43 protein-coding genes and 1 pseudogene (1 of these 44 running past the window's edge) are annotated in these 57,671 nt (G+C 68.9%); 13 read left to right on the forward strand and 31 right to left on the reverse strand.

The window, feature by feature from the left end:
* Window positions 1–237 precede the first annotated feature (237 nt).
* The 6 genes and pseudogenes from FHR66_RS21210 to FHR66_RS20165 all read right to left on the reverse strand — a co-directional run bounded on the left by FHR66_RS21210 (window position 238) and on the right by FHR66_RS20165 (window position 11,221).
* Window positions 238–1,254 carry a glycoside hydrolase family 43 protein gene (locus tag FHR66_RS21210; RefSeq protein WP_343160681.1) on the reverse strand — a complete coding sequence of 339 codons (1,017 nt, stop codon included), beginning with the start codon at window positions 1,252–1,254 and terminating at the stop codon, window positions 238–240.
* Window positions 1,228–2,808 (reverse strand): annotated as a pseudogene (locus FHR66_RS21215) (MFS transporter); the annotation flags it as partial. The pseudogene FHR66_RS21215 and the gene FHR66_RS21210, both read right to left, overlap by 27 nt.
* The gene (locus FHR66_RS20150) at window positions 2,711–5,404 is read right to left on the reverse strand and encodes a glycoside hydrolase family 3 C-terminal domain-containing protein (protein WP_456361784.1); all 2,694 of its coding nucleotides are present in this window, start codon (window positions 5,402–5,404) and stop codon (window positions 2,711–2,713) included. The pseudogene FHR66_RS21215 and the gene FHR66_RS20150, both read right to left, overlap by 98 nt.
* Before the next feature lie 2 nt (window positions 5,405–5,406).
* Window positions 5,407–7,098 (reverse strand): glycoside hydrolase family 43 protein, encoded by a 1,692-nt coding sequence (locus FHR66_RS20155; RefSeq protein ID WP_167088063.1) that lies wholly within the window; start codon window positions 7,096–7,098, stop codon window positions 5,407–5,409.
* A complete protein-coding gene (locus FHR66_RS20160; RefSeq protein WP_160968752.1) occupies window positions 7,098–9,077 on the reverse strand; it encodes a sialate O-acetylesterase in 1,980 nt (659 codons plus the stop codon). Before FHR66_RS20160 ends, FHR66_RS20155 begins: the two co-directional genes overlap by 1 nt.
* A complete protein-coding gene (locus FHR66_RS20165; RefSeq protein ID WP_456361785.1) occupies window positions 9,074–11,221 on the reverse strand; it encodes an alpha-glucuronidase family glycosyl hydrolase in 2,148 nt (715 codons plus the stop codon). Before FHR66_RS20165 ends, FHR66_RS20160 begins: the two co-directional genes overlap by 4 nt.
* A gap of 96 nt (window positions 11,222–11,317) precedes the next feature.
* Here FHR66_RS20165 and FHR66_RS20170 point away from each other — a divergent pair, with 96 nt between their 5' ends.
* Entirely contained in the window at window positions 11,318–12,376 is a 1,059-nt protein-coding gene (locus FHR66_RS20170) for a LacI family DNA-binding transcriptional regulator (protein ID WP_160968756.1), read from the forward strand.
* Window positions 12,377–12,390: 14 nt separating this feature from the next.
* Here the strand turns inward: FHR66_RS20170 and FHR66_RS20175 are convergent, their stop codons facing one another.
* From FHR66_RS20175 to FHR66_RS20205, 7 genes are all read right to left on the reverse strand, one after another.
* Window positions 12,391–14,943, reverse strand: a complete 2,553-nt coding sequence (locus FHR66_RS20175; protein WP_160968758.1) for a glycoside hydrolase family 3 N-terminal domain-containing protein — start codon at window positions 14,941–14,943, stop codon at window positions 12,391–12,393.
* 22 nt (window positions 14,944–14,965) lie between these two features.
* Window positions 14,966–16,300: a xylose isomerase gene (xylA, locus tag FHR66_RS20180; protein ID WP_160968760.1), complete on the reverse strand. Its 1,335-nt coding sequence runs from the start codon at window positions 16,298–16,300 to the stop codon at window positions 14,966–14,968.
* Between the two features lie 43 nt (window positions 16,301–16,343).
* Window positions 16,344–17,846 (reverse strand): xylulokinase, encoded by a 1,503-nt coding sequence (xylB, locus tag FHR66_RS20185; protein ID WP_160968762.1) that lies wholly within the window; start codon window positions 17,844–17,846, stop codon window positions 16,344–16,346.
* A 54-nt stretch (window positions 17,847–17,900) separates the two neighbouring features.
* On the reverse strand, window positions 17,901–19,430 hold the full coding sequence (locus tag FHR66_RS20190) for a tryptophan halogenase family protein (RefSeq protein WP_160968764.1): 1,530 nt from the start codon (window positions 19,428–19,430) through the stop codon (window positions 17,901–17,903).
* A 13-nt stretch (window positions 19,431–19,443) separates the two neighbouring features.
* On the reverse strand, window positions 19,444–20,445 hold the full coding sequence (locus FHR66_RS20195) for a cupin-like domain-containing protein (protein WP_160968766.1): 1,002 nt from the start codon (window positions 20,443–20,445) through the stop codon (window positions 19,444–19,446).
* A 20-nt stretch (window positions 20,446–20,465) separates the two neighbouring features.
* Window positions 20,466–21,224: a SapC family protein gene (locus tag FHR66_RS20200; protein WP_202394877.1), complete on the reverse strand. Its 759-nt coding sequence runs from the start codon at window positions 21,222–21,224 to the stop codon at window positions 20,466–20,468.
* A 94-nt stretch (window positions 21,225–21,318) separates the two neighbouring features.
* The gene (locus tag FHR66_RS20205; protein WP_160968770.1) at window positions 21,319–24,450 is read right to left on the reverse strand and encodes a TonB-dependent receptor; all 3,132 of its coding nucleotides are present in this window, start codon (window positions 24,448–24,450) and stop codon (window positions 21,319–21,321) included.
* 402 nt (window positions 24,451–24,852) lie between these two features.
* Here FHR66_RS20205 and FHR66_RS20210 point away from each other — a divergent pair, with 402 nt between their 5' ends.
* The 4 genes from FHR66_RS20210 (at window position 24,853) to FHR66_RS20225 (ending at window position 29,572) form a co-directional block, all read left to right on the forward strand.
* Entirely contained in the window at window positions 24,853–25,848 is a 996-nt protein-coding gene (locus FHR66_RS20210) for a LacI family DNA-binding transcriptional regulator (protein ID WP_237475390.1), read from the forward strand.
* Window positions 25,849–26,876: 1,028 nt separating this feature from the next.
* Entirely contained in the window at window positions 26,877–27,695 is an 819-nt protein-coding gene (locus tag FHR66_RS20215) for a L,D-transpeptidase family protein (RefSeq protein ID WP_160968772.1), read from the forward strand.
* On the forward strand, window positions 27,692–28,987 hold the full coding sequence (locus tag FHR66_RS20220; RefSeq protein WP_160968774.1) for an amino acid permease: 1,296 nt from the start codon (window positions 27,692–27,694) through the stop codon (window positions 28,985–28,987). The genes FHR66_RS20215 and FHR66_RS20220 overlap by 4 nt, the downstream gene beginning before the upstream one ends.
* 87 nt (window positions 28,988–29,074) lie before the next feature.
* Complete coding sequence (locus FHR66_RS20225) at window positions 29,075–29,572, forward strand: hypothetical protein (RefSeq protein WP_160968776.1); 498 nt, start codon at window positions 29,075–29,077, stop codon at window positions 29,570–29,572.
* A 130-nt stretch (window positions 29,573–29,702) separates the two neighbouring features.
* Here FHR66_RS20225 and FHR66_RS20230 read toward each other — a convergent pair whose 3' ends face one another.
* A complete protein-coding gene (locus tag FHR66_RS20230) occupies window positions 29,703–30,206 on the reverse strand; it encodes a hypothetical protein (protein WP_160968778.1) in 504 nt (167 codons plus the stop codon).
* A 166-nt stretch (window positions 30,207–30,372) separates the two neighbouring features.
* Between FHR66_RS20230 and FHR66_RS20235 the strand changes: the two genes are divergently transcribed.
* A complete protein-coding gene (locus tag FHR66_RS20235; RefSeq protein WP_160968780.1) occupies window positions 30,373–30,681 on the forward strand; it encodes a hypothetical protein in 309 nt (102 codons plus the stop codon).
* A 582-nt stretch (window positions 30,682–31,263) separates the two neighbouring features.
* Here the strand turns inward: FHR66_RS20235 and FHR66_RS20240 are convergent.
* The 7 genes from FHR66_RS20240 to tsaD all read right to left on the reverse strand — a co-directional run bounded on the left by FHR66_RS20240 (window position 31,264) and on the right by tsaD (window position 40,336).
* Entirely contained in the window at window positions 31,264–32,409 is a 1,146-nt protein-coding gene (locus tag FHR66_RS20240) for a PQQ-dependent sugar dehydrogenase (protein WP_160968782.1), read from the reverse strand.
* Window positions 32,410–32,594: 185 nt separating this feature from the next.
* Window positions 32,595–34,769 carry a glycoside hydrolase family 3 N-terminal domain-containing protein gene (locus tag FHR66_RS20245; protein WP_160968784.1) on the reverse strand — a complete coding sequence of 725 codons (2,175 nt, stop codon included), beginning with the start codon at window positions 34,767–34,769 and terminating at the stop codon, window positions 32,595–32,597.
* Window positions 34,770–35,025: 256 nt separating this feature from the next.
* Window positions 35,026–35,967, reverse strand: coding sequence for an alpha-E domain-containing protein (locus FHR66_RS20250; RefSeq protein ID WP_160968786.1), 942 nt, complete (start codon window positions 35,965–35,967; stop codon window positions 35,026–35,028).
* Window positions 35,967–37,415 carry a circularly permuted type 2 ATP-grasp protein gene (locus FHR66_RS20255; protein ID WP_160968788.1) on the reverse strand — a complete coding sequence of 483 codons (1,449 nt, stop codon included), beginning with the start codon at window positions 37,413–37,415 and terminating at the stop codon, window positions 35,967–35,969. Before FHR66_RS20255 ends, FHR66_RS20250 begins: the two co-directional genes overlap by 1 nt.
* A gap of 79 nt (window positions 37,416–37,494) precedes the next feature.
* Window positions 37,495–38,814 carry a mechanosensitive ion channel domain-containing protein gene (locus tag FHR66_RS20260; RefSeq protein WP_160968790.1) on the reverse strand — a complete coding sequence of 440 codons (1,320 nt, stop codon included), beginning with the start codon at window positions 38,812–38,814 and terminating at the stop codon, window positions 37,495–37,497.
* Window positions 38,811–39,164 (reverse strand): dihydroneopterin aldolase, encoded by a 354-nt coding sequence (gene folB, locus FHR66_RS20265; RefSeq protein WP_160968792.1) that lies wholly within the window; start codon window positions 39,162–39,164, stop codon window positions 38,811–38,813. Before folB ends, FHR66_RS20260 begins: the two co-directional genes overlap by 4 nt.
* A gap of 89 nt (window positions 39,165–39,253) precedes the next feature.
* Window positions 39,254–40,336, reverse strand: a complete 1,083-nt coding sequence (gene tsaD, locus FHR66_RS20270) for a tRNA (adenosine(37)-N6)-threonylcarbamoyltransferase complex transferase subunit TsaD (RefSeq protein WP_160968794.1) — start codon at window positions 40,334–40,336, stop codon at window positions 39,254–39,256.
* A gap of 122 nt (window positions 40,337–40,458) precedes the next feature.
* Between tsaD and rpsU the strand changes: the two genes are divergently transcribed.
* From rpsU to dnaG, 4 genes are all read left to right on the forward strand, one after another.
* Window positions 40,459–40,674, forward strand: coding sequence for a 30S ribosomal protein S21 (gene rpsU / locus FHR66_RS20275; protein ID WP_003465342.1), 216 nt, complete (start codon window positions 40,459–40,461; stop codon window positions 40,672–40,674).
* A gap of 248 nt (window positions 40,675–40,922) precedes the next feature.
* Window positions 40,923–41,369 (forward strand): GatB/YqeY domain-containing protein, encoded by a 447-nt coding sequence (locus FHR66_RS20280; protein ID WP_160968795.1) that lies wholly within the window; start codon window positions 40,923–40,925, stop codon window positions 41,367–41,369.
* A gap of 141 nt (window positions 41,370–41,510) precedes the next feature.
* Window positions 41,511–42,425: a YihY/virulence factor BrkB family protein gene (locus tag FHR66_RS20285; RefSeq protein WP_160968796.1), complete on the forward strand. Its 915-nt coding sequence runs from the start codon at window positions 41,511–41,513 to the stop codon at window positions 42,423–42,425.
* A 69-nt stretch (window positions 42,426–42,494) separates the two neighbouring features.
* Window positions 42,495–44,237, forward strand: a complete 1,743-nt coding sequence (gene dnaG, locus FHR66_RS20290) for a DNA primase (protein WP_160968798.1) — start codon at window positions 42,495–42,497, stop codon at window positions 44,235–44,237.
* Between the two features lie 143 nt (window positions 44,238–44,380).
* Here the strand turns inward: dnaG and FHR66_RS20295 are convergent, their stop codons facing one another.
* The gene (locus FHR66_RS20295; protein ID WP_160968800.1) at window positions 44,381–45,529 is read right to left on the reverse strand and encodes a lipase family protein; all 1,149 of its coding nucleotides are present in this window, start codon (window positions 45,527–45,529) and stop codon (window positions 44,381–44,383) included.
* A 238-nt stretch (window positions 45,530–45,767) separates the two neighbouring features.
* Between FHR66_RS20295 and FHR66_RS20300 the strand changes: the two genes are divergently transcribed.
* Window positions 45,768–46,763 carry a bile acid:sodium symporter family protein gene (locus FHR66_RS20300; RefSeq protein ID WP_160968802.1) on the forward strand — a complete coding sequence of 332 codons (996 nt, stop codon included), beginning with the start codon at window positions 45,768–45,770 and terminating at the stop codon, window positions 46,761–46,763.
* Window positions 46,764–46,953: 190 nt separating this feature from the next.
* Window positions 46,954–48,540: a thioredoxin family protein gene (locus tag FHR66_RS20305; RefSeq protein WP_160968804.1), complete on the forward strand. Its 1,587-nt coding sequence runs from the start codon at window positions 46,954–46,956 to the stop codon at window positions 48,538–48,540.
* A 190-nt stretch (window positions 48,541–48,730) separates the two neighbouring features.
* Here the strand turns inward: FHR66_RS20305 and FHR66_RS20310 are convergent, their stop codons facing one another.
* The 5 genes from FHR66_RS20310 to FHR66_RS20330 all read right to left on the reverse strand — a co-directional run bounded on the left by FHR66_RS20310 (window position 48,731) and on the right by FHR66_RS20330 (window position 53,981).
* A complete protein-coding gene (locus FHR66_RS20310) occupies window positions 48,731–50,467 on the reverse strand; it encodes a methyl-accepting chemotaxis protein (protein WP_160968806.1) in 1,737 nt (578 codons plus the stop codon).
* 88 nt (window positions 50,468–50,555) lie between these two features.
* Window positions 50,556–51,449, reverse strand: a complete 894-nt coding sequence (gene cyoE / locus FHR66_RS20315) for a heme o synthase (protein WP_160968808.1) — start codon at window positions 51,447–51,449, stop codon at window positions 50,556–50,558.
* Entirely contained in the window at window positions 51,446–52,609 is a 1,164-nt protein-coding gene (locus FHR66_RS20320; RefSeq protein WP_160968810.1) for a COX15/CtaA family protein, read from the reverse strand. The genes cyoE and FHR66_RS20320 overlap by 4 nt, the downstream gene beginning before the upstream one ends.
* 10 nt (window positions 52,610–52,619) lie before the next feature.
* A complete protein-coding gene (locus tag FHR66_RS20325; RefSeq protein WP_160968812.1) occupies window positions 52,620–53,195 on the reverse strand; it encodes a hypothetical protein in 576 nt (191 codons plus the stop codon).
* A 27-nt stretch (window positions 53,196–53,222) separates the two neighbouring features.
* Window positions 53,223–53,981, reverse strand: coding sequence for an SURF1 family protein (locus FHR66_RS20330; protein WP_160968814.1), 759 nt, complete (start codon window positions 53,979–53,981; stop codon window positions 53,223–53,225).
* A 30-nt stretch (window positions 53,982–54,011) separates the two neighbouring features.
* On the opposite strand from FHR66_RS20330, the gene FHR66_RS20335 reads away from it, so the two are divergent.
* Window positions 54,012–54,230: a twin transmembrane helix small protein gene (locus FHR66_RS20335; protein ID WP_160968816.1), complete on the forward strand. Its 219-nt coding sequence runs from the start codon at window positions 54,012–54,014 to the stop codon at window positions 54,228–54,230.
* Between the two features lie 243 nt (window positions 54,231–54,473).
* Here the strand turns inward: FHR66_RS20335 and FHR66_RS20340 are convergent, their stop codons facing one another.
* The 4 genes in view from FHR66_RS20340 to ctaD are tightly spaced (at most 19 nt apart) and all read right to left on the reverse strand, a layout consistent with a single transcriptional unit that may run on beyond the window.
* Complete coding sequence (locus tag FHR66_RS20340; RefSeq protein ID WP_160968818.1) at window positions 54,474–55,355, reverse strand: cytochrome c oxidase subunit 3; 882 nt, start codon at window positions 55,353–55,355, stop codon at window positions 54,474–54,476.
* A 19-nt stretch (window positions 55,356–55,374) separates the two neighbouring features.
* Complete coding sequence (locus FHR66_RS20345; RefSeq protein ID WP_160968820.1) at window positions 55,375–55,965, reverse strand: cytochrome c oxidase assembly protein; 591 nt, start codon at window positions 55,963–55,965, stop codon at window positions 55,375–55,377.
* Entirely contained in the window at window positions 55,962–56,093 is a 132-nt protein-coding gene (locus tag FHR66_RS21220; RefSeq protein ID WP_255347926.1) for a hypothetical protein, read from the reverse strand. The genes FHR66_RS20345 and FHR66_RS21220 overlap by 4 nt, the downstream gene beginning before the upstream one ends.
* On the reverse strand, window positions 56,093–57,671 hold the 3' portion of the coding sequence (gene ctaD / locus FHR66_RS20350; protein ID WP_160968822.1) for a cytochrome c oxidase subunit I. 32 nt of this gene lie beyond the right edge of the window; only the last 1,579 of its 1,611 coding nucleotides appear in the window; the start codon falls outside the window, past its right edge — the gene reads right to left on this strand; its stop codon occupies window positions 56,093–56,095. Before ctaD ends, FHR66_RS21220 begins: the two co-directional genes overlap by 1 nt.

A 57,671-nucleotide genomic window follows, 5' to 3' on the forward strand; every position in this document is an offset into this window, starting at 1 on the left:
CGATCTACGATGCAAGCTCTAAGCTTCAGGAGCGACTGGACTTCCCACACCTCCTCCGATGATCAGTCGGAAGACATGACGCCTGTTTAAGGGCGACAGGTCCAGATACAAGGAGCGGCTTCAGTCGCGACAGGCGTTCCCGGGCAGGCCTGTCGCGGCTGAAGCCGCTCCTACAGCGGACAGGGCGACTGCCTTGGCACGGCCCGTGCCCGTGCAGCGTCGCTGGACATCGGCATCTCAGCCCCCATAGGGATCGACAGTCCGAATGCTCCCATCCGGCTCGACGTGCAGCGGCGTGCACTTGACCGAGCGCAGGTGGGTCACGCCGCCGGACAACAGGGCGTCGTGGTAGAACAGGTACCAGCGCCCCTGGAAGGCGCAGATGGAGTGGTGCGTGGTCCAGCCCACCACCGGCTTCAGCAGCACGCCGCGATAGGTAAACGGGCCGTACGGGCTGTCGCCGATGGCGTAGCACAGCAGGTGCGTGTTGCCGGTGGAGTACGACAGGTAGTACCGGCCGTGGTCCTTGTGCAACCACGGTCCCTCGAAGAAGCGGCGCGCGTGGTCGTCGGCGCGCAGCGGTTGCCCGTGCTCGCCGAGGATCACGATTTCCCGCGTGCGCTCCGCCAGCCGGGTCATGCCCGGGTCCAGCCGGGCGATGCGCGGGCCCAGTGCCGGCGCATCGCCCTCGGGCTCGGCATGCGCCGCCTCAAAGCGGTCGTCGCGGTACTTCTGCAACTGGCCGCCCCAGATGCCGCCGAAGCAGAGGTAGTGCGCGCCGTCGTCGTCCTCGAAGACGGCCGGGTCGATCGAGTAGGTACCCGCGATCGGCTCGGGCTCGGCGGCGAACGGGCCTTCCGGGCGGTCGGCCACCGCCACGCCGATGCGGAACACGCCCTGCGCGTCCTTGGCCGGGAAATAGAGGTAATAGCGGCCATCGCGCGTGGCCGCGTCCGGCGCCCACATCTGCCGGCTGGCCCACGGCACGTCGCGCACATGCAGGGCCACGCCGCAGTCGGTGGCCGTGCCTTCGGGCGAGTCCATGCGCAGCACGTGGTAGTCCTCCATGCCGAAGTGACCGCCCTCGTCGTCGAACGGTGCGCCGCTGTCGATGTCGTGCGACGGATAGATGTACAGGCGTCCCTCGAACACGTGGGCCGACGGGTCCGCGGTGTAGATGTGGGTCACCAGCGGTTGCGCGATGGCGTGCGCCGCGAGGTGGTCGAGGTCGCTTCCCTGCCGCCGCAGCTGCAGGTCGTGTTCGATGCGAAGTTCCATGCGCTTGTCGATCCGGTAGAAGAACAGCAGCGCCACCGCGACCAGGAACGGGATGGCGCAGTAAATGCTCACGGTCAGGCGAATGCCGTCCACCACGGCCTGCGGCTGTTGTTCGGCGCCCGCCTGGTAGCCGTGGTGCGCGAGGATGCCGGCGACCAGCGCGCCGCCGATGCTGAGGCCGATCTTCAGCCCGCACAGCATCGCCGAGAAGATGATCGCGGTGGCGCGGCGATGGTTCTTCCATTCCGAGTAGTCGGCGACGTCGGCGATCATCGCCCACAGCAGCGGGATGGTGATGCCGTAGCAGAAGCCGTGCAGCATGAAGGCGCCGAAGGCCACGCCGACCGCGGTGGGCGGAAACACGTAGAACGCCAGCAGGAACACGGTGGAAACCAGCAGCGCGCCGCCGAAGGCATCGCGCTTGCCGAAGCGGTCGGCCAGGGGCCGGGAAAAGCCGATGCCCAGGATCATGCACAGGATGCCGCAGGCGTTGAACAGGCTGAACGCCGAGGTGGCCGGGTCCTGCGGCCAGGTGAAGCCGGACAGGCCCCATCCGCTGAGCACCGCGTTCACGCCGCCGATGAAGCCATTGAAGCCGGAGGCGTCGAGAAAGCCCGCCAGGGCGGCCTCGCTCAGGTAGTACTGGAAGTAGTAGATGTAGGTGCCGCCCTTCAGCGCCAGGTTGACGAAGACCAGCACCGTCAGTGCCAGCATCACCTTCCATGGCCGGTTGTGCAGCAGGTCGGACAGGTCCTGCAGCACGCCGGCGCTCTGTTCCTTCGCCGGCACGATGCGCTCGCGGGTGGTGGCGAAGGTGATCAGGAAGAACAGCGTGCCCACCACCGCGAACACCGTCATCAGGCGCTCGAAGCCGCGCACGTTGTCGCCGTCGCCCAGGATCAGCACCAGCGGCAACAGCAGCACCTGGATGATGAACTGCGCGATCATCACCGCCACGAAGCGATAGGCCGACAGGCTGTTGCGCTGGGCCATGTTGCCGGTCAGCACCCCGCTGAGCGCGGAGTACGGCAGGTTGTTGGCCGCGTACACCAGCATCAGCAGGCCGTAGGTGGTCAGGGCATACATCACCTTGCCGCGCGCGCCCAGGTCCGGGGTACTGAAGGCGAGCAGCGACAGCACGCCGAACGGGATCGCCGTCCACAGGATCCAGGGCCGGAACTTGCCCCAGCGGGTGGCCGTGCGGTCGGCGGCGATGCCGATCAGCGGGGTGAACACGAACGCGCCGAGCAGGCCGATCACGAAGATGATCGTCGCCGCCGTGGCGGCCGGCAATCGGTACACATCGGTATAGAAGAAGGCCAGATAAGTGATCAGCGTCTGGAAGATCAGGTTCGCCGCCAGGTCGCCCAGGCTGTAGCCCAGCTTCTCCCGCACCGACAGCACGTGCACGGCGGTCTCCACACTGCGCGGCTCAGTCACGGCGCGCCTCCACGGTGAAGCGCCCACGCACGCGGGCATCGGCGCTGGAGCCGCCGATCCGCACTTCGTAGCTTCCAGGCGGCACCACATAGCGGCCGCGGGCGTCGTCGTACTGGCGCAGCGCCTGTTGCGCATCCAGTTCGAACGTTAGGGTCCGCCGCTCGCCCGGGGCCAGACGAACGCGCTGGAAGCCACGCAGCGTCTGCTGCGCATCGCCGGGCGCGGCCGCCAGCCGCCGCACGTACAGTTGCGCGACTTCGTCGCCCGCGCGCTTGCCGGTGTTGGCCACCTCCACCTGCACATTGAGGCGTCCGTCGTCGGCGATGCGCGGCGCATCCAGGCGCAGCTTGCCGTAGTCGAACCGCGTGTACGACAGCCCGTGGCCGAACGGATACAGCGGGGTGCCGCGGAAGTAGCGGTAGGTGCGGCCTTCCATCGCGTAATCGTCGAATGCGGGCAGCGCCTGGTCCGCCCTGTAGAACGTCACCGGCAAGCGACCCGCGGGATTGACCTCGCCGAACAGCGCCTGGCCCACAGCGGTGCCGCCGCGCTGCCCGGGATACCAGCTCATCAGGATCGCCGACAGATGCGCCTGCGCCCATTCCACCGCCAGCGCCGAGCCGCCGGTCAGCACCATCACCACCGGCTTGCCCGTGGCGTGCAGCGCTTCCAGCAGGGCGCGCTGCGGCGCAGGCAGGCGCAGGTCGGTGCGGTCGCCGCCGGCGAAGCCCGGATAGTCGACCTTCATCTCTTCGCCCTCGACGTCGCCGGTCAACCCGCCGACGAACACCACCACGTCCGCGTTGCGCGCGGCATCGAGCGCCTCGTCGAACGGCGGCTTCGCGCCGGGCATGCGCCAGCCCAGCCGCACGCCGGCGTCGCGCTCGGCGTCGTAGTACTCCAGCTTCACCGCATAGGCGCGGCCCGCCTGCAGGTCCAGGTCCACGCCGTCGGCGCGCATGCGGTCGCTGTCGGTCCAGTGGTCCAGCACCAGCTTGCCGTCCAGATAGAGACGGAAGCCGTCGTCGGCGGCCGCCTCGATCCGGTAGCGACCCGAGACCGGCGGCAGCAGCTGGCCGCTCCAGCGGATGCTGAAATGATCGTTGGGAATGCCCTGCCCCGGCCCCGCTTCGCCGCGGGCCAGCAGGTTGTCGGTCGGCGAGCCGCGGTCCCAACGGAAGCCGATCTGGGCGTCGGTACGGACCAGCGCCGGCGTCCCCGCCAGATCGGGCGTGCGGAAGTACTCGCCGCGCAGGCCGCGTTCCGGGGAATCGGCCGACGGCCGCAGGTATGCCGCCTCGATCAGCGGCGTGGCGCCCGGATCGTCGCGCCCTTCGACCAGATCCACGCCGCGCGCATAACGCACCTCGATGCCCTTGGCCGCGTCGCGGATGCCCTGCAGGATCGTGACCGGCGCCGCCGGCGTGCCGAAGTAGTTGCCGAGCAGGGCCATGGTGTCGTCGGCGGTCGGGCCGACCACGGCGATGCGCTTGAGCTTGCGCGACAGCGGCAGCACGCCATCGTTCTTGAGCAGCACCAGCGATTCCTGCGCGGCCTGCAAGGCCAGCGCATCGTGCGCGGGCGCCTGGTTCACGGAGGCGGGAATCCGTGCCCAGCGCACGCGCTCAGGCGGGTCGAACATGCCCAGGCGCATCCGCGCGGTGAACAGGCGCGTCACCGCATCGTCGATCTCCGCTTCGTCGATCAGCCCCTGGCGTACCGCCGCCGGCAGCGTGGCGTATTCCTGGCCGCACTCCAGTTCGGTGCCGTTCTTGACCGCCAGCGCCGCGGCCGCCTCGCGGCTGGGCGCGAGGTGGTGATGCTTCCAGATATCGACGATGGCCCAGCAGTCCGAGACCACGTAGCCCTTGAAGCCCCAGTCGCGGCGCAGCACGTCGCGCAACAGGAATTGGCTGGCGCTGGCGGACTCGCCGTACACCCGGTTGTAGGCGCCCATCACTGCATCCACCTGGCCTTCCTTCACCAGTGCCTCGAACGCCGGCAAGTAGGTGTCGTAGAGATCGCGCTTGCTGGGGCGGGCGTCGAAGTGATGACGGTCGGCCTCCGGGCCGCTGTGCACGGCGAAATGCTTGGCGGTGGCGTCGAGCTTGCGGTACACGGGATCGTCGCCCTGCAATCCCTGCACGAAGGCCACGCCCATGCGCGCGGTGAGGTAGGGATCCTCGCCGTAGGTCTCCTGGCCGCGTCCCCAGCGCGGGTCGCGGAAGATGTTGATGTTCGGCGACCAGAAGGTCAGCCCCTGGTAGCGGCCGTGCGCGCCTTCGCGGAGGAACTGGTGGTGCTTGGCGCGCGCCTCGTCGCTGATGGTGGTGGCCACCTGCCCCATCAACGGCACGTCGAAGGTGGCGGCCAGCCCGATGGCCTGCGGAAACACGGTGGCCTGGCCTGCCCGCGCCACGCCGTGCAGCGCTTCGTTCCACCAGTCGTAGGCCGGCACGCCCAGGCGTTCGATCGCCGGCGCGGCGTTCTGCATCTGCGCCGCTTTCTCCTCCAGGGTCATCTGTGCGACCAGCGCCGCCGCCCGGGTCTCGAAGCTGGCCGAGGTGTCTTGCCACGGCTGGGTGTCGGCGGCATGGCCAACGCTAGCCAGCGTAGCGGCGGCGCATAGGGCCAGCGCGCGGACGAGGCGGCCAGGGCGGGCGGAAGGAAGGGAAGACCTGCGCATCATCATTTTCTCCTTGAGGCGCGCTCGTCGCGCGCGAAGGGACCGAGCAGGGCGCCCACGAAGCCGCCTGCACGATCCGTACTCAACACGGTCCCGTCGACATCGTCGGCGAGCGTCTGCCAGCCCTGCCCCGCACCGGTGTCGAACGCGAATGCATACGTCCCTTCGTCACCCGCGATCTTCAGGCGCAACGACGTCGACGCATCCAGTTCGCGGCTGGCCAGGGTTCTGGTCGCGCCCTTGCCCTCGCGCGCCTCCAGGAAGACCTCCACGCGATCGCGTCCCACACGGCGCACGCCGAGGAAGTACCACCAATCCTCGTTCTGGAACGCCGCAAGCCCCGCTGCCACGCCTGCCGCCGGCTGCGTCAGTGCGGTGCTGGCCTCGAAGCGCAGGTGCTGCTGGCGGCGCCCCAGGAAGGCGGGGTTACGCAAGCTGTCCAGGTTCTCCGGCAACGGATGCACGGCCAGACTGCCCGGGCGCGTGCGCAGGTCCGCCCAGTCCCGCTTGGGCACGCGCACACGCAACCAGCCGCGGCCGAGCGTCGGCGTGTCGAACTCAGCGCGCTCGACAAAGTTGCCGGTGGAAGGCGCCTGCGACGCCTCGCCCTGCATCCACGACGGCGCCTGGACCGCATAGGGGATGGCCTGCCCGGCCGGCAAAATCAGCGGCCAGCCGTCGCGCCACTGCACCGGCAGCAGGTAGGTCTCGCGCCCGGTGTTGTAGTGGCGCACGTCGTAGGTGCGGCTGGCCAGGAACACCGCCCACCAGGACCCGTCCGGTCCTTCCACCAGGTCCGCATGCCCAGCATTGGCGATCGGCAGCGGCCGGTCGTCGGGCAGGTCGCGCTGGGTGAGGATGGGATTGCCCGCGTACGGCGCGTAAGGCCCCCAGACATCGCGGCTGCGCAGCACCACCTGCGAATGCTGCGGCCCGGTGCCGCCTTCGGCATCGGAGAGGTAGTACCAGCCATCGCGGCGATACAGATGCGGCCCCTCGATCCAGATCGGGTTCTTCGCCGGCTCCACGCCGCCATCGATCAGCACCTTGCGCGGCCCCACTGGGGTGAAGGTCGCCAGGTCGAGCTGCTGCATCCAGATCGCGCGATGGCCGTCGTAACGCGGCGGGCCGGGCGGCTCGTCGTTGTTGAGCAGGTAGACGCGACCGTCGGCATCGAAGAACAGCGACGGGTCGATGCCACCGATGCCCGGCAGCCAGTGCGGGTCCGACCAGGGACCGGCGGGATCGCGCGCGGTGGCGATGAAGTTGCCGCCGCTGTCCACGGCCGTGGTGACCACGTAGAACATGCCGTCGTGATAGGCGATGGCCGGCGCGAAGATGCCGCGCGACACGCTCAGGCCATCGAAGTCCAGTTGCGTCGGGCGGTCGATCACGTTGCCGATCTGCTTCCAATGCACCAGATCCACGCTCTCGAACACCGGAATGCCGGGGAAGTAGGTGAAGCTGGAATTGACCAGGTAGAACCGCCCGTTCGCGCGGACGATGCTCGGGTCGGCGTGGAAGCCGGCCAGGATCGGGTTGCGGTAATGGCCTGCTGGCAGCGGGGCGTCGAAGGCCGCGTCGCGCCCGGCGTATTCGAACCAGTCGAAGTAGACCGGCGGCGCAGGCGCGGCCCACAGCGGCTGCAGCGCAGCGGACAACAGCAGGAGGGCCGAGGCGAGCAGCGGACGCATCAGGGAATCTCCTCGGAAACTGCGAGTTCGAACGGTCCCGCCGGCGCGCCGGACCTGTCGCGCAGCGTGCAGACCGGACCGTCGGCCCAGCAGTAGCGCACGCGCGTGGCGGATGCGGCCTGCGGGCTGTGCAGGACGACGTCGCGCCCGTCCAGCGTGGCGTCGGCATACCGGCAGTGCTGCGCCTGCGCATCGCAGAGTTCGAAGCCGATGGGACCGTTCGCCCCGGTCGTGACCAGGCGACCGTCGACGTCGTCGAACGCGATGCGTACCGCGCCCTGCGTGCGTGCTGCCGTGCGTGGCGTCGGGCCGGACGGCGCCAATGCGCGTTCGCCGTAGACCACGTGACGCGCCACCCGCGCCAGGCGCCGCCCCAATTCCTGCTTGTTGGGCGGATGGATGTCGTAGGCGTCACCGATGTCGATGGCCACCGCGAGCCCGGAGTGCGGGTCTTCTGCAACGACGCGGCGCTGCGCCTCGCGCAGCTGCGCCCAGCCGCTCTCCGTCGGTGCCTGCGGCGGGCGGCCGTAGCCGGCCAGTTGCACCACCAGCAACGGCAGCGCCGCGCCGAACTGCCTGCGCCAGTCGTCGCGCAGGTGGCGCAGCCGTGTCGCATAGACGGCGCCCTCGCCGGTATTGGATTCGCCCTGGTACCAGACGATGCCGCGCAGGCCGTCGTTGCCCAGCGGCGCGATCATGCCGTTGTACAGCGTCGACATGCCGGAGGCCGCATGCCATGGCGCCAGCGGCGGGGACTGTGGATCGGGTGCCACGCGATACTGCCAATGCCCATCCAGGACGATCCGCGTGCCATCGTGCAGTTGCACGGCATGGGCGCTCGCGGGACCTGCCAGTCCGCCCTCGCCGTAGGTATCCAGCACGTTGACGACCACCGTGTTGATGCCCGCTTTCAGCAGGCCGGGCGGCAGCGGATATCGGCGTGGATCGCTCGGCGCGTTCTGGCTGCCCACGGCCATGCCGTTGACCCAGGTCATATCCGTCTCGTCGACCGGCCCCAGCACCAGCCGTGCGCCCTGCGCCGCCTGTGCGGCGGTCAGGGTGACCTGCGTGCGGTACCAGACCATGCCGTTGTAGGCGGCGAGCGCGGGCACGCCCCAACGTTCCCAGGCGCCGAGCGTGGCCGGCGCGTCCTGCCACCGCGTGCGGTCCGCGCCGGGCTGCCAGGGTGTATCGCCCGGCTTGGTACCGGCGCGCGTGGTCCACCACTGTTGCCAGTGCCGGCCCCAGCGTGCGCTCGCGGCGACGGGATCGGTGGCGTACAGCGCCAGCACGTCCAGCGCATCGTCCATGCCGCCTTGCGCGCGCAGGGCGTCGGCGCTGGTCCAGGCCTCGATGCGCGCGCCGCCCCAGGCCGTCTGGATCAGGCCCATCGGCACCTTAACTGTCTTCTGCAGCTCGCGCGCGAAGTAGAAGCAGGCAGCGGAGAAATTGCGCACCGTCTCCGGCGATGCGGGTCGCCACGCGACGTCGGTCGGAAACATGTCCTGCGGCGTGACCGCCGCGGCCTTGGGCACGGCGAACAGGCGGATGCTCGGCTGGACGGCGGCGGCCAGTTCGCTGCTCGCATCCAGCGCGCGCCACACCGGCAGCTCCATGTTCGACTGCCCGGAACACAGCCAGACATCGCCCATCAGCACATCGCGCACCACCTGGCGGTCCTGCCCCGCGCGCACGGTCATGTCGTAGGGACCGCCGGCGGCGGTAGGCTGCAGCGTCGCGTGCCAGCGACCTCCGGCATCGGCGCGTGCACTGACCGACTGCCGTGCGAATGTCACCGACACCGTGGCGCCCGGCGCGGCGTGGCCCCACACCGGAATCGCCCGGTCGCGTTGCAGCACGGCGTGATCCTGGAACAGCGGATGCAACAGCGACGGCGTCGCCTGCTGCGCCATGCATGGCATCGCGCAGGCTCCTGAAACCATCGCCAGCAGCCAGCCCGTCCACGTTGTCGGCTTCATCGTCCATCTCCGGGTGCGGAGGGAAACTGCAGGGCCTGGTACCAGGCCAGCGGGTGCGGCGGCGCGGTTTCGCCTGGGGGCAAGGGCCGACCGCTCACCGACTGGAAGTACGCCACGCTGGCATCGCGCCACCACTGCGCTTCGCGCAGCTGGATGCGCAGAAACGCCGCCACCTGCGCATGCCGCTCGGCATCCACCTTGCCGCGCAGGCCGTCCCAGGTGCCCTGCATGGCCTGCACCTGGCGCACGCCCTGCGAATAGCGGCCGACCAGCTCGTCCCACAACGGCCGCCCGGAGGCCATGCGGTGATCCCACGGCACGTGGTGGAACCACAACAGCAGCGGCTCGGGCACCCGCGCCAGGTCGCCATACACGGCCGCCACCTCGGGCGCGTACTGGCTCACCGCATTGCTGCCGCCGGCGGTGCGGTCGAAGCCGATGCCATCGCGATCGGCGCGGTGGTAGTACACCGAGGTCCAGTCCGCGCGCGGGCCGCCATCCACCCAGGGGCCGGGGCCGTAGTGGTGGCCGCGCGCCATCAGGTGGTGCAGGCCCAGCGGGGTCATGTAGTTCACCGCGGCCTCGCGCGAGGCCATCATCATCCCGACGATGGGCTGCACCACCTCGGGCCTCGGCGAGAACGTCATCGCCGCCCATTCCGCCGCGATGGCGCGGGCGGCGCGCTGCGGATTCCAGGCGAGACGGCCGAAGGCATACCAGTTGGCCTGGTCGAAGTGCGAGCCGCTCCAGGTGCGGTCGTTGCCGATGTTGGCGACGCCTGCGATGCCGCTCAGGGCATGGCCTTCCAGCGAACCGTCCACCACGTCCGCCACCGTGGCGCCCGCGCCGCGGGCGTGGGTGTCGGACTGCAGCACTTCCTCGTACAACGGCCCCAGGTACACCAGGTGCGTGGCAAAGCCGAGATACTCCTTGGTGATCTGGAATTCCAGCATCAGCGGCGTGCGCGGCATCGCGCCGAACAGCGGATGGAACGGCTCGCGCGGCTGGAAATCGATGGGCCCGTTCTTGACCTGCACGATCACGTTCGGGCGGAACGCGCCGTCGAGGCCGGCGAACTCGGTGTAGGCCTGCATGGCACGGTCCACCGGCACGTCGTGGGCGTAGACGAAGGCCCGCCACATCACCACGCCGCCGTGCGGCGCCAGCGCATCGGCCAGCAGGTTGGCGCCGTCGGCATGCGAACGGCCATAGTCCTGCGGGCCGGGCTGCCCTTCCGAATTGGCTTTGACCAGGAAGCCGCCGAAATCCGGAATCCGCGCGTAGATGTCATCGACCTTGTCGCGCCACCAGCGCTGCACGGCCGGGTCGAGCGGATCGGCGGTCTTCAGCCCACCCAGTTCGATGGGCGCGCTGAAGCGCGCGCTCAGGTAGACGCGGATGCCGTAGGGCCGGAACACGTCCGCCAGCGCCGCCGCCTTGTCGAGATAGGCCGGCGCCAGGCTCTGCGCGTTGGCGTTGACGTTGTTGAGCACCGTGCCGTTGATGCCCAGCGAGGCATTGGCCCGCGCATAGTCCGTGTAACGCGGGTCGCGCCACTCCGGCAGGCTTTGCCAGTCCCACAACGAGCGGCCCGCGTAGCCGCGCTCGACATGGCCGTCCAGATCGTCCCAATGGTCGAGCACGCGCAGTTGGATCCGTGGCGACTCATGCACCTCGAGCGCGTCCAGCGACGCACCGGTCTGCAGCAGCCGCAGCAGATGGAACACCCCGTACAGCACGCCGATGTCGCGACGTGCGGCCACCAGCAACACCGCGTGCCCGTCGATGCGGGCGCGCTTGAGCAGGTAGCCCTCCTCGCCCAGCGACGCGATCTCCTCGCGGAACGGCGCAAGCGCTGGCGACGACTGCGGCGTGCCCAGCACCACCGCATGATCGCCGGTCGCGACCGCACGCGTCGCCGGCGCGCGGCCCAGCAGGCCGGTGAGGCCGCGTATCAGTTCATCGCGCGCCGCACGCTGCGTCGGGGTCTGCTCCGGCGCCACTACCTCATCCAACTCCGCCGTGCGCGCAGCGCCTTGCGAAGGCAGATACCGCAGCCACAACGCAGCGCCATCCTCCGCATGCACGCTGCCTGCGCAGACCATCAGCGCCATGGCAGCGCACGCCATCCACTGACACCGCATGACATGCGCACGACGCCCAAGCGCCGCCAACAAACCTTGTAAGCTGACGGCGTGCCCGCGGCGCGCCAACGTCAAGAAGAACAAAGGGAACGCGTTTTGGACAAGCCGAAGAAATCGGTCCGCCGCAAGACCAGCGGGGTCACGATCGACGAGGTGGCGGCCTTGGCCGGGGTGTCGCCGATGACGGTGTCGCGCGCGATCAACCAGGGCAAGGTGCGCGACGCCACCCGCGAGCGCGTGATGCGCGCGGTGCGCGAACTGGGCTACACGCCCAACCTGGCGGCCAGTTCGCTGGCCGCCGCGCAGCACACGCGCATCGCGCTGATCTACACCAACCCCAGCGGCGCCTACCTGCGCGAACTGCTGGTCGGCTTGCTGCGCGTCGCGTCCAACGCCGCCATCCAGTTGGTCATCCATTACTGGGAAGACCTGGACCCCGACGCCGAGCGCAAGGCCGCGCGCGCCTTGGGCGGCCGCGTGGATGGCGTGATCCTGCCGCCGCCGCTGTGCGAGTCGCAGGCGGCGGTGACCGAACTGGTCAAGGCGGGCATTCCGGTGGTCGCGATCGCCGCCGGGCGCCTCAGCGACGCAATCTCCTGCGTGCGCATCGACGATTTCCACGCCGGCAAGGAGATGGCCGAGCATCTGATCCAGCACGGCCACCGGCGCATCGGCTTCATCCGCGGGCGCCAGGACCTCAGCGCCAGCGCGCGGCGCTACGAGGGCTTCGTCACCGCCCTGCAGGAGGCCGGGCTGAAGGTCGAACCCGGCCTGGTCCAGCAGGGCGACTACACCTACCGCTCCGGGCTCGCCGCCGCCGAGAAGCTGCTGTCGCACCGCCGCCCGCCGACCGCGATCTTCGCCAGCAACGACGACATGGGCGCGGCAGCGATCTCGGTCGCGCATCGGCGCGGCCTGGAAGTGCCGCGCGACCTGTCGGTGGTGGGTTTCGACGACACCTCGGCCGCCACCACCGTCTGGCCCGAGCTCACCACCATCCACCAACCGATCGCCTCGATGGCCGATGCCGCCATCGACATCCTGCTGCGCAGCATCCGCCGCAAGCGCGACGACGCGCGCATGTCCAGCGACCACGTGGTCCCGCACCGGCTGGTGCTGCGCGGTTCGGTCGCCAGCCCGCCCAAGGGCCGCTAGCGCAGGTCGCATGCTCACGTGCTCGGACATGCGACGGTGGCCTCCGCTTCGTTCAATGCACCGAGCGCGACCCGCGACACCGACAGCGTCATCGTGCCCGCCGTGGTCAACGCCCACGGACGCTCCAGCTTGCTCAGATCCGCACCGGCTGCCGCCAGGCACTTGAGCGGCACGCCCACGCGCTTCCATTGGCCCACCGGCAGGGCTGTCAGCGTCGGCCCGATCGCGACCCGCGCGGTGCAACCGCTGCCGCAACCGACCGCCAGCCACACCTCGCCCTGCGGTGCGGCGTCCACGCGCAGCGTGGTCACCAGCATCAGGTCGCCGTTGCTCTCGCGCTGCAGGTCCAACGGTGTATGCGACTGCAGCGCGACCACGGCCTCGCGACCGCCGGACCAGGCAAGGCGGCGGCCATCTTCCTGCGCCAGGTGATCCACGCCGGTGACCTTCAGCGCGCCGCCATCGAGCGATTCCGGCACCCGGGTGACGGTCACGCCCTGCCCGCTGCTGCCTTCCAGGCGCAGCGCCAGGCCCGGACCGGCCGCGCCGCGCACGAAGAACACCCCGGCCGCGCCTTCGTTGCCGGTGAGGCCGGAGACCTCCGGCAGCCTGGCCAGATCGCCGTTGTCGGCGTAGCGCAGGCCGAAGCCGAAGGCGAACAGCGGGTCGTAGTCCTTCTGCCCCACGTTATTGGCGTATTGCGTGGCCGTGCGCGGCCAACTGAAGCTGAGCTTGCCCTTGAAGTCGTGCTGCACGCCGCCCTGCGGAGTGCGCAGCAGCACGTCGGCGATGCCGGCGCCCTCCGAGCCCGGCAGCCACGCCGCCACGAAGGCATCGGCGGCATTGAGCTCGCGGTTGACCCACAGCGGGCGCCCGCTGAGGAACACTGCGACGACCGGGATGCCATCGGCCTTCAACCGCTTGATCAGCGCCAGGTCCGTGTCGTCGCCCGGTTTGTAGGCCAGGGTCGGCCGATCGCCCTGGAACTCCGCGTACGGGTTTTCCCCGAACACCACCACGGCCACGTCCGGCTTGGTCGTGTATCTGCCGTCGACCGCCAGCACGGCCTCGCCGCCTGCGGCCTTGGCCTGCTGCGCGAAGCCCTCGTAGATGGTGTCCGCGTTCGGGAAGTCCTTGCGGGTGGTGCCGGTGCCCTGCCAGTTCAGCGTCCAGCCGCCGGCCTGCTTGCCGACGTCGTTGGCGCCGTCGCCGGCCACCAGGATGCGTTGCTTCGGCGACAGCGGCAGCACGCCGCCCTGGTTCTTCAGCAGCACCAGCGACTCGCGCACGGCCTGCCGCGCCACCGCGCGATGCGCCGGGGCGCCGATCAGCGCGAACTGGCCGCCGACCGCGCGCGCCGACGGCTTGCCCGCCTCGAACAGGCCCAGCCGCATCTTGACCCGCAGGATCCGGCGTACCGCATCGTCCAGGCGTTGCTGGGAAATGGTGCCGTTCTTCGCCGCCGCCAATGTGGTCGTGTAGAAGCCCTTCCAACTGTCCGAGGCCATGGCCATGTCCAGGCCGGCGTTGATGGTGGCGGGGCAATCGGTCGGCGTGCAGCCCTTGACCTGCCCGTGGCCGTTCCAGTCGCCCACCACGAAGCCGCCGAAGTGCATGCGTCCCTTCAGCACGTCGGTCAGGTAGGCCTTGTGGCCATGCATCTTTTCGCCGTTGACGCTGTTGAAGGAGGCCATCGCGGTCTGCGCGCCCGCGGCGATCGCCGGGGGATAGCCGGCGGCATGGATGCGCACCAGGTCGGCCTCACCGATTCTGGTGTCGCCCTGGTCCCGGCCGTCGGTGGTGCCGCCATCGCCGAGGAAATGCTTGACCGAGGCGATCACATGGCGGCCATCGAGGAAGTCGCGCGTTCCCACCTTGCCCTGCAGTCCCTCGACCATCGCCCCGGCATAGCTGGCCACCACCTCGGGCGACTCGGAATAGCCCTCGTAGGTGCGGCCCCAGCGGTCGTCCTGCGGCACCGCCACGGTCGGCGCGAAGGTCCACTCCATGCCGGTGGCACGGGTCTCCAGCGCGGTGATTTCACCGATCCGCCGCAGCAGCGCCGGGTTACGCGTCGCGCCCAGGCCGATGTTGTGCGGAAACAGGGTCGCACCGACGATGTTGCTTTGCCCGTGCACCGCATCGATGCCGAACAGCACCGGGATCGCCTTGCCGCCCTTGGAGGTGTCCATCGACGCCGCATAGAACGCATCGGCCAGCGCCAGCCATTCGGCCGGCGCGGCATCGTAGCGGCCGCCGGGATCGGAGTTGCCGCCGGCCAGGATCGACCCCAATCGATACTTGCGCACGTCCTCCGGGGTGAGGCTGCCGATATCGCCCTGCACCAGCTGGCCGACCTTTTCCTCCACCGTCATGGTGGCGATCAGGTCGGTGAGGCGCCGTTCCAGCGCGGGATCCTCGGGCAGCGGCCAGGTCACGTTGGGCCAGGGGCTGGCCTCCGCCCGGGCGGGCGCCGCGGCCTGGACGTCGCCCTTGCAGACGGCAAGCGCGAGCAGCAGCGCGGCCAGCAGTGCGCCGTGGTGGCGTGTGGAATGGGTGTCGGTCACGGCGCTCTCCTTGCCGCCGCGCTCAGCGCAGCAGGTACTGGTTGATCAGGTTCTCGTAGCGCTCCTGCCGGCCACTGATCTGCCGTGGCTCGCCACCCTTCGCGCCCAATGCGGCCAACTCGGCGAGGCCGAGCGCGCCGCCCGCGAACTCCTTGCCGGCACCACTGTCGAAGCTGGCATAGCGCTCCTGGCGCCACTGTTCCCAGGGCGAGTCGTTGAGCAACGCATGGGCGACTTCCAGCCCGCGCGCGAACGCATCCATGCCGCCGATGTGGGCGATGAACAGATCCTCGAGCTCGGTTGACTCGCGGCGCACCTTGGCGTCGAAGTTCAGGCCGCCCTCCAGGCCGCCCTGGCGCAGCACCACCAGCATGGCGCCCACGGTGTCGTACAGGTCGGTCGGGAACTGGTCGGTATCCCAACCGTTCTGCGCATTGCCGCGGTTGGCGTCGATGCTGCCCAACAGGCCGTGGTCGGAGGCGACCTGCAGGTCGTGTTCGAAGGTGTGGCCGGACAGCGTGGCGTGGTTGGCCTCGATGTTGAGCTTGAAATCCTTGTCCAGGCCATGCTGCTTCAGGAAACCCGTCACCGTCGCGCTGTCGAAGTCGTACTGGTGCTTCATCGGCTCCATCGGCTTGGGCTCGATCAGGAAGTTGCCCTTCAGGCCGATGCTGCGGCCGTAGTCGCGCGCCATGGTGAGGAAGCGCGCGAAGTGGGCGAGTTCGCGCTGCATCTGCGTGTTCGCCAGCGAGGCGTAGCCCTCGCGGCCTCCCCAGAACACGTAGTGTTCGCCGCCCAGTTCCACCGTCGCCTCCAGCGCCGCCTTCACCTGCACCGCGGCACGCGCCACCACGGCGAAATCCGGATTGGTCGCGGCACCGTTCATGTAGCGCGGATGCGAGAACAGATTGGCCGTGCCCCACAGCAGCTTCATCCCGGTCGCGTCCTGGCGCGCCTTGGCCAGGCCCACCATGTGCTTGAGGTTCTTCTCGTACTGCGCGGCATCGTCGGCGTCCGGCGCCAGGTCGATGTCGTGGAAGCACCAGTACGGCACGCCGAGCTTGGTGAAGAATTCGAACGCCGCATCCACTTTCGCTTCGGCGCTGGCCATCGGCGCGCCGACCTCCCAGGGAAAGTGGCGCGTGCCCGGGCCGAACGGATCCTGCCCGGCGTTGCAGAAGGTGTGCCAGTAGCACACCGCAAAGCGCAGATGTTCCTGCATGGTCTTGCCGCCGACAACCTTGTTCGCGTCGTAGACCTTGAAGGCCAGCGGATTGTCCGAACTGCGGCCTTCGAACGGGATACGGCCGATGCCGGGGAAGTATTCCTTGGCGCCGATAAAGGGCTGGGTGTGCATGGTGCGGGTTCCTGTCGTGGTGGGAGGGAGTGCGAAAAGGGAATCAGCCGCGGAACAGCGGCATGCAGGCATCGAGATGGCGCAGGAAGCGCGCATAGGCCGCGGCATAGGCCTTGGTGCGCGCCGGATCCGGGCGGGCGGACCGCTGCGGATCCACCGCCACATGCCGCTGCGCGATGTCGGCGATGGACGCGGCATCGCCGCGCGCCAGGCCGATGGCCCACAGCGCCTGCAGGGCCGCACCGAACGCCGCGCCTTCCGGTTGCGTGGGCACGTCCACCGGCAGGCCGAACACATCGGCCACCAGTTGCCGCCATGCGCCGCTGTTGCTGCCACCGCCGGTCAGCACGATGCGCTCGAACTGCATGCCGGCGCGCACGAATGCGTCGAAGCCGTATTTCAGGCTGTAGGTCGCCCCTTCCATCGCCGCGCGATAGAGGTGGGCCGGGGTCATGTTGGTCGTGTCCAGGCCCGCCAGCAGGCCCTTGCCCAGCGGCAGGTCCGGCGTGCGCTCGCCATTGAGGAACGGCAGCATCACCAGGCCGTCGGCACCGGGCGCGGTGGCGTGCAGATGCGCATCGCCATCGCGGGTGCTGAAGCCGAACGCGGCGGCGACCTGTTCGGTCGCCACGGTGCAGTTCATCGTGCAGATCAGCGGCAGCCAGCCACCGGTGGAAGAGCAGAACGCGGCCCACGCGCCGTCCGGGTCGACCACCGGCGTGTCGGAATAGGCGAACAAGGTGCCGGAGGTGCCCAGGCTCATCGCCAGGCGACCGGGCACGACGCAGCCGGTGCCGATCGCCGCCATCATGTTGTCGCCGCCACCGACGGCGACCTTCAGCGTCGTCGGCACGCCGAGCAGGCCGGCGGCCGCCGGGTCGATATCGAACACCGCATCCGGCGCGGCGAAGCGCGGCAGGCAGTCCGCAAGATCGCGCTGCGGATCGGTCGCACGCAGCAGTTCGGCCGACCACGTGCGTGTGCGCACGTCCAGCCAGCCCGTACCCGATGCGTCGCCGTATTCGCAGAAGCGCTGGCCGGTCAGCACGAAGTTGAGGTAGTCGTGCGGCAGCAGAATGGTGGCGAGCCGCGCATAGACCTCGGGCCGGTGCGTCTTGGTCCAGGGCAGCTTGGAGGCGGTGTAACCGGTGAGGATCGGGTTGCCCGCCAGCGCGATGGTGCGCGCCGCGCCGCCGACCGCGTCCATGATCTGCCCGCACTCGGCCGAGGTGCTGGTGTCGCACCACAGCTTGGCCGGTGCCAGCACCTCGCCCGCCGCATCGACCGGAACGAAGCCGTGCTGCTGGCCCGAGACCGCCAGCGCGGCGAGGCGCGATCGCAGCGCAGGATCGATCGCCTGGAAGCAGGCCTGCAGGGCCGCGACCCAGTCGGCCGGCCGCTGTTCACGGCTGCCATCGGCGGCGGAATGCAGATCCAGCGGCGCGCTGCTGCTGGCCACGACGCTGCGCCCGACCGGGTCGTAGACCACGACCTTCAGGCTCTGCGTTCCCGCATCGATTCCGGCCACCAGCTCCCTCTCTTCCACGTCGTCTCCGCCTTCTAGTTAGCGCTATCATTTTTTAGCGACAGCAATGTGCTGCTACGCCAGGGAAACGCTCCGTTGCCAGACGTCGGGCGCCGCCTTGCAATAGCGTTCGATGAACTCCGCCTGCGACGGCATCGCCGCGCTGGCCTGCTGCAGCGGCTGGCGGATCCGCAGCAACAGCGTGCGCAGGTCCGCGTCGTCGATGGCGGCAGCCAGCGGGTGCGGCGGTCCAGGCTGGATGCCCTGTCCCAGCAATACGCTGGTCCACGAATCCACGCGGAACAGTTCGCCGGGGTCCTGCCAGGCGTGCGCGCGTTCGCGCCAGGCGCGCAGCCGGAGCGCGAGCGACTCGGGCAGTGCCATCTCACGGCAGGCTTTCCACATCGGCTCGTCGCGCTGGGTGGCGTGGTAGTGCAGGATGATGAAGTCGCGCACGTGCTCCATCTCCTGGCGACTGACCGTGTTGTACAGCTCCACCAGCGCCGGGCTGATGCCCTCGCTTGGAAACAGCTGGATCAGGCGCACCACGGCGCTGAGGGTCAGGTGGATGCTGGTCGATTCCAGCGGCTCGATGAAGCCGCTGGCCAGGCCCAGCGCCACCACGTTCCTGTTCCATGCCTGCAACCTGCGCCCGCTGCGGAACGGCACCAGCCACGGATCCCGCAGCGGCGGGCCGTCGACGTCGCGCAGCAGCTTGGCGTGCGCCTCGTCGTCGGACATGTGGCGACTGGAGAACACCAGCCCGCAGCCGACCCGGTGCTGCAGGGCGATATGCCAGCGCCACCCGGCCTCGTGCGCGATGGCACGGGTATACGGCACCGGCGGCGCGACCGCCTCGGTCTGCACCGCGACGGCGCGATCGCTGGGCAACCAGTCGTGCCAGTCCTCGTAGCCGGTGTGCAGGGTCTGCTCGGTCAGCAGGCCACGGAACCCGGTGCAGTCGATGAACAGGTCGCCCTCGATGATCTGCCCGTCTTCCAGCAGCAACGACGCGACGGAGCCGTCATGCGCATGTTGCCGCACCTCGCGGATCTGTCCTTCGATCCGGCGCAGGCCATGCGCTTCGGCCTTCTTGCGCAGGAATTTCGCGTAGAGCGCGGCGTCGAAGTGGTAGGCGTAACTGACCTGCGGCTGGGTGTCCAGCGCGAACTTGTCGCCGCGCGAGGCGATGCTTTCCAGGCAGAAATCGCCAAGGTCCGACGGCATGCCCCGGCGCAGGCTGTCCAGCCAGAAATGATGGAACGGCGTGGCCCAGGTGCCCTGCCCGATGGTGCCGAACGGATGGATGAAACGATCGCCGGGGCGACGCCAGTTCTCGAACGAGATCGACAGCTTGAACGTGCCGGCCACGGCGCGCAGGAACTCCTGCTCGTCGATCTGCAGGAAGCGGTGGAAGGTGCGGATCGGCGGCACGGTCGACTCGCCGACGCCCACCGTGCCGATCTGCTCGGACTCCACCAGGGTGATGTCCAGGCGATCGCGGAACTGGTGGGCCAGCGCGCAGCCGGCCAGCCAGCCAGCGGTGCCGCCGCCGGCGATGACGACCTTGCGGATGCGCCCGTCCGTGGTGGTGGCGAGAGTCAAGTCGATGCTCCCATCAGCGGTTGAGCCGCGCCAGCAACTGCGCGCGCGTGCGGCGCGCCCGTGCCTCGTCGAACGGGGCCAGCTCGCCCCGGGCTGCCTCGGGCAGGTGCTGGCCTGCACGTTCGCCGGGACCGAACACGTAGTAGTCGAAGAGCTTCGCCCAGGCCTGCTTCTCGCGTGCCGGCAGATCGCGCAGCGCCCACATCGCGTGCTGCAGCGCCGTCAGCGGCGAGGGCAAAAAGGCAGGCGCGCTGCGCCACCAGTAGTTCACCAGCACGTTGAACGGCGCCAGGCTGCGCACGTGGTGCCACCACATGCTCGGGATGAACAGCGCATCGCCCGGCTCCAGCTCGACGTGCTGCGCGCTGGCGAGGGCATCGCGGAAACGCGGATAACGCGCGAAGTCGGGGCGATCGACATCCACCACGCTGACCACCTGGCCGCCCGGCGTCGGTTCCAGCGGTCCCGGATACAGGTTGTCGATCTGCTCGGGCGGAAACAGGGTGACGCGGCGTCGGCCCACGGCGCAGCAGGCCAGGTTGTCCGGCGTGTCGAAATGGCAGGAGGCGGTGACGCGGTTGCCGATCCAGATGCTGGCCGGCGCATCGATGCCCTGCCCGGCCAGGCCGGCGTCGTTGGCCTGCGCGAACCCCGGCAGCGCCCGCTCGATCGGCAGCGACGCGACATAGTAGGTGGGCGGCCGCGGATCCTCGAGGGTGGCGGCGATCGCATCCAGCACCTGCGTCAGCGGTCCGCGCCGGACCTCGAAATTCAACTGGGTGAAATCGGCGCTGTAGAACGGGCGTCCTTCGATCCCGGGTTCGCCGAAGGAGTACGGAACCGGCACGCCCGCATCGAAACCGCGCAGGTAGGCCAGTGCGTCCTGCGTGGAGCGCAAACCGGCCTGGACCAGTCCCCAGTCGCGCGCGATGCCGCGCAAGACCACCGGCTCCCCGGCCGCCACCAGTGCCTGCAATGGCAGGGCCGTGGGCTGCACGCCCTCCAGTGTCCGCATGGCGCCGCCGTCCGGCACGCTCAGTTCCTGCCCGCCGCGCCGGCGGCATCCTGCAGGCGCAGGCGTCGCTGTTTCTCGGCGATCAGGCGGCGCATGTTGTGCAGCGAAGCCAGCATCAGGTACGCGCCTTCCAGATAGCCGGCGCGGTTGAGCGCGGCCAGCGCAGGGCCGTCCAGCCCGGCCAGGCGTTCGCGGTCGATCGCATGCAGGCCGTTGACGCCAATCCGATGCTGCGCATCGAGTTGCACGTCGAGCGCGACGGGCTGGATCAACCCCTGTGCATCGAGCGCGGCGAACATGTCCGCGCCGAACGCGTGGCCCTCGTGAATGCCGCGCAGCACCCCGGCGATGTGGTCGAGATAGGGCGTGTTGCCGCCCTGAGGCAGGAACACCGGCTCGCCCTGCATCGCGGTCACCCGCGGATGCTCCATGTCCACGTGCAGGACCGCTTCCTGGCTGAGCACGCCATCGATCCGCTGCTCCTGGAACCCGATGAGGAACGGCCCCTTGGCCGCCGCCCCGGGCAGATACGACGCCGTCCAGCGCCGCTCGTGCAGGAACAGGTTCTCGTGCTGCTCGAACCCCAGCAACGCCACGGACTGCCACGCGCCGGTCGCCGGATCCTTGCGCAGGAAGATCGGATACTCGCGCTGCAACTCGGCGAACTCGCTCGGGTAGGCCGGCACCATGCCCACCGCATCGCCGAACTCGGGGCCGAAGTCGGTGGCCACGCGCAGGTCGCGGTGGGCGATGTTGTTGAGCATTTCGTAACGCGGCATGGTGGTGCGCACTCCCGGTGGAGCCTGGCACGGGACACCGCCGCAACCGCGGCGGCGCCCGTGACGACATGCGAAGAGATCCTCTCCGCCTTCCTCAGAACTTGTAGCGAACGCCCAGCATGTAACGCGGACTCTGGTCGGCCAGCTTGACGATCATCTGCGAGGTCCGCGAACGCCAGCGCACGTCCTCGCCGGTCAGGTTGATCGCCTCCAGCCCGAACGACCAGTTGTCGTTCAACGTGTAGTTCACGCTGAGGTCCCACTGTTCGTACGGTTCCACATAGTACGGATTGCGGCTGGTGCCCTGGTTGGCCAGGATCAGGTACTGGTCGCGCCAGTTCCAGGCCAGGCGCACCGACCAGCCGTACTTTTCGTACATCAGCACCGCATTGGCGGTGTCGCTCAGGCCGGTGAGCGCGAACTGGTCGATGCTGGGGTCGCCGGCATTGTCGTAGCCGACGTCGCCTTTGACGATGGTGTAGTTGGCGAGGATGCCGAACCCGGTGTCGCCGAGGAAGTACTGCCCGCCGAGTTCCCAGCCATGCAGCTTGGCCTGGTTCTGGTTGATCGGGCGGTTGACGTTGAACTCGTACAACGGATCGTCGGCCTCGCCGTAGAGATCGTAGGCCGCCTCGGTCGCCAGCACCTGCGCGCCGGTGCCGTTGTAGGCGGCCAGGCCGGCCGGGTTGTTGCGCAGCAAGGCCAGCGCAGTGAACAACGACGTATCGTTGGCCGAGCAGGCCGCCGCATTGGCCGGGCCGACCTGGGCAAGGCAGGCACCGCTGGTGAGGAACCCCAGGGCCGTCCTCGCGTCCGGACCGGAGGTCGGATCGCGCAGGCCGTACAGCGTCTCCTGCACCACGGTATTGCCGACGAAATTGTTGACCGACTTGTTCCAGTACGTCACCGACAGATAGCTCGCATCGGCGAAGTACCACTCCAGCGCCAGGTCGAGGTTGTCGGATTCCAGCGGCTTCAACGACGGGTTCTGTGCGGTGCCGCTGGCCCGCGAGGACGGATCGATCAGCACCGAGCCGAATGGCTGCTGTGCCCCGGGACCGGCATAGAGGTTGCCGATCGGCGCGCGCGCGATGCTCTTGCCGAACGAGACGCGCCCCTTCAGCGTCTCGCTGAGATCGATGCTGAAATCGAGGTTGGGCAGGATGTAGCTGTAGCTGGTCTTTTCGCTGAACGGTTGCTGCTCGTTGGACAGCACCACGCGGAAGTCGTTGTTGGACTGCCACTCGATCGCTTCGGGCGTGGCGATGACCGAGGTCGACACCACGTCGGTTGTTTCGTAGCGCACGCCCAGCCGGGTATTGGTGCGCATGCCGGCCAGCTCGCCATCCAGTTCGACCTGGAAATAGGCCGAGCGGGTCTTCTCTTCCACGAAGTTGTCGGCGGCGCGCTGCGGGCTCACGCCCAGGCCGACGCCGTACTGGCTGGCCGCCCATTCCGCGAGCCTGCCCGCATCACCCCGCCATGCCGGCCAACTGCTGCCGCCGTAGTCATGGAACAGGCCGATGATGTTGACCGGCTGCATCAGGTTCATCAGGCCGCCAGCGGTATCCCGGTCGACATTGGCCACGCCCCAGTCGCCCAGGGTGGAATACGCCTCGGCGGCCTGGATGCGATGGGTGGTCGACTTGTTGCTGTCCACGCCGAACTGGAAGCGGCCCTGGTCGAAGCTCCACTCGCCATCCACGCGGGCCTGCTTGATCTGGCTGATCTGGCTCTGCGAGTTGACACGCAGCACCTGCGTGCCGATCTCGCCCGGTACGAAGCCCGGGTTGACCACGCCGTTGGTCCTGGCCGCGGCGTCGGCGTCGCTCGGATACCAGACCTGGGTGCCGATCGGCAGGCCGTTGTTGAAGTTCAGCTCCTGCACCCAGGACCCGCCGCATTGCGGACCGGTGGTGCAGTTGTTGGTGCCGGCGATGCTCATGAAGATGGAGCCGCCACCGGTCAGCGGATCGTTCGGGCGGCTTTCGTTCTTCGAGTCGTGCGCGTCGAAGCTGAGCTTGAGCCGGTCGGTCACGTTCCACACCGCGTTCAGACCGAGCGAACCCAGCTTGTACTTCTGCATGCTGCGCTGCTGCTCGAGGCCGAAATCCTTGGTGCCGGCGATTTCGCGGATGTAGGTCGGCACGGCCACCGCGCCGCTGGTATCGAACGTCACATCGGTGTAGTTGCTGTTCTGCAGCCACATGCCCTGCTCGCCACGATTCTCGGTGATCTCGTTGGTCGAATAGGTGTAGTCCAGGGTCAAGGTCAGGCTGTCGGTAGGCGCGAACTGCAGCACCGCCTGGCCGTTGACGCGCTCGCGTTCGAACTCGGAGAACGCATAGCGCAAGTCGTTCGGGCGCGCATACAGCGCACCGGCCTGCGGCGCGTTGACCACGGTCGGGTTGCCGGGCATTGAGCCGGTCCACGGCTGCACGTTCCAATAGTTCTCGGTGGCCTGCACCGAGCCGCCCTTGCGCTTCTGGTAGCTCGCGCTCACGCCGACGCCGAAGGTCTTGTCCGGGTTGCTGTAGCCGAAGATGCCGGACAGTTCGGGCGTCAGGTCGTCGTCGAACGGCTGGCTGCGGTCGGAGACCGCCTTGGCACCGGCGCTGGCGACGATGCCCTGGTGGTCGAACGGGCGCGCAGTCAGGATGTTGATGGTGGCGCCGATGCCGCCGCTGGGCATGTTGGCCTGGCTGGTCTTGTAGACCTCGATGCCATTGATCGCTTCGGCGGCGAGCTGGGCGAAGTTGAAGGCGCGGGTGCCGCCGTCGACACCGCCGATGGCGACCTGCCCGGCAGCGCCGAACGCATCGGCGCCAGGCATCTGCCGCCCGTTGAGCGTCACCATGTTGAACTGCGGGCCGAAGCCGCGCGCGGTGACCTGTGCGCCTTCGCCGTCGCGTCGCTCGATGGAGATGCCGGTGATGCGCTGCAGCGATTCGGCCAGGTTGGTATCGGGGAACTTGCCGATGTCCTCGGCACTGATGGCATCCACCACACCCGCGGAATCGCGCTTGATGTCCATCGCCTGGCTGAGGCTGTTGCGCAGGCCGGTGACCTGCACGGTGTCCAGCTGCGTCGGGCTGCTCTGGGCCTGCTGTTGCGCGGCCGGTGCCGGCGTCGACGCGTCCTGCGCGAATGCGGGATTGATGACCAGGACGCCACCGACGAAGGTGAACATGGCCCTGGATTTGAACTTCGCCAGCGTGCGGCTCATGGACGAGCCCCCAGGTCTTGGCTACGACGAAACATAGAAGCGCTCATGACTCTCCCCTCTGACATGCGATCGATGGATGTATCGCCCCTCCCCCAAGAGGCACGCACGGGCGATGCCCGTCTTCCACGCCGAACATCGCAGCGCGCTGTGCGTTCGCTGCGACTCAAAACTCCGTTTCAGGATTGCCAGACGACGCGCGATAAAGGCTCCCCCCGAGCCCGACTGCCGCTGATTGATAGCGCTATCATCGCGTCGAGCGCAGACTACGCACCTGGGATATCGCTTGTCATCATGCGTCGCAACAAAGGACCGCATTCCTTGAAGAGCACCTCCAAAACGACGCGTCGAAGAGGGAGCGCCATCACCATCGACGACGTCGCGGCGCATGCGGGCGTCTCGCCGATGACCGTCTCGCGCGTCACCCATGGCCATGCCGGCGTGCGCGAAAGCACGCGCGAGCGGGTGATGCGCAGCGTGCGCGCCCTGGATTACCGGCCCAACCCGGCCGCCAGCGCCCTCGCCGCGGCGCAGCACACCTGCATCGCGTTGATCTACACCAATCCCAGCTCCAGCTATCTGCGCGAACTGCTGGTCGGCGCGCTGCGCGGATCCACCCGCGCGGCGGCGCAGTTGGTGATCGCCACCTGGGATGGGTTGGGGCCGCGTGCACGCCGCGCCGCCGCGCGCACGCTCTGCACCAGCGTGGCGGGCGTGCTTCTCCCGGCACCGTTGTGCGAATCGAAGGCCATCGTCGCCGTGTTCGCCGACGCCGGGATTCCCGTCGTCTCCATCGCGTCCGGCCGGTTCAGCGACAGGATTTCCTGCGTGCGCATCGACGACCGCCGCGCCAGCCATGACCTGGTGTCGCACCTGATCGCGCACGGGCATACCCGCATCGGCTACATCACCGGCGACCCGAACCAGACCGCCAGTGCGCACCGCTGGCAGGGCTACCGGGATGCCCTGGCCGATGCCGGCATCGGCTACGACGCCGCGCTGGTGCAGCCGGGCGACTTCACCTATCGCGCCGGCCTGGAGGCGGCCGAACGGTTGCTGGCCTTGCAGGCGCGCCCGAGCGCGATTTTCGCGAGCAACGACGACATGGCCTCGGCCGTGGTGTCGGTGGCGCACCGTCGCCGCCTGAAGGTGCCGGAGGATCTGTCGGTAGTGGGGTTCGACGATACGTCGGCATCGACGATGGTGTGGCCGGAGCTGACCACCATCCATCAACCGGTGGCGGACATGACCGACACGGCGATCGACCTGCTGCTGCGGGAGATCCGGCAGGCCGCTGGCGCGGAGCGCATCAGGGTCAATCACGTGGTGCCGCACCGCCTGGTCACGCGCGACTCCGTCTCGCGGCCGCTGGTGGTTCGCGCGCCATCGGGCGAGCCGTGAGGCCAGCACACTGGCGGCGCTATCGGTGCGGTTGCAGGTGTCGCTTTGGCTGTTGCTGTTGCTGTTGCTGTGGTTGTGGCTCTTGCTGTTGCCGTTGCTTTGGCTTTTGACTTACCGGGTTCCCTTCCGAAGCGGCGAACCAGGCGGGAAAAACCCGAAGGGCGGCGCACATGGACGTGCGCCGTCCGCGGCAGGGGCAGGATGCCCCTTCCGCGGATCCCGTCTGGTTCGCGGACCCGGAGCGCGCAGCGCGGAGGGCGCGTAGGCAGGGCGCGCTTTCTTTTGGTTACCTTTTCTTTGCGCGAGCAAAGAAAAGTAACTCGCCCGAAAGGGCGAAAGCCTTTGCCGTTGCTTCAAGCTTGAGTCGGAGGAGAAAGACTGTAGGAGCGGCTTTAGCCGCGACCGACGTGATCGATAATCCCTGTCGCCGCTCAAGTCGCTCCTGCAATCCAGCTGCGGCAGCAGCAAGAGCAAGTGCAAGAGCAAAGCTTTCGCCTGACGGCGAGTTACTTTTCTTTGCTTGTGCAAAGAAAAGTAACCAAAAGAAAGCACACCCTGCCTCGCGCCCTCCGCGCTAACGCGCTCCGGGTCCGCGTCCACCCCGGGGATTCGCGGAAGGGGCATCCTGCCCCTGCCGCGAACGGCGCACGTCCCTGTGCGCCGCCCCTTCGGGGTTTTTCCCCGGGCCGGCCGCCGCTTCGGAAGGGAACCCGGCAAGTCAAAAGCCAGAGCAACAGCAAAAGCAAGAGCAGGAGCAATGGCAACGGCAACGGCAACGGCAACGGCAACCGCAACCGCAACCGCAACCGCAACCGCATGAATCAGCTTGCCCTGGTGCGGCATGGGCACCGACGACACAACACCGATACCACTGCCCACACTTCACCAGCACATACACCACCCGCCATCCACTGCATCGGCCGAGTTGCCGGCAAGCGAGCGGCACCAGCGCGCGCCATCCGCCTCGTAACTGCGCTACCGTTCACCCATGGCGCGCCCACCCGCCCATGCCGCCACCGGAGATGCCCATGCCCCTGCTCCATCGGTCCCCTGCCACGCCACTGCACGCCGGCCGCCACCGCGCCTGGCGCATCGGCCTGGCCCTGCTGTGCCTCCTGATCGCCGCGCCGGGCGTGGCCGCCGACAACGGCGCCGTGCCCGCGTTGCAGCGCGCGCAGCAACTGATCCTGGTACTGGCGCCGGACTGGGACAGCCCGCAGGGGCGGCTGCAGGCATTCGAGCGCGACGCGCACGGGTGGCACGCGCACGGGCAGGCCTTCGACGTGAGCCTCGGCCGCCACGGCAGCGCCTGGGGCCTGGGCCTGCATCCGGCACAAGCGGACGGTCCGCAGAAGCGCGAAGGCGACGGCCGCAGCCCGGCCGGGGTGTTCACCATCGGCGAGGCCTTCGGCTACGCGCCGCGTATCGACAGCACCATGCCCTACCAGGCGATGCAGCAGAGCAACTACTGCATCGACGTGCCGGACTCGCCGCTGTACAACCGCATCGTCGACGCCGACAAGGTCGGTAACGCCGCGGTGGCCGGGTCCACCGAACCCATGCGCCTGGACCTGCAACACGACGGCGATCAGCGCTACCGCGAGGGCTTCGTGATCCAGCACAACGCGCAAGCCACGCCCGGCGCCGGCAGCTGCATCTTCGCCCACCTGTGGCGCGCCCCGGGCGCCCCCACCGCCGGCTGCACCGCGATGCAGCCGGCCGACATGCAGCGGCTGCTGGCGTGGCTGCAGCCGTCCGCGGCCCCGCTGTTCGTGCTGCTGCCGCGCAGTGCCTACCAGCGCTTGCGGGCCGACTGGGCACTGCCGGCCGTGGAGCCGGCACCGTGAGCCAGGCGCCCGCGCCCGGGCTGGTGCGTGCGGTCAGCCGTTGGCAGATCGTGGGGTTGTCGATCAACGACGTGATCGGCAGCGGCATCTACCTGCTGCCGGCGGCCACCGCTGCCCTGCTCGGGCCGCTGAGCCTGTGGGCGGTGCTGCTGGCCGGCGTGGCGGTGGCGCTGCTGGTGCTGTGCTACGCGCAGGCCGCCAGCTACTTCGACGAACCCGGCGGCAGCTATCTGTATGCGCGCGAGGCATTCGGCCGTTTCGCCGGCTTCGAGATCGGCTGGATGATCTGGCTGACCCGGATCAGTTCGGCCGCCGCGCTGAGCAACGGCCTGGCCGATGCGGTGGTGCGCTTCTGGCCGGCCGCGGCCAGTGGCGGCGCACGCCTGGGCATCGTGGTCGGCTCGCTCGGTCTGCTCACCGCGATCAACGTGATCGGGGTGAAGTCGGCCGCGCGCACCGGCGTGGCGCTGGTGATCGGCAAGCTGGTGCCGCTGCTGCTGTTCGTGGCGATCGGCGTGTTCTACGTGGATTGGTCGTGGGCGTTCTCGGGCAAAACTCCGGACCCGCGCGATGTCGGCAACCTGGGCGAGGCAGCCTTGTTGCTGCTGTTCGCCTACGCCGGGTTCGAGAACATCCCGGCCGCCGCCGGCGAATACCGCAATCCGCGCCGCGACGTGCCGTTCGCGCTGATCACCATGATCGTCACCGTCACCCTGATCTATGCCGCGGTGCAGGTGGTGGCGCAGGGCACGCTGCCCAACGTGGCGCAGTCGGCGACGCCGCTGGCCGATGCCGCCAGCGGCTTCGGCGGCGAGGCGCTGGCGCTGATCCTCACCGTGGGCGCCACCATCTCCATCCTCGGCACCACCAGCAACACGGTGATGCTGGGGCCGCGCTTCCTGTTCGCGCTGGCCAAGGACGGCTACGGCCCGGCGTTCCTGGCGCGGGTGCATCCGCGCTTCCGCACGCCGGCCGCGGCGATCCTGCTGCAGGGCGTGCTGTCGCTGGCGCTGGCCCTGTCCGGGTCGTTCGTGCAGTTGGCGCTGCTGTCGATGGTGACCCGCCTGTTCGCCTACATCGGCACTGCCGCGGCGGTGCTGGTGCTGGCGCGGCGCTATGGTGACCGGCCCGGTGCGCTGCGCCTGCCGGGCGGGCCGTTGATTCCGCTGGCGGCGCTGTTGTTGGCGCTGGCGCTGCTGCTCAGCGCCAGCTGGCAGAACCTGGCCGCCGCGGGCGTGGCACTGCTGGTCGGTGCGCTGTTCTATCGATTCCCACGCAAGGACGCGGCGTGAACGCCTTCACGCCGCCTTGCGCGCAGGTCACGCGCGGATAACCGCGGCGCCCGGACGCTGGATGCCCGCCAGCAAGAGCCGACCGCCATGAAACGACGCCGCGTCTACAGCGCTCCGGATCTGCCCACCGCCACCCGTGCGCTGCAGGCCGCGCGCGGCGCCGGCCTCGACAACGACGACCTGTCGCTGGTCGCCCGCGGCGACATCGAGCTGGAAGCCATCCCCGACGACCGCAAGGAAGGCAAGACCGACACCGTGCCGGCCGCCGCGCGCGGCGCGCTGGGCGGCGGTGCAGCCGGGCTGCTGGCCGGACTGGCCGCGATCGCGGTGCCGCCGCTGGGCATCACCTTGGCTGGCGCCGGGGTCATGGCGATCGCTGGCGCCCTGGTCGGCAGTTGGTCCTCGGCCCTGGTCGGGGCCACCGTGCCGGACCCGGTGCGACGCAACTTCGAAGAGGAAATCGAGGCCGGCCGCATCCTCGTGGTGATCGAAGGCGAGCCGGAACAGTTGGACGCCGCCGACGCGTCGCTGCAGGCGGCCGGCGCCACGGCCTTGCCCTACGAAGCGGCTGCCGCCGCGCACTGAGGCCACGCCGGCGGCTGGGTACATTGCGCGAGACCTCGATGCTGCATGGGTCGTTGCGCTGGATGGTCTGCGAGACCTAAACGCCTCGAGAAGACTGCCATCGCGTCGTCATCGGTGGGCGCGCCGCTCATCAGACCGGCGTCAAAGACCGCATGCGCACCAACAGGCTGGCGGCGTAGACCAACCCATAGGCGATCAGCGCCGCGGCGATGCTCATGGTCAGCGGACTGGCGTTCTGCAGGGTCTGCGCGCTGCCGCCGGAGAAGGCGCCGCTGGCCCAGCGCCAGGCCAGGCGCCCGAGCAACAGCACGCTCAGGGCGGCGCCGATCCACGGGTTGGGCGTGTACCAGCGCGCGCCGTCCTGCAGCTCGATGCGGGTGTGGTGCAGGGCGAAGGCGCCCAGCGCGGCGCCGCCCACCGCGCCCAGCGCCATACCCAGGCGCACGGCGGGCAAGTGCGTGGCCAGCCAGGTCAGCAGCGCCGCGACCAGCAGCAGGAACCCCAGCCGCACGCCGGTGCGCCGCGGCTGCCAGGGCTGGCGGCCGAAGTAGCGGCGGATGCGCCGGTAATACAGCCAGCCGACCCCGGCCGTGGCCAGGTACGGGGTCAACAAGGCGATGCCGTTGGCGGCCATGGGGTGTGCCGGAAGAGGGAGGTAGTGGCGGATCGTAAGCCACCGTGCGCGCCGGCGCAGCCTGCCAGAAGGCATGAATGTTTCATATCGCGATCACGCCGCGCAGGGACCGGATTAACGGCCGCCTGGCTAGCGTGAGGCGCATTCACCACAACGGAGACCCACGATGAGCGTTCCGTATCAGATTCCCGGCCGCGCGCCCAACGACGAGGATCGCAGCACCGTCTCGCAGTACTGGCGCGATCGCTTCGCCGACGAGCCCTACTACAGCGAAGGCGAGCGGTTCGAGGACTACGAGCCCGCCTACCACGCCGGCCACGAGGCGCGCATCCGCGACTTCAACCGCGCCTACGAGCAGGTGGAAGCGGAACTGCACCGCGACTGGGACCAGAACAAGGGTTCGCAGACGCTGAGCTGGAGCAAGGCCCGCCACGCGGTGCGGCGCGCCTGGGAGCGCGCTGGCAACGGAGAATGACGCCGGCTTTCCGCGTTATCCGATGACCGCAGGAAAAACAGCGTAGGAGCGGCTTCAGCTGCGACCGGCAGGTGGCATCGACCATCAGACCGTCGCGGCTGAAGCCGCTCCTACGACGCTATCCCGGATGCAATGCCAGCATCCGGGAATATGGCGACGAATTGCGGCCTAGCTTGAGTTGCTCCGGCTTGTCAGCACATCGGCGGCGCGGAGCACATGGCCCGCAAAAAAAGGCGGGCGGCCTCTAACACAGGCGCGCAATTATCAGAACTTGCAGGAGCGGCTTTAGCCGCGACAGGCCTTCCCGAGAAAACCTGTCGCGGCTAAAGCCGCTCCTACGACGCATGGGCGTCGCGTTTTTGGGCGTCGCGTTTTTGTTGCACTCGCGCACCCGGTCTCTCGTAAATGACTGCCGGAACAGAGGGCCGTCGGCCGCACCATTGCCTGCGAGAGATCGAACAACCGTGTTGCTTTCTGGGTGACGTTGCACGCCCACCCACACCGCATGGGATCGCACCATCGTCAACGCGCACGAATGCCCTCGCCAGGCAGCGACGCAACCGCCGCTGCCTGGCGCATGCGTCAACTCTCCAGCGGCTGCAACTTCAGCAAGCGTCCACCCGCGCCATCCTCGAGCAGCCACAGTGCGCCGTCCGGCCCCTGCTCCACTTCGCGGATGCGCTGGCCCATGTCGTAGCGCGCCGCCTCGCGTGCGGTTTCGCCGTTGAACTCGATCCGGACCAGCGACTGCGAGGACAGGCCGCCGATGAAGCCGTTGCCGCGCCATTGCGGGAAGCGGCTGCCGTTGTAGATGACAAAGCCGGCCGGCGAGATCACCGGCGTCCAGCTCACCTTGGGCGCAGCGAATTCCGGGCGCGTGCTGTGATCGGGGATCGGGCGGCCGTCGTAATGGTCGCCATTGGACACGATCGGGTAGCCGTAGTTGGCGCCGCGCTGGATCAGATTGAGTTCGTCGCCGCCAGCCGGCCCCATTTCGTGCTCCCACAATCGGCCATTGGCGTCGAAGGCCAGGCCGAGCACATTGCGGTGGCCGAGCGACCAGACCTGCGCGGCGACGCCGCCGCGGTTGGCGAACGGGTTGTCGGCCGGCACGCTGCCGTCCTCGTTGAGGCGCACGATCTTGCCCAGGTTGCCGCTCATGTCCTGCGCCGGATCGAACTTCTGCCGCTCGCTGGAGCTGATCCACAGCTTGCCGTCCGGGCCGAATGCCAGCCGGTGGCCGAAGTGGCCGTTGCCGGACACCTTGGGCTGCTGCCGCCAGATCACCTGCTGCTGCGACAGGGTGCCGCCGCCGCTGGTGTCCAACGTCAACTTGGCGCGCATCACCGCTGCGCCGCGGGTGTCGCCGCTGCCGGGTTCGGCGTAGCTCAGGTAGACCCAGCCGTTCTTGGCGAAGCCCAGATGCGGCAGCACGTCGCCGAGGCCGCCCTGGCCGCCGTAGGCCACCGCCGGGACGCCGCTGACCGTGCCAGTGTGGCCGCTGGCCGGGTCGATGCGCTTGAGCGTGCCGCCCTTCTCGCTGACCAAGGCGGTGCCGTCGGGCAGGAAGCTCATCGCCCACGGTTCGTTGAAAGTAGCGACCGGTGTCGCCGAGAACGGCCAGTCGCCGCGCCGCTCGGCCGCTTTGTCGGCGGGTGCGGCGTGTGCCGCCGAGATCGCCAGGCCCATGGCCAGCGCGCAAGCCAAACCCAGGGAAGTCCGTTGCATGACGTGCACCTATCGGTTGGGAGTGTCGAATCCCGAACCTAGCAGACGCCGCGTGCACGGCAAGCATGCCGCGGCCAGGGCGTGGCCGCGGTCACGTCACGGCGACGGGTCCGGTAGACACGTCGCGTATTCACGTCCATCGACGCGGCGGCGGCAGGCCTTGCCGCACTGCCGCGCCGCGGCGCTCAGGCCTGCGGCAGCAGTTCGAACGCGACCGGCTCGCCGCTGGCCGCCGACGCGCACACCCACAGGTCGAACAGGCCCGGCTCGGCCGCGCACTGCCCGTCGCGGCCGGTGAAGGCCAGCGCGTGGCGGTCGAGAGTGAAACTGACCTCCATGCCCTCGCCTGCCGCCAGCCGCACCTTGCGGAACGCCTTCAACTCGCGCACCGGGCGCACCCGGCTGGCGACGCGATCGTGGATGTACAGCTGCACCACTTCCTCGCCCTCGCGCTCGCCGACGTTGTCGATGCGGGTGGTCACGGTCAGGGTATCGTCCCAGCCGACCTGGGTGCGGTCGAGCTGCGGCGCGCCGTAGGCGAACTGCGTATAGCCGATGCCATGGCCGAACGGATACAGCGGCGCGTTCGGCACCTCGCGCCAGCGCGACTTGAACTCGCTCATCGTCGGCAGTTCCGGCCGGCCGGTGCGCGGGTGGTTGTAGAAGTAAGGCTGCTGCCCCGCGTCGAGCGGGAAACTCACCGGCAGGCGCGCGGACGGGTTGTAGTCGCCGAACAGCACGTCGGCCACCGCCGGACCGGTCTGCGTGCCCAGGTACCAGGTCACCGCGATCGCCGCGGCGTCGCGCACCGCGCCCTGCAGCGCCAGCGCGCGGCCGTTGCGCAGCAGCACCACCAGCGGCGTGCCGGTGGCGGCCACCGCCTCGGCCAGCGCCTGCTGCGCCGGCGGCAGCACGATCTGCGTGCGCGACTGCGCCTCGCCGCTGTAGCGCTGCGGCTCGCCCAGCGCCAGCACCACCACGTCGGCGGCGCGCGCGGCGGCAACAGCCGCCTCGATGCCGCCGTCCAGCGGCGCTTCCAGCGCGCAGCCGGGCACCACGGTCAACGCCTGCGCGTCGTCCAGCGCGACGCGCACGCCGGCTTCCAGGGTCACGTAGCGGCTCTTGTCGCCGAACAGGGTCCAGCAGCCCTCGATGTTGTCGCGGTCCTGCACGAACGGGCCGATCAGCGCGATCTTCTGCCCCTGCTTGCGCAGCGGCAGCACCGGGCCGTCGTTCTTCAGCAGCACGATCGAACGCCGTGCCGCGTCGCGCGCCAGCGCATCGTGCGCGGCGATATGCGACTGGTCGGCCTCGCGCGCCGGGTCCAGCGAGCGGTACGGATCGTCGAGCAGGCCGATCGCCTCCTTCAGTTCCAGCACGCGGCGCACCGACGCATCCAGCAGCGCCATCGGCACCTCGCCGTCCTCGACCAGCGACGGCAGGTGCGCGGCGTAGAAGCCGCTCTGCATGCTCATGTCCATGCCGGCCAGGAACGCCTTCTTGGTCGCGTCGCGCTCGTCGGCGGCATAGCCGTGCGCGATCAGCTCCATGTCGGCGGTGTAGTCCGAGACCACCACCCCGCGGAACTTCCATTCGCCACGCAGGATCTCGGTCAGCAGTTCGTGGTTGGCGCTGGCCGGCACGCCGTTGATGTCGTTGAAGGAGGTCATCACGCTCAGCGCGCCAGCCTCGAAGGCGGCCTTGAACGGCGGCAGGTGCACGTCGCGCAGGGTCTGCGGGGAGATGTCGACGCTGGCGTATTCCATGCCGGCGGCGACCGCGCCGTAGGCCGCGAAGTGCTTGGGCGTGGCCAGCAGCGCATCGTCGGCGCGCAGGTCCGGCCCGTGGAAGCCGCGCACCCGTGCGGCGGCAAAGGCGCAGCCCAGCACCACGTCCTCGCCGGCGCCCTCGGCACCGCGCCCCCAACGCTGGTCGCGGGCGATATCCACCGCCGGCGCGTAGGTCCAATGGATGCCGGCGGCGGTGGCCTCGATCGCGGTGGCGCGCGCGGTGCGCTCGGCCAGGTCCGGCTCGAAGCTGGCGGACTCGCCCAGCGGGATCGGGAACACCGTGCGCATGCCGTGGATCACGTCCGCGGCCAGGATCACGGGAATGCCCATACGGCTCTCCAGCGCTGCGCGCTGGATCATGCGGCCGGACTCGGCGCCGCCGCCATTGAACAGCGAGCCGACCAGACCGGACCGCACCTGCTGCAGCACCTCGTCGGCATTGCGGACATTGGCTTCCGGATTCACGTCGGGGGCGAACGGGCGCACCATGTCGGCGAAAACGCCGAGTTGGCCGACCTTCTCCTCGACGGTCATGCGGGCGATGAGCGATTCGATACGATCCGAAGCCATGGGGTCCTTTGAGAAAACGTTTACATAGCCGCCAATTCTAGCTCTGCGGCCAGTCGATGGGGCAAGTTCCGGCACAGGAATCGCCTATTCATAAAACTGTCTACCGACCGGGTCCGGCGCGGCCGCCGCGTACCATACGCCTACGCACGTGCACCGCCTAGGGGAAGGCGATGGTGGGCTTGGCATAGAAAGGCCCCGGCTGGCAAGGGCCACGCCGGGCCGCCGGCCTCAGGCCCAGCGGCGCCCTCGGGGCGCCTCAGGAGCTGAAGTAAGCCTCGGCGATGGCGTTGTGCAGGTGGCCGAGGTGGGTCTGGATCTCGTCCATGAACCCGGCCGGATTGTGCTGCGCCAGGTAGGCGGGGTCGGCGTTGCGCACCAGCCCGCTGATGCGCATCAGCGCGCGCTCCACCGGCGGCCGCGGCGGCATGGTCGGCAGGATGTGCTGGGCGCGGACCAGGCAGAACTGCACGCTGCGCGGGAAGTCGTTGTTCTGCAGCAGGAAACGCAGCGCCTGCTCGCCGGTGACGCGCTGCCGCACGTGCCGGCGGTACATCTGGTAGGCGGCCTGCGCGCGCAGCACGCTCATCCACTGCATGGCCTGGTAGGCCTCGCGGTCGTCGGCCTTGCGCGGGGTGATCAGGCCCGAGGCGCCGGCATCGATGATGCGCGTGGTCATGTCGGCCTGCTCGATCGCCGTGCCCAGGCGCAGGAACTGGAAGCCGATGTCGCGGCTGACGTTGGCGGTCAGCAGCCCGGACACCTTCAGGCAGGCGTCGGTGACGTGGCCCAGGAACTCCATGCGGTAACGGCGGCCGACGCTGCGCTCGCCGTTGGCGTCGATGTACAGATGCAGGTCGTTGACCGCCTCCCAGATCTCCTGCGGCAGGGTGTCGCGGATGCCGCGCAGCAGTTCGCGCGCGTGCTGCACCGAGGTGCGCAGCGAGGACGGATTGCGTTCGTCCAGCAGCAGGAAGCGCACCACGTCGGCGTCGCCGACGTCGTCGCCGGCGTTGGGGAACCACAGCGCGAAGATCTCGCCGGCGCCGACCGTGTCGATCATCGGCCGCCAGGCGAAGCGCACCGAGCGCGGCAGGTCCAGCTGCAGCAGGCTGCCCACGCCGACCAGCCGCGCAGTGGTCTCGGCGCGGCGCACGTAGCGGCTGAACCAGTAGAGGTTATCGGCAACGCGCGAGAGCATCAGTCCAGCTCCTCGTCCAGGTCCACCACCCAGGTGTCCTTGGCGCCGCCGCCCTGCGAGGAATTGACCACCAGCGAGCCCTCCTCCATCGCCACCCGGGTCAGCCCGCCGGTGGTGACGTAGACGTCGTCGCGGGACAGGATGAACGGGCGCAGGTCCAGGTGCCGCGGCGCCGGCCCGGCGTCGGTCACGATCGGCGCGGTGGACAGGCCCAGGGTCGGCTGCGCCATGTAGTTGCGCGGGTCGGCCAGGATCAGCTTGCGGAACTGCTCGCGCTGGCGCGTGGTCGAGCGCGGGCCGATCAGCATGCCGTAGCCGCCGGACTCGTTGGCCGGCTTCACTACCAGCTCGTCCAGATGCTCGAGCACGTACTGGCGGTCCTTGTCGTCATGGCACAGGTAGCTGGGCACGTTGGGCAGGATCGGCTCCTCGTCCAGGTAGTAGCGGATCATCTTCGGCACGTAGGCGAACACCACCTTGTCGTCGGCCACGCCGGCGCCCGGCGCATTGGCCAGCGCCACCTTGCCGGCACGCCAGCTGCGGATCAGCCCGGCCACGCCCAGCACCGAGTCGGCGCGGAACGCCTCCGGATCCAGGAACAGGTCGTCGACCCGGCGGTAGATCACGTCGACCCGGCGCGGCCCGTACACGGTGCGCATGTAGGTGCAATCGTCGTCGGCCACGAACAGGTCGTCGCCCTCGACCAGCTCGATGCCCATCGCCTGCGCCAGGTAGGCGTGTTCGAAATAGGCGCTGTTGAAGATGCCCGGAGTCAGCAGCGCGATCACCGGCTGGTCGCCCGGGCGCGGCGACAGCGCCGCCAGGGTGTCGTAGAGCTGCGCCGGGTAGTCGTCCACCGGCAGGATCGCGCTGGTCTCGAACAGTTCCGGGAACACCCGCTTGGCGACCATGCGGTTCTCGAGCATGTACGACACGCCGCTGGGGATGCGCAGGTTGTCCTCCAGCGCGTAGAGGGTGCCGTCGGCGTCGCGCACCAGGTCCGACCCGCACACGTGCGCCCACACCCCCAGCGCCGGCGTGATGCCCACGCACTGCGGGCGGAAGTTCACCGAGTGCTCCAGCAGCATCGCCGGGAACACCTTGTCCTTGACGATGCGCTGGGCGCCGTAGATGTCGCCGATGAACAGGTTGAGCGCGCGCATGCGCTGCTTCAGCCCGGCCTCGGTGCGCTGCCATTCGTGCAGCGGGATCACCCGCGGGATCAGGTCGAACGGCAGGGTGCGGTCGACGTTGCGGCCGTCGGAGTAGACGGTGAAGGTGATGCCCATGACCCGCGCGGCGACGTCGGCGGCGAGCTGGCGTTCGGACAATTCGCGTCCACTGAGGCTGGACAGGTACTCGATGACCCGACGCGCAGCCGGACGTGGCTGCCCACCGGACTGGATCAGCTCGTCGAAGGTGGCCGTGCGGTACTTGCTCCAGTCCATCGCGCCCCTTGTTGCTGCGGGCCGGCGGCGAGAGGCGCCGGCATGTTGTCCCGCAACATGCCCGCAGACGTGACGGCCGTCAAGCGGACGGCGGCGGCACGGCGTCCGGGGCGCGGCGGATGCGCGCGCTGTCCATGAACATGGCGTCGCTGGAGGCCTGGAACACGCGCAGGTCGAAATTGGGCAGGATCGCCAGCAGGTGATCGAACAGGTCCGCCTGGATCTGCTCGTACATCGCCCAGCGGGTGTCGTTGGCGAAGCAGTACAGCTCCAGCGGCAGGCCGTTGGCGCCGGGCTCCAGTTGCCGCACCAGCAGGGTCATGTCCTGCCGCACGTGCGGGCTGGCGCGCAGGTAGTGCTCGACGTAAGCGCGGAAGGTGCCGAGGTTGGTGATCCGGCGGCCGTTGATCGGCGCCACCCCACGCTCGGCCAGCGCCCCGTTCCAGGCGCCGATCTCGTCGCGCTTGCGGTCGATGTACTCGCGCAGCACGGTCAACTGCCGCATCTGCTCGATCTCGGCGGCGTCGAGGAAGCGCACGCTGTGCTGGTCCAGGTACAGCGCGCGCTTGATCCGGCGCCCGCCGGACTCGCTCATCCCGCGCCAGTTCTTGAACGAGTCGCTGATCAGCTTCTTGGTCGGGATGGTGGTGATGGTCTTGTCCCAGTTCTGGACCTTGACCGTATGCAGCGCGATATCGATCACGTCGCCGTCGGCGTTCTGCTGCGGCATCTCGATCCAGTCGCCGACACGGACCATGTCGTTGGAACTGATGGTGACGCTGGCCACCAGCGACAGCAGGGTGTCCTGGAACACCAGGATCAGCACCGCCATCATCGCGCCCACGCCCGAGAGCAGGATCAGCGGCGACTTGTCGACCAGCACCGACACCATCAGCACCGCCGCGACCACGCCGAGCACGATCTTGAGCAACTGCATGTAGCCCTTGATCGGCTTGTTGTGCGCATCCGGGCGCCGCTCGTAGACGTGGTTGAGCAGGTCCAGCACGCGCGACACCGCCAGCGCCACGGTCAGCACGATGAAGGCGGCGCAGACGTTGCGCACCACGCTGACCATCACCGCCGGCAGGTGCGGCACCGCGCCGATGCCCAGCGACAGCACCAATGCCGGGATCACGTTGGCCAGGCGCGGGATCACGCTCAGCTTCACCTCCTTGTCGCTGAGCACGGTGGCGCGCAGCGCCCGCCGCAGCCCGCGCAGCAGGATCCGCTTGGTCACCCAGTTGGCCAGCCACGCCGCCAGCAGCAGCGCCGCGATCACCATCGCGTCGTAGGCCCAGGGGTACGGCGCCAGCGTGTGCTGCAGGTGGGCGAAGAAGTTCGCGCCGGGCGCCGCCGTCGGCGCGGCGCTGGCGAACGGCGGCAACGCCTGCACCCTCATGCGCGGCTGCGCTCGATGATGACCCCCACCGCCTGCGCCCCGCGCACCGCGCCCGGCTTGCTCAGCTTCAGCCGCAGCCACTGCACGTCGAACTCGTCCAGCACCGCCGCCGCGCAACGCTCGGCCAGGGTCTCGACCAGGCCGTAGCCGGACTGCTCGACCAGTTGCACCAGGCGCTTGCTCACCGCCTTGTAGTTGAGCGTATCGGCGATGTCGTCGCTGGCCGCGGGCTTGCGGTTGTCGAAGCCCATTTCCAGATCGAAGCGCAGCGTCTGCCGGATCCGCCGCTCCCAATCGTAGATGCCGATCAGCGCGTCGATTTCCAGACCTTCGATGAAGACTTTATCCATTGGGGGCGGGGATTCGGGAATGGGGATTGGGGAATGGTAAGAGCGAAAGGCGAAAGCAAAGCAAAAGCAGAGGCAGGAGCGGAGCCGCGTTACGAATCCCCAATCCCCACTCCCGAATCCCGCGCTGCCGCCAAAGGCGGCAGCGTGGCCATATCCCAGCGCGGCGTCACCTGCACCGCGGATGCGGCGTCGTGCAGCCCGGCCTGCAGGCGCAGGGCGCCGGCGAAGGCGATCATCGCGCCGTTGTCGGTGCACAGCGCCGGGCGCGGGAAGCAGGCGCGGCCGCCGCGCGCCTGCGCCATCGCCTGCAGCTTGGCGCGCAGGCGCAGATTGGCGCCGACGCCGCCGGCCACCACGATGGTGTCGCTGCCGGCCGCCTCCAGCGCGCGCTCGCACTTGATCGCCAGCGTGTCCACCACCGCGTCCTCGAAGCCGCGGGCGATGTCGGCGCGCACCGCCTCGGACTGGTCGCTGTCGCGCCAGGCCAGCAGCACCTGGGTCTTGAGCCCGGAAAAGCTGAAGTCCAGGCCGGGCCGGTCGGTCATCGGCCGCGCGAAGCGAAACCGTCCCGGCGTGCCCTGGGTGGCCAGCGCCGCCAGTTGCGGGCCGCCCGGATACGGCAGCCCCATCAGCTTGGCGGTCTTGTCGAAGGCCTCACCGGCCGCATCGTCCAGGGTCTCGCCGAGCAGGCGGTAGCGGCCGATGGCCTCCACCGCGATCAACTGGGTGTGGCCGCCGGACACCAACAGCGCCACGAACGGCGGCGCCGGCACCCCGTGCACCGGGTCCGGATCCTCCATCAGCGGCGCCAGCAGGTGGCCTTCCATGTGGTGCACGCCGATCGCCGGCACCTCCAGCGCCCAGGCCAGGGCGCGGGCCACGCCGGCGCCGACCAGCAGCGCGCCGACCAGGCCCGGGCCGGCGGTGTAGGCCACCCCGTCCAGGTCGCGCACCTGCAGGCCGGCCTCGGCCAGGGTCTGGCGGATCAGCGGCAGCAGCTTGCGCACGTGGTCGCGGCTGGCCAGCTCCGGCACCACCCCGCCGTACTCGGCGTGCAGCGCGATCTGGCTATACAGTGCGTGCGCGCGCAACGCGGCCGCCCCGGAGCGGCTGGTGTCGTAGACGGCGACGCCGGTTTCGTCGCAACTGGATTCGATGCCGAGAACGTTCATACGCTGCATTGTGCGACCGAATCGGCGGCAGGCCAAACGGGGTGCTTGCAGCCGCGAAAACTGTCGCTATAATGTGCGGCTCGCCGGGCGTGACCCGGTCACCATTGTGTCCCGGAGATTCCATGCCCAGCGTTAAAGTCCGCGAGAACGAGCCCTTCGAGTTTGCGCTCCGTCGCTTCAAGCGCACCTGCGAAAAGGCCGGCGTGCTGGCCGAAACCCGCAAGCGCGAGTTCTACGAAAAGCCGACCCAGGAACGCAAGCGCAAGGCCGCTGCCGCGGTGAAGCGCCAGCTGCGTCGCACCTCGCGCGACGTCACCAAGCGCCAGCGTCTGTACTGAGGATCGCGGCCTGCGGTAGCGGGTGTGCCGGTTTCGGCATCCGCTACGGTAAGCCCACGAAGCCGGCACGCGCAAGCGTCGCCGGCTTTTTGTGCGTCTGCGGTTTTGACCAGGCGCTCCGCCCTGCGCGAGATCCCGGTCGCGCACCTGTTCCCTCGGCGCCCGTATGCCGCCTCGGCCACACGGCCCGCGCCAGCGCGCCTGCCTAGAATGCCCTTCCCCTTTTCTCTATCCCTGTGGAGCCCCTCATGACCCTCAAGCAGCAGCTCACCGACGACATGAAGGCCGCGATGAAGTCCGGCGACAAGCACAGCCTGGGCGTGATCCGGCTGATCAACGCCGCGATCAAGCAGAAGGAAGTGGACGAGCGCGTGGAGATGGACGACGCCGCGGTGATCGCGGTGATGGACAAGATGGTCAAGCAGCGCAAGGACTCGGTGAGCCAGTACGAGGCCGCCGGCCGCGACGACCTGGCCAAGGTGGAGCGCGAGGAGATCGTGGTGATCGAGCGCTACCTGCCGAGCAAGATGGGCGAAGCCGAGATCGTCGCCGCGATCCAGGCGGCCATCGCGCAGACCGGCGCCGCCAGCCCGGCCGACATGGGCAAGCTGATGGGCGTGCTCAAGCCGATGTTGGCCGGCAAGGCTGACATGGGCCAGGTGTCGGTGCTGGTCAAGCAGCAGCTGGCAGGCTGACCGTACTGACGGACTCGCGGACGGCGGGTTTCACCCGCCTTTCGACGCCGGGCTGCTACAACGCCCGGCAAGCCCGCGCACTCTTTCAGCGCGCAGTGCGGGACTGGCGTTGCGACGCCGCGCGCCGAAGGTCCCGCGCCCATGTCCCTGCCCCTGTCGTCCGATCGCCTGCACAAACATCTCGACCGCCTGCAGCAGAGCCTGCCGGCCGCGCTGGTGCGGCGCTTCGTCGAGATCGACGTGATGACCCAGGCGGCGTCGCTGTCGTTCTACGCGCTACTGTCGCTGGCGCCGCTGCTGGTGCTGCTGCTGTGGCTCACCGCCTCGCTGTATCCGCAGGCGCAGGAAGCGCTGATCGCGCAGATCGGGCAACTCGCCGGCCACGGCGCGCGCGAAGTCGCGCAGACGGTAATCGACAACGCCAAGAACCAGCCCAACGTCGGCTCGCTGGCGGGCCTGTGGAGCACCCTGCTGCTGTTCGTCGGCGCCACCGCGGTGTTCGCGCAGCTGCAGAATGCGCTGAACCTGATCTTCCGCACCGACAAGCAGCGCCTGGACGGCATCCTGGCCTGGCTGAAGAAGCGCGTGTTCTCCTTCGGCGTGGTGCTGGGCCTGGGCTTCCTGCTGCTGATCTCGATGATCCTGACCACCGTGCTGCAGGTGGTGTTCGCGCGGATGCCGTCGCTGCTGCCGGCGGTCGGCTACATCTCGACCCTGGCGATCTACGTGTTGGCCTTCGCCGTGCTCTACCACTACCTACCCGACCGCCGGGTGCAATGGCGCCAGGCGGTCATCGGCGGCGCCATCACCGCCTGCCTGTTCGTGGCCGGGCGCTACGCGATCGGCCTGTACATCGCCACCGCCGCGCCGGGCAGCGCCTACGGTTCGATGGGCGCGCTGGTGATCCTGCTGGTGTGGATCTACTACGCCACCGTGGTGTTCTTCGTCGGCGCACTGATCACCGCGGTGATCGACGAGCGCCTGCGCTCGCACAGCAAGCTCACCGCCGCCGGGATCGACCCGCGCAGCGCCGCGCAGGCGCCACCGACGCCCTGATCGCACGGCGCTGAACCGCGCAGGCCGCGCGCCCAGCGTGACGGCGCACGCGCGTGGCATCCTATGCGGATGGCCCGCATCCCCGACGCATTCATCGACGACCTGCTCGCCCGCACCGACATCGTCGAGGTGGTCGGCACGCGCGTGCCGCTGAAGCGCCAGGGCAAGGAATACGCGGCGCGCTGCCCGTTCCACGACGAGCGCTCGGCCTCGTTCACGGTGTCGCCGACCAAGCAGTTCTACCACTGCTTCGGCTGCGGCGCGCACGGCACCGCGATCAGCTTCCTGATGAATTACGACCGCCTCGAATTCCTCGACGCGGTCGACGAACTGGCCAAGCGCGCCGGCATGGAAATCCCGCGCGACGCCCAGCAGCGCGGCGCCGCCCAGGCCGCCGGCGACGACCACCGCGACCTGTACTCGGCGCTGGAAGCGGCGGCCAAGTTCTTCCAGCGCCAGCTCGAAGGCAGCGAGAAGGCGCGCGCCTACCTGGACGGCCGCGGCGTGGACGCCGAGAACCGCGCGCGCTTCCAGATCGGCTATGCCCCGGACGGCTACAGCGCGCTCAAGGACGCGCTGGGTACCGACGAGCGCCGGCTCAAGCTGCTGGACCGCGCCGGGCTGTTCTCCAAGAACGACCGCGGCCACGTCTACGACAAGTTCCGCGACCGGGTGATGTTCCCGATCTTCGACCGCCGAGGCCGGGTCATCGCCTTCGGCGGCCGCGTGCTCGACAAGGACGACGGCCCCAAGTACCTGAACTCGCCGGAGACCGCGCTGTTCCACAAGGGCCGCGAACTGTACGGCCTGTGGCAGGTGCGCCAGGCCAACCAGAAGATCGAGCGGCTGATCGTGGTCGAGGGCTACATGGACGTGGTCTCGCTGTTCCAGTTCGGCGTCACCCAGGCGGTGGCGACGCTGGGCACCGCCACTACGCCGGACCACGCCGAACTGCTGTTCCGCAACGCGCCGGACGTGTTCTTCTGCTTCGACGGCGACGCCGCCGGCCGCCGCGCTGGCTGGAAGGCGCTGGAATCGGTGCTGCCGCGGATGAAGGACGGGCGCCAGGCGTTCTTCCTGTTCCTGCCCGACGGCGAGGACCCGGACACCATCGTGCGCAAGGAAGGCGCCGCGGCCTTCGACGTGCGGCTGGCCCAGGCCACACCGCTGTCGCAGTTCTTCTTCGACGAACTCTCGCGCGAGATCAACCTCGGCACGCTCGACGGCAAGGCACGCCTGGCCGAACGCGCGCGGCCGATGCTGGCGCAGATTCCCGACGGCGCCTTCGGCGATCTGATGCGCCAGCGCCTGGCCGAACTCACCGGCATCGGCGCCGCCGCACCGGCGGCCGCCACGGCCGCGGCAAGCAGGCCACCGCCGCGCGCGCCGCGCCCGGCGCACAAGCGCAGCCTGGTCCGGGAGGCGATCGTGCGCCTGCTGCAGGCGCCGTCGCTGGCGCTGGACCTGCCGCCGCCCTACCCGTTCGCCGGCCTGCGCCTGCCCGGCATCGAGCTGATGATCGAACTGCTGCAGATCGTGCATGCGCGTCCGGAAATCACCACCGGCGCGCTGCTCGAACACTTCCACGAACGCGAGGAACTGGCCGCGCTGCAGAAGCTGGCGGTGCAGGAGATCGCCGGCGAGACCGCCAGCTGGCGCCAGGAGCTGCACGATGTGGTCGTGCAGTTGGAAAAGCAGACATTGCAGCAGCGCCTGGAGGAACTGACCGCCAAGCAGCGCGCGCAGGGACTGGACGAGACCGACAAATACGAACAGCGCGAACTGCTCAAAGTGCTCGCGTCGTTGCGCTGAGTCCGGCGGGAGACCCGTTGTACCCCCATCCGGGTGCTGCCGGGCCTCCGTCGACGATGGCGATCGCACCTGGCGATCGCCATCATCCTCCAAGCATGCAGCACGCCTTTGCGTTGCTTGCGCGGTGCGGTGCGGTGCGGTGCCTAGGACTGCGCCGTCGACGCGCGCACATCCGCGTCGAGCCGCGTCAGCAGGGCGTACAGCTCCGCATCTGCGTCCAAGTCTGCCGTTTGCCGCTCATGCGCTGGCGGCACCACCGGGATGAGGCGATTCGCGATCAATGCGGAATACGCGGTCGTATGCTGGTTTTTCGCTTGCTCCAGGAATTGAAAGGCGCTGGTCGGGATGCCTGCCAACGTGCCGATAAGCTGCTGGTTGACGATCTGGGTGTAAGCGATACCGGAAGAGAGCGACTTTCTTTTCGCGTTGTCCACGGCAAGATCGATCGTCACGAACGACTTGTTGTCGTAGATCGTCTTGATCTGCTCCAACATCGTCGTGTTCCAGGCGTGCGGCACCACGTCGTACGAATTCCACAGATCGCGATTCCACACTTGATAGGTGTTGCCGGTGGTTGGCGGCAGCGTCGATTTGCACAGCCCCGCAAAGGCGGCATTGCCCGGCGTTGCGCCCGCAGTGGGATAGCAGTACACCGCCTTGCAGGCGTCCAGCCGATGGGTGCTCTTGAACCAAGTGGCCATGGTCGGCGACAGTGCGCCGCCCAGGCTATGCCCGGCGAAAATCACGCTTGCGCCACTGCTCGCCACCTTTTTCAGATACGCGTCCAGCGTGGCGCCCGGCGACACGCCGGAAGGCGGACTCACCATGTTGAGCAGATGCCAGACGCCCAGCGCCGTACCCATCGAGATGACCGTGCTTTTTTCCGTCGGATTCAGCAGTTGCGCCGGCGGCGTACTCGCAGTGGGATCGTAAGTCGCGAAGTCGACTACGCTGGCGACATCGAAGTCCTCCATCATCCAGTCGTAGGAAGAAAGCGGATTGGTCGCGGCGATCGCCACGACATACACGTCCCCGGCCAAGTCGCCCACATTGCTCGCCTTGGCCACGAACATGGCATTGTCCGAGCGATCGGACTTCTCCCCCTGCCAGACCTGCGGCCCCCACACCAATTCCCAGGTACCGATCGCCGCCTGTGCAGGCGGCGAGGCCAGCGTCGCAACCAGGACCTTCTGATACTCGGCCTGCAGTGCTTGCGCGGTGCCGGTCTGCGTGCTGACCCAATTGGCCAGCGTCGAAAGCGCGAAAACGGTCTGATACTGATCGTATTGCATGTGCGTGCTCCTGATCCCTGGAGAAGCGGGAGGCGCTGGCGCATGTGCAACGCGCAGCGTGCCCGATGCGCTCCCCCAACCGGTCGGGCGAAGGCAATCTAGCAAGCTGCCGATACGCGCATTCGACCAAAGCCGCCGGCATCGCAACATGTCTGCGAGTTGTCTACGCGGTGCGTCGGGATTCGCGTGCGGGCGCCATGCTTCCTAAAATGCACATTCCCGCCGCTCGACTCCCCCCATGATCAAGTCCTGGCTCGCGCGCCTGCGCATCGAACCGTTCACCCTGGCGCTGCTGTGCACGGTGCTGCTCGCCTCGCTGCTGCCGGTGCAGGGACGCGCGGCGTCGGTGATGGACGTGGTCACCGATCTGGCGATCGCCGCGCTGTTCTTCCTGCATGGCGCACGGCTGTCGCGTGAGGCCATCGTCGCCGGCGCGCTGCATTGGCGCCTGCACCTGACCATCTTCGCCGCCACCTTCATCCTGTTCCCGCTGCTGGGCCTGCTGTTCAAGCCGCTGTCGCACTGGCTGCTGACCCCGGACCTGTACATCGGCGTGCTGTTCCTGTGCACGCTGCCGTCCACGGTGCAGTCGTCGATCGCCTTCACCTCGATGGCCGGCGGCAACGTGCCGGCGGCGGTGTGCAGCGCCTCGCTGTCAAGCCTGCTCGGGGTGTTCCTGACGCCGCTGCTGATGGGCGTGCTGAGCGACGCACAGAGCGCCATTGCCAATCCGCTGGAGGCGATGGGCAAGATCATGCTGCAACTGCTGGTGCCGTTCGTCGCCGGCCACCTGCTGCAGCGCTGGATCGGCGGCTGGGTCGAGCGCCGCCGTGCGGTGCTGCGCTACACCGACCAGAGCACCATCCTGCTGGTGGTGTACACCGCGTTCAGCGCGGCGGTGGTCGAAGGCCTCTGGCACAAGACGCCGCTGCCGGCACTGCTCGGCGTCGCCGTGGTCGGCGCGGTGCTGCTGGCGCTGGCGATGACGTTGATCACCTTCGGCGCGCGGCGCCTGGGCTTTTCCCGCGAGGACGAGATCCCGATCGTGTTCTGCGGCTCCAAGAAGAGCCTGGCCACCGGCGTGCCGATGGCCAAGGTGCTGTTCGCCAGCGGCAGCCTCGGCGCGATCGTGCTGCCGGTGATGATCTACCACCAGATCCAGCTGATCGTCTGCGCGGTGATCGCGCAACGCTACGCGCGCGCGGCCAAGGTGGAAGCGGAAGCGCAGCACTAGCCAACTGCGGACAGCAGCCGGGCGGTGCGCGCAGCGCGCCGACCGCGGGCGAGCCACCTCTCCGCCGCGGCAACACCGCGCATGGCGGCATATGCAGATGCGCAGCCGGCATGTGCAAGCGCGGCAGGGGCTGCGTACAGTGGACGGCCGGCACGGCCGGTGCCGTGCTCCCTTCCCATCCGGTGCTCCCATGAGCCGCATGTTTCGCCGTTGCGCGACGATTTCCGCCAGCCTGGCCACGCTGCTGGCGCTGGGCGCCTGCCAGAAACCGCCCGCGCCTGCTGCGCCCAAGGCCGCCGCACCGGCGCCTGCCGCCGACAGCGCCGGCATCGCCTGGCGCGAGGGCGACGTCGACGATGCCTTCGCCGAAGCGCGCGAACACAACAAACCGGTGCTGCTGTACTGGGGCGCCGCCTGGTGCCCACCCTGCAATCGGCTCAAGGCCACGCTGTTCAAGGACCCGGCGTTCATCGCCCGCACCCGCGCCTTCGTCGCGGTGCACCTGGACGGCGATTCGGAGGGTGCGCAGGCCTGGGGCGAACGCTTCGGCATCAAGGGCTATCCGACCATCATCGTGTTGCGCCCGGACCGCAGCGAGATCACCCGCCTGGCCGGCGACAGCGACACCGTGCGCCTGGCCGAGGCCCTGCGCGTGGCCGCGACCCGCACCGCCACCTCGGCGCAGTTGCTGCAGCAGGCGCTGAAGGCGCCGGCCACGCTCAGCGCCGACGACTGGACCCTGCTCGGCGAATACGGCTGGGCAGTGGATGCGGCGCAGTTGGTCAAGCCGGGGCAGGCGGCCGACGTGCTCACGCGTCTGGCCGCAGCGGCACCACAGCCGGCTCTGCAACGCCGTTTCGCATTGCTCGCGCTGGCCGCGCAGGATCCGGCCAAGGCCGCCAGCGTGGACGCCAAGCACCGCGCCGCCGATCGCGACCTGCTGCGGGCGGTGCTGGCCGATCCGGCCGAGGTGCGCGCCAACCGCAGCACGCTCACCTATGCGGCGCGCGACCTGGTGCAGGCCGCGGCCGGCGACGCCGCCGAACGCAGCGCGCTGTCGAGTGCGCTGACCCATGCACTGGACCAGGTCTACGCCGACAGCAGCCTGCCGATCAGCGACCGCCTGGACACCGCCGCCGCGGACATCGCCCTGGCGCGCTTGGCGCAAGGCCAGCCGGCCGAGGCCGGCGATGGCCCGAAGAAGCCGCTGCCGCCCGCGGTGGTCGCCAAGGTGCAGCAGCGCGTGCAATGGGCCGAGCAGGCCGCCAAGACCGACTACGAGCGCCAGTCCACGATCAGCAGCGCCGCCGGGTTGCTCGACGCCGCCGGCGACAGCGCCGGCGCCGAACAACTGCTGCTGGCCGAACTCCAGCGCAGCAAGACCCCGTACTACTACATGCCGGAACTGGCCAGCCTGGCCGAGGCGCGCGGCGACAAGCAAACGGCGCTGTTCTGGCTGAAGAAGGCCTACGAGAGCGCCGAAGGCCCCGCCACCCGCGTGCAATGGGGCGTGCTCTACGTCGATGGGCTGATCCGGCTGCAGCCGGACAATGCGGCCGCGATCGAGGCGGCCGCCGGACAGGTCATTGGGGAACTCGCCGGCCAGCCCGACGGCTATCACCAGCGCACCCGGCAGCGTTTCGACACCCTGGCCAAGACCCTGCAGGCCTGGAGCAAGGGCCACGACGGCAGCGCGGTACTCGCGCGGCTGCAGCACAAGATGCAGCAAAGCTGCGGCAGCCAGGCGCGCGACAGTTGCCAGCATTGGCTGGGATGAGGGCATAAGGCGCGTCACGCGCGACGCGCAGTGCAACGCGCCATCGGCAACCGCCGGCGCGCTGTACTGCCGCCCTCTCATGCGTTCCGGTCCACCGCGTCGCCACGGCGCGATTGCCCGCGCCGCACGACGAATTGCATGCCGCGCGCAGCGGCGCGCAACCACGCGCCGTACGCTCAGCGGCTCCCGATCAGGCCGCGACGCGTGCCGGTGCCACCGCGTGACCGGCGCCCTGGCTACCCGCGCGGCGGCCACTGCTGGTATGCGCGTTCAGGCCTTGCGCCTGCCCTTCCAGCGCGCGCGCGGCCTCGGCCATCTTTTCGACCAGTGCCGCGTTCTGCTGCGTGGCGGTGTCCATCTGCACGACGATCTGATTGACCTGGCCGATACCGGCGCTCTGTTCGCGGCTGGCCCCGGCGATGTCGGTCATGATGCGCTGCACCTCGCGCACCGAGCCGAGCAGTTCTTCCATCGTGGCGCCAGCGCGCGCGACCAGCGCCGAACCGCGATCGACCTGCTCGCTGGAACCGGCGATCAGGCCACGCACTTCCTTGGCCGCATCGGCACAGCGCTGGGCCAGGCTGCGCACTTCGGTGGCGACCACGGCGAAGCCGCGGCCCTGCTCGCCGGCGCGCGCCGCTTCCACCGCCGCGTTCAGGGCGAGGATGTTGGTCTGGAAGGCGATGCCGTCGATGACGCTGATGATGTCGGCGATCTTGCGCGACGCGCTCTCGATGCCGGCCATGGTCTGGACCACGTCGCGCACCACGTCGCCACCGCGCTGGGCGACGTCGGTGGCGCCATCGACCAGGCGGTTGGCGTGGCCGACGTGCTCGACGTTGCGCTGCACGGTGCCGGTGATCTCTTCCATCGAACTGGCCGCCTCTTCCAGCGCCGCGGCCTGCTGCTCGGTGCGCCGGGCCAGGTCGCTGTTGTCGTCGACCATTTCCGCTGCCGCCGTCTGCAGGGTATGCGCGGCCTCGCCGAGCTGGCGCGCGGCATGGATGTCCAGCAAGGCGCCAACCGCGCGCAGCGGGGTGCCGTCGGCGGCACGCTTGGTCAGGCCGCGCGCGCGGAACCAGCGGTATTCGCCGTTCTTCATGCGCAGCCGGTACTCGATGTCGAAGCCGGTGCGGCCGGTGCGGTCGTTGAGGTGCGCGGCGAAGGCGTTGAGCGCGAACTGCGCGTCCTCCGGGTGCAGGCGCGAAGACCAGCTGTCGAGCACGTTGGGGAACTCGGCCTCGGAAGCGAAGCCCAGCAGCGAACGGAACTGCGCCGACCACCAGAACTCGTTGGACGGATTGATCGGATCGCCGGCGATCACGCTCATGTCCCACAGGCCGTCGTTGAGCATGTCCGCGCCCAGTTCGAAGCGGGTCAGGACCACGTCCAGGAACGCCTCGCGCTCGCGCCGCTCGGTGATGTCGGTGAGCGCGCCGGCCACCCGCAGCGGCGAGCCCTGGGCGTCGCGCTGGGTGGTGCCGAGCGCGCGGAACCAGCGGTACTGGCCGTTCTTCAGCTGCAGCCGGTACTCCACGTCGTACGGGGTCTTGCCGCTGCGGTCGGCCAAATGCACGGCGAACGCGTCCAGCGTGGCCTGCTTGTCCTCCGGGTGCAGGCGCGAGGCCCAGCTGTCGAGCACGTTGGGGAAGTCGAGCTCGGAGGAGAAACCCAGCATCGCGCGGAACTGCGACGACCACCAGAATTCGTTGGCCGGGTTGATCGGATCGCCGGCGATCACGCTCATCTCCCACAGGCCGTCGGTGGTCGCGGAGGTGACCAGATCGAAACGACCACGCAGAGCGTCCAGATCGGTGCCGGCGCGGTCGGCCTGCGCCCGCGCGCGGTCACGCTCGGCCTCGGCCTCGCGCAAGCGCTCACTCAATGCCTGTAGCTTGGCCGCTTGTTGCTTGCTCTTGCCCCACATACACGTCTCCGCGGCTTTGCCGATTCTGGTCAATCGCTCGGTAACGACCGCGAGCGGCAACACTTGAGCGGAGAACTGAACGCGCGGTTCAGGCGATCCAGTGATCGACCAGCAGGAACGCGAACAGCGCCATCAGGTACACGATGGAATAGCCGAACATGCGCATCGAGAACATCTCGTCCGGCGGGTCGAGCATGCGCCAGGCGTACCAGAGGAACACCGCGTCCAGCACCAGAGTGCCGCCGAGGTAGAACACCCCGCTCATGCCCACCGCCACCGGCAGCAGCGTCACCACCACCAACAGCACCGTGTACACCAGGATCTGCCGGCGGGTATGGGCCACGCCGTGGGTGACCGGGAGCATCGGGATCGACGCCTTGGCGTAGTCGGCGCGGCGGAAGATCGCCAGCGCCCAGAAGTGCGGCGGCGTCCACACGAAGATGATCAGCACCAGCAGCGAAGCGTAGGCCCAGTCCCACTGGCCCTGCATGCCGGTGATCGCGGCCCAGCCCAGCAGCGGCGGCGCCGCGCCGGCCAGGCCGCCGATGACGATGTTCTGCGGCGTGGTGCGCTTGAGGAACACGGTGTAGATCACCGCATAGCCGATCAGCGAGGCGAAGGTCAGCACCGCGGTGATCAGGTTGACCCACACCACCAGCACGGTCATCGACAGCGCGGTGAGCAGGGTGGCGAACAGCAGCACCTGCCACGGCAGCACCTTGCCCACCACCAGCGGACGCCAGGAGGTTCGCGCCATCTGCGCGTCGATGCGCGCGTCCAGGAGCTGGTTGATCGCCGCCGCCGCCGAAGCCGCCAGCCAGATGCCGAAGAAGCCGAGCAGACCGGTGCGCACCTGCGCCCAGGTCGGCAACCCCGGGATCGCCAGGCACATGCCGACCAGGGCGGTGAACACGATCAGCGCCACCACCTTGGGCTTGGTCAGGTCCCAGTAGTCGCGCCAGTGGACGCGGTGCGCGCTCATTGCGGCGCCCGCAATCGCGCCAGCAGCGACACCAGCACGAACAGCAACGCCACCGCGCCGGCGTTGTGCAGCACCGCCACCGGCAGAGGCAGTGCCAGCTTGACGTTGAGGATGCCCAGGCACACCTGCGCGACCAGCAGCAACGCCAGCGCCGCGGCCCAGCCGCGCATGCCCGGCGTGCGGCTCAGGCGCCAGCTCAGCCACAGCAGATAGGCCGCCACCACCATCGCCATCATCCGGTGCGCCATCTGGATGGCGATGCGCGCCGCGCCGTCGAGCACGCCGCCTTCGTAGTCCACGCCGATGCCGCGCCACAGGGTGAAGCCCTCGCGGAAATCGTGCGGCGGCCACCACTGGCTGACGCAACGCGGGAAGTTGTCGGCCGACCAGCTGCCGCCGCCGCAGGCCAGCGCCGCGTAGTTGGCGCTGACCCAGCCGCCCAGCGCGATCTGCAGCACCAGCAGCGCCACGCCCAGGCGCAGCAGCCACTTCAGCCGCGGCGCATCGGCCAGGGTGATCGGCAGGTGGGTGGCGCGCCAGGCCATCCACACCAGCAGCGAGAACATCAGCAAGCCGCCCAGCAGGTGTCCCATCACCACGATCGGCTTGAGCAGCAGGGTCACCGTCCACATGCCCAGCAAGGCCTGGAAGATCACCACCGACAGGGTCAGCACCGCCGCGCGGGCCAGGTCGTCGTTGGACCAGCGCAGCGCCGCCAGCAGCAGAATCGCCTCGCCGCCGACCGCCGCCAGCATCGCCAGCCCCGGCCAGCCGGACATGTACAGCGGGATCGACAGCGCCACCAGCGCCGCCGCCGTGACGATCTGGGCGATGCCGAGCCGGCGCCGCCGTGCCGCCAGCAGCGACAGCACCAGCACTTCCACGCCCAGCGCGCCGGCCAGGAAGCGGTGGATCTGCTCGCGCCAGGCCTTGTGCGTCTCCAGCGGCCGGATCTTGCTGGCGGCATGGGTGTCGGCTTCGGCGCTGGTCTGCGGCCAGGTGATGCGCCCGTAGCAGGTCGGCCAGTCGGGGCAGCTCATGCCCGCATCGGACAGGCGCACGAACGAACCGAACATGATGGTGCTGGCGGTGAACAGCGCCGCCAGCCAGGCCATGCGGTGGAAATGCCGGAACAGCGCCGGGCGCGCGAACAAGGTCATAGGAAGCGGCTCACAGGAGTTTCAGCAGTTTCGCCAGATCCGCACGCAGCCCGGCCGGGTCGAACCCAGGGGCATAGCGCAGCACCACGAAACCGTTCGGATCGATGACATAGACCGGCACCCCGGTCGCATCGCGCACCCGCGGCAGCGCCGCCAGCAGCGCCGGGTCCGCGCGCAGCGCCTGCACCGGCGGCAGGGCCCGGGCGGCGGCCGGCGGCGTGCCGATCCACAGGATCTGCACGTGGTCGGCATCGTGGCCGAACAGTTGCCAGACCTTGTCCAGGTCGCGCGCCAGCGCATCGCAGGCGCTGCCGCAGTCCGCCGGCGGCGCCAGCGCGATGCGCCACAACCGCCGCTGCGGCTCCCAGGCGTAGACGCGGCCATCGACCAGCCGCGGCTGCAGCGCGCGCAGGTCGGCCGGCGGCTGCAGCAATTCGCCGTGGTTGCGCGCGGCCGCGGGTTGCCAGCCGGAAAAGCGCAACACACCGGCGACCAGCATCGAGCCGAAGAACAGGGCGAACAACACGATCAGCGGCCAGCGGCCGCGGGCGGCCGCCTGGCGCGGGGCCGGGGTGGGAGCATTCATGCCGGGGATTTTCTCATGCGCGCGCGCTCAGCGCCCGCCCCGTCCCCTGCGCGCGCGCCAGCTGAGCAGCGCCGCGGTGACCAGCACCGCCAGCGCCAGGCCGAACCATTGCACCGCGTAACCCAAGTGGCGCTCGGGCGGCAGCGTGTTCGGCAGCAGGTCCAGGTCGCGCGGATAGCCCAGCGGCAGGGCCGGATCCAGGCGCAGCACCTGCGACAAAATGTCGCGGCGGCCGAGCGCGGTCCCGATCGCCGCGGGCTCGATGCGCATCGCCAGCCAGCGCTGCGGCGACGGCGCCGCGACCAGGGCCGGGCCCAGGGTCAGTCCATGCGATGGTGCCGGCCCGAGCAGGCCGACCAGCGTGTAGCGGCCCTGCAGTGGCGCCGGCTCGGGCAGCGCGCGGTCGGCCGGCAGCGGCAACCAGCCCAGTTCCACCAGCAGCGGCGCCGCGGCGCCGTCGGCCAGGAACGGCTGGTACACCTTCACTCCGCTGCGGCCCTGCCGCAGTTGGTTGTCGAGCAGGATCTGCCCGGGCAGGAAACGGCCGGCACCATGCACCCAGCGCAACTGTCCCGGCAGCGTCGCGCGCAGCGCATCGGCCAGCGCCTGCGGGTGGTCGCGCACATGCGCCGCCTGCGCCAGCAATGCCTGCTTCTCGTGCATGCGCTGCAACTGCCAGCGGCCGAGCATGCAAAAGCACACCGCCACCGCCAGCGCGACGCTCCAGCCCAGCCACAACGGCATGCGTCGGCGCGTGCCCACGCGCGAGGCAGCGGCGAGGGTCATAATGCGGACACACCATGTGCCGAGACGCCCATGAACGACTCGCTGAAGACTTTGCTGATCGTCGCGTTCCTGCTGCTCATCCTGTGGAACCTGGGCGCCGGCCTGTACTACCTGTTGGTGGACCGCGGCCAGAGCAAGCGCACGGTGAACGCGTTGACCTGGCGCATCGGCCTCTCGGTGTGCCTGATCCTGCTGGTGATCCTGGGCATCTATACCGGCACGATCAAGCCGCATGGATTGGGACGCTAAACGTAGTGCCGGGATTCGGGATTCGGGATTCGGGATTCGGGATGGCAGCATGCCGTCCGCATGGGAACAGTGCACGCACGCGACCCGTAAAACGCTGATTCCTTGTAGGAGCGGCTTTAGCCGCGACGCCTTACCGGTAACACGTCGCGGCTAAAGCCGCTCCTACAACACGCAGTCCCGCTAGCGACGCCGGCACGCGCGGAAACCAACCAATCCCCAATCCCGACTCCCCAATCCCCGCCCTCAAAGCACATACACGAACAAAAACAGCGCCAGCCACACCACGTCGACGAAGTGCCAGTACCACGCCGCCGCTTCGAAGGCGAAATGGTTGTCGCGGCTGAAGTGGCCGCGGCTGATCCGCAGCAGCATCACCAGCAGCATGATCGTGCCCAGCAGCACGTGCGCACCGTGGAAGCCGGTGAGCATGAAGAAGGTGGAGCCGTAGATGCCCGAGCCCAGGGTCAGGTTGAGCTCCTTGTAGGCATGCATGTACTCCTCGGCCTGGAAGTACAGGAAGGTGCAGCCGAGCGCCACGGTCAGCGCCTGGAACACCATCAGCCGGGTGCGCTGGCCAGCCTTGAGCGCGTGGTGCGCGATGGTCAGGGTCACGCCGGAGCTGAGCAGGATCAGCGTGTTGATCAGCGGCAGGCCCCACGCCGGGATGGTCTGGAACTGGCCACCGACGCCGCCCGGGCCATTGGTCGGCCAGGCCGCCGAGTAGCCGTCCCACAGCAGCGCGTTGGTCATCACCCCGTCGCCCTCGCCGCCCAGCCACGGCAGGATGAAGGTGCGGGTGTAGAACAGCGCACCGAAGAAGGCACCGAAGAACATCACCTCGGAGAAGATGAACCACACCATCCCCATGCGGAACGACACGTCGACCTGGCGGTTGTAGTGTCCGGCGATCGATTCGCGGATCACGTCGCCGAACCACATGAACAGCGTCGCCACCAGCATCGCGATGCCGGTGAAGAATGTCCACTTGCCCCAGGACGCGTCGTTGAGCCAACTGGCCACGCCGATCATGGTCACGAACATCGCGATCGAGCCGATGAACGGCCAGCGGCTCTGGCTGGGCACGTAGTAGGCGTTGGCGGTGGCGTCGGTGCTGGGCTGGGCCATGGCAGGCATTCCGGTCGGGTCAGGGAGCCGCGCGCGCGGAACCGGCCAGTTTCGGCGATCCCAGTTCCGCGCTCAGCGCATCGTTCTTGTAGAAGGTGTAGGACAGGGTGATGGTGGAGATATCGCTGGGCAGGTTGGGGTCGACGATGAAGCGCACCGGCATGTCGCGCTTCTCGCCGGCCTGCAGGGTCTGCGCGGTGAAGCAGAAGCACTCGGTCTTGGTGAAGTAGCCCGAAGCGCGTGCCGGTGCCACCGACGGCACCGCGCTGCCGACGATGGCGTGCGCGCCGTCGTTGTGCGCGTAGTACAGCGCCTCGTTGAGTTCGCCCGGCACCACCTGCATGGTCAGCTGCTCCGGATGGAACGACCAAGGCAGCTTGGAGTTCACGCCGCCATCGAACTGCACCGTCACCGTGCGCTTGCCCGCCAGCGGCTTGCCGGCCTGCGGGCCCTCGCCGGGGCCGCGCTCCAGGCGCACGCCGAACACTTTCTCGCAAGCGATGCGGTACAGCGGCACCAGCGAGAAGGTCAGCACGAACACCGCCAGCGCAACGCCGACCAGCTTGAACAGCCCGGCACTGCTGTGCACCTGCGGCGCTGGCGCGTTCATCGGCCCAGCACCCCCGAGAGGATGAAGCCGACGTAGATCGCCAGCGCCACCACGCCGACCACCAGCGCGGTGCGCGCCGCACGCTTGCGGCGCAGGACCAGGTCGTCGAGCGGCGGTTGCGCGGTCATCAGTGGCTGATGTCGTCGTGGGCCAGGTCGCCGGGCTTGAGCACCGGCGGCAGGGTGAAGGTGTGCGCCGGCGCCGGCGACGGCACCGTCCACTCCAGGCCGCGCGCACCTTCCCAGGAGCGCGCTTCGGCGCGTGCGCCGCTGCGCAGCGACGCCAGCAGGATGCCGGCCATCAGGAACGGGGTGACGAACATGCCGAACGCACCGATCGAGCTGACCAGGTTCCAGTCGGCGAACACCACGTTGTAGTCGGGGATGCGCCGCGGCATGCCGGCCAGGCCGAGGAAGTGCTGCGGGAAGAACAGCAGGTTGACGAACACCATCGTCCACCAGAAGTGGAACTTGGCCCAGGCCTCGTTGTACATGCGCCCGGTCCACTTCGGCCACCAGTAGTACACCGCCGCGATCAGCGCGAACACCGCGCCGGTGACCAGCACGTAGTGGAAGTGCGCGACAACGAAGTAGGTGTCGTGATACTGGAAGTCGGCCGGCACGATCGCCAGCATCAGCCCGGAGAAACCGCCGATGGTGAACAGGATGACGAAGGCGATGGACCACAGCATTGGCGACTCGAAGGTCATCGAGCCCTGCCACATGGTGCTGACCCAGTTGAACACCTTCACCCCGGTGGGGATGGAGATCAGCATCGTGGCGAACATGAAGTAGATCTCGCCGCCCAACGGCATGCCCACGGTGAACATGTGGTGCGCCCAGACGATGAAGCTCAGGAACGCGATCGCCGCGATCGCATAGACCATCGCCTGGTAGCCGAACAGCGGCTTGCGGCTGAAGGTCGGGATGATTTCGCTGATCACGCCGAACGCCGGCAGGATCATGATGTAGACCTCGGGATGCCCGAAGAACCAGAAGATGTGCTGGTACATCACCGGGTCGCCGCCACCGGCGGCATTGAAGAACGAGGTACCGAAGAACTTGTCGGTGAGCAGCATGGTCACCGCGCCGGCCAGCACCGGCATCACTGCGATCAGCAGGAACGCGGTGATCAGCCAGGCCCAGCAGAAGATCGGCATCTTCAGCAGGTCGATGCCCGGCGCGCGCATGTTGAGCACGGTGGCGATGATGTTGATCGCGCCCATGATCGAGCTGATGCCGGCGACGTGGATGGCGAACACCGAGAAGGCCACGTTGTAGCCGCCCTGCAGCATCAGCGGCGGATACATGGTCCAGCCGCCGGCCGGTGCGCCGCCGGGCAGGAACAGGGTCAGCAGCAGCAGGGTGAAGGCCACCGGCAGCAGCCAGAACGACCAGTTGTTCATGCGCGGCAGCGCCATGTCCGGCGCGCCGATCTGCAGCGGGATCATCCAGTTGGCCAGGCCGACGAAGGCCGGCATCACCCCGCCGAAGATCATCACCAGCGCGTGCACGGTGGTCATCTGGTTGAAGAACTCGGGCTTGACGAACTGCAGGCCCGGCTGCGCCAGTTCGGCGCGGATCACCACGCTCATCGCCGCACCGATGACGAACATGGTGAAGCTGAAGAGCAGGTACAGCGTGCCGATGTCCTTGTGGTTGGTGGAGAACAACCAACGCTCGACGAAGCTCTGCTGATGCCCGTGC

This window comes from Xanthomonas sp. F4 (genome assembly GCF_011761895.1).

Coding starts and splice junctions, on each gene's coding strand:
- FHR66_RS20150 (WP_456361784.1), bottom strand. CDS start 5,404: ATGCGCAGGTCTTCCCTTCCTTCCGCCCGCCCTGGCCGCCTCGTCCGC.
- FHR66_RS20155 (WP_167088063.1), bottom strand. CDS start 7,098: ATGCGTCCGCTGCTCGCCTCGGCCCTCCTGCTGTTGTCCGCTGCGCTG.
- FHR66_RS20160 (WP_160968752.1), bottom strand. CDS start 9,077: ATGAAGCCGACAACGTGGACGGGCTGGCTGCTGGCGATGGTTTCAGGA.
- FHR66_RS20165 (WP_456361785.1), bottom strand. CDS start 11,221: ATGCGGTGTCAGTGGATGGCGTGCGCTGCCATGGCGCTGATGGTCTGC.
- xylA (WP_160968760.1), bottom strand. CDS start 16,300: ATGCACACCCAGCCCTTTATCGGCGCCAAGGAATACTTCCCCGGCATC.
- FHR66_RS20195 (WP_160968766.1), bottom strand. CDS start 20,445: ATGCGGACACTGGAGGGCGTGCAGCCCACGGCCCTGCCATTGCAGGCA.
- FHR66_RS20200 (WP_202394877.1), bottom strand. CDS start 21,224: ATGCCGCGTTACGAAATGCTCAACAACATCGCCCACCGCGACCTGCGC.
- FHR66_RS20205 (WP_160968770.1), bottom strand. CDS start 24,450: ATGAGCCGCACGCTGGCGAAGTTCAAATCCAGGGCCATGTTCACCTTC.
- FHR66_RS20210 (WP_237475390.1), top strand. CDS start 24,853: ATGACCGTCTCGCGCGTCACCCATGGCCATGCCGGCGTGCGCGAAAGC.
- FHR66_RS20215 (WP_160968772.1), top strand. CDS start 26,877: ATGCCCCTGCTCCATCGGTCCCCTGCCACGCCACTGCACGCCGGCCGC.
- FHR66_RS20225 (WP_160968776.1), top strand. CDS start 29,075: ATGAAACGACGCCGCGTCTACAGCGCTCCGGATCTGCCCACCGCCACC.
- FHR66_RS20230 (WP_160968778.1), bottom strand. CDS start 30,206: ATGGCCGCCAACGGCATCGCCTTGTTGACCCCGTACCTGGCCACGGCC.
- FHR66_RS20235 (WP_160968780.1), top strand. CDS start 30,373: ATGAGCGTTCCGTATCAGATTCCCGGCCGCGCGCCCAACGACGAGGAT.
- FHR66_RS20240 (WP_160968782.1), bottom strand. CDS start 32,409: ATGCAACGGACTTCCCTGGGTTTGGCTTGCGCGCTGGCCATGGGCCTG.
- FHR66_RS20245 (WP_160968784.1), bottom strand. CDS start 34,769: ATGGCTTCGGATCGTATCGAATCGCTCATCGCCCGCATGACCGTCGAG.
- FHR66_RS20250 (WP_160968786.1), bottom strand. CDS start 35,967: ATGCTCTCGCGCGTTGCCGATAACCTCTACTGGTTCAGCCGCTACGTG.
- FHR66_RS20255 (WP_160968788.1), bottom strand. CDS start 37,415: ATGGACTGGAGCAAGTACCGCACGGCCACCTTCGACGAGCTGATCCAG.
- FHR66_RS20260 (WP_160968790.1), bottom strand. CDS start 38,814: ATGAGGGTGCAGGCGTTGCCGCCGTTCGCCAGCGCCGCGCCGACGGCG.
- folB (WP_160968792.1), bottom strand. CDS start 39,164: ATGGATAAAGTCTTCATCGAAGGTCTGGAAATCGACGCGCTGATCGGC.
- tsaD (WP_160968794.1), bottom strand. CDS start 40,336: ATGAACGTTCTCGGCATCGAATCCAGTTGCGACGAAACCGGCGTCGCC.
- rpsU (WP_003465342.1), top strand. CDS start 40,459: ATGCCCAGCGTTAAAGTCCGCGAGAACGAGCCCTTCGAGTTTGCGCTC.
- FHR66_RS20280 (WP_160968795.1), top strand. CDS start 40,923: ATGACCCTCAAGCAGCAGCTCACCGACGACATGAAGGCCGCGATGAAG.
- FHR66_RS20285 (WP_160968796.1), top strand. CDS start 41,511: ATGTCCCTGCCCCTGTCGTCCGATCGCCTGCACAAACATCTCGACCGC.
- dnaG (WP_160968798.1), top strand. CDS start 42,495: ATGGCCCGCATCCCCGACGCATTCATCGACGACCTGCTCGCCCGCACC.
- FHR66_RS20295 (WP_160968800.1), bottom strand. CDS start 45,529: ATGCAATACGATCAGTATCAGACCGTTTTCGCGCTTTCGACGCTGGCC.
- FHR66_RS20300 (WP_160968802.1), top strand. CDS start 45,768: ATGATCAAGTCCTGGCTCGCGCGCCTGCGCATCGAACCGTTCACCCTG.
- FHR66_RS20305 (WP_160968804.1), top strand. CDS start 46,954: ATGAGCCGCATGTTTCGCCGTTGCGCGACGATTTCCGCCAGCCTGGCC.
- FHR66_RS20310 (WP_160968806.1), bottom strand. CDS start 50,467: ATGTGGGGCAAGAGCAAGCAACAAGCGGCCAAGCTACAGGCATTGAGT.
- cyoE (WP_160968808.1), bottom strand. CDS start 51,449: ATGAGCGCGCACCGCGTCCACTGGCGCGACTACTGGGACCTGACCAAG.
- FHR66_RS20320 (WP_160968810.1), bottom strand. CDS start 52,609: ATGACCTTGTTCGCGCGCCCGGCGCTGTTCCGGCATTTCCACCGCATG.
- FHR66_RS20325 (WP_160968812.1), bottom strand. CDS start 53,195: ATGAATGCTCCCACCCCGGCCCCGCGCCAGGCGGCCGCCCGCGGCCGC.
- FHR66_RS20330 (WP_160968814.1), bottom strand. CDS start 53,981: ATGACCCTCGCCGCTGCCTCGCGCGTGGGCACGCGCCGACGCATGCCG.
- FHR66_RS20335 (WP_160968816.1), top strand. CDS start 54,012: ATGAACGACTCGCTGAAGACTTTGCTGATCGTCGCGTTCCTGCTGCTC.
- FHR66_RS20340 (WP_160968818.1), bottom strand. CDS start 55,355: ATGGCCCAGCCCAGCACCGACGCCACCGCCAACGCCTACTACGTGCCC.
- FHR66_RS20345 (WP_160968820.1), bottom strand. CDS start 55,965: ATGAACGCGCCAGCGCCGCAGGTGCACAGCAGTGCCGGGCTGTTCAAG.
- FHR66_RS21220 (WP_255347926.1), bottom strand. CDS start 56,093: ATGACCGCGCAACCGCCGCTCGACGACCTGGTCCTGCGCCGCAAGCGT.